At 61.9% G+C, this 54,366-nt stretch carries 59 protein-coding genes (1 of these 59 only partly in view); 29 read left to right on the forward strand and 30 right to left on the reverse strand.

Features of this window, described 5'->3' with window-relative positions; all coding sequences use genetic code 11:
- Positions 1-148 precede the first annotated feature (148 nt).
- The gene (locus tag AC0Z42_RS10535) at positions 149-376 is read left to right on the forward strand and encodes a hypothetical protein (protein ID WP_485468176.1); all 228 of its coding nucleotides are present in this window, start codon (positions 149-151) and stop codon (positions 374-376) included.
- On the opposite strand, the gene AC0Z42_RS10540 is transcribed toward AC0Z42_RS10535, so the two are convergent.
- The 4 genes from AC0Z42_RS10540 to AC0Z42_RS10555 form a co-directional block, all read right to left on the reverse strand.
- On the reverse strand, positions 377-700 hold the full coding sequence (locus tag AC0Z42_RS10540; RefSeq protein ID WP_485468177.1) for a chaperone modulator CbpM: 324 nt from the start codon (positions 698-700) through the stop codon (positions 377-379).
- Between the two features lie 14 nt (positions 701-714).
- Positions 715-1,644 carry a DnaJ C-terminal domain-containing protein gene (locus AC0Z42_RS10545; RefSeq protein WP_485468178.1) on the reverse strand — a complete coding sequence of 310 codons (930 nt, stop codon included), beginning with the start codon at positions 1,642-1,644 and terminating at the stop codon, positions 715-717.
- 101 nt (positions 1,645-1,745) lie between these two features.
- The gene (locus tag AC0Z42_RS10550) at positions 1,746-2,393 is read right to left on the reverse strand and encodes a beta/gamma crystallin-related protein (RefSeq protein WP_485468179.1); all 648 of its coding nucleotides are present in this window, start codon (positions 2,391-2,393) and stop codon (positions 1,746-1,748) included.
- A gap of 146 nt (positions 2,394-2,539) precedes the next feature.
- Positions 2,540-3,223 carry a beta/gamma crystallin-related protein gene (locus AC0Z42_RS10555; RefSeq protein WP_485468180.1) on the reverse strand — a complete coding sequence of 228 codons (684 nt, stop codon included), beginning with the start codon at positions 3,221-3,223 and terminating at the stop codon, positions 2,540-2,542.
- Positions 3,224-3,418: 195 nt separating this feature from the next.
- Here AC0Z42_RS10555 and AC0Z42_RS10560 point away from each other — a divergent pair, with 195 nt between their 5' ends.
- A complete protein-coding gene (locus tag AC0Z42_RS10560) occupies positions 3,419-4,813 on the forward strand; it encodes an MATE family efflux transporter (RefSeq protein ID WP_485468181.1) in 1,395 nt (464 codons plus the stop codon).
- Between the two features lie 146 nt (positions 4,814-4,959).
- Entirely contained in the window at positions 4,960-7,176 is a 2,217-nt protein-coding gene (locus AC0Z42_RS10565; RefSeq protein ID WP_485468182.1) for a S9 family peptidase, read from the forward strand.
- A 70-nt stretch (positions 7,177-7,246) separates the two neighbouring features.
- Here AC0Z42_RS10565 and AC0Z42_RS10570 read toward each other — a convergent pair whose 3' ends face one another.
- Both AC0Z42_RS10570 and AC0Z42_RS10575 read right to left on the reverse strand, forming a co-directional pair.
- Positions 7,247-7,432: a CsbD family protein gene (locus AC0Z42_RS10570; RefSeq protein ID WP_485468183.1), complete on the reverse strand. Its 186-nt coding sequence runs from the start codon at positions 7,430-7,432 to the stop codon at positions 7,247-7,249.
- Positions 7,433-7,587: 155 nt separating this feature from the next.
- Positions 7,588-8,226 (reverse strand): methyltransferase domain-containing protein, encoded by a 639-nt coding sequence (locus tag AC0Z42_RS10575; RefSeq protein WP_485468184.1) that lies wholly within the window; start codon positions 8,224-8,226, stop codon positions 7,588-7,590.
- 79 nt (positions 8,227-8,305) lie between these two features.
- On the opposite strand from AC0Z42_RS10575, the gene AC0Z42_RS10580 reads away from it, so the two are divergent.
- On the forward strand, positions 8,306-8,707 hold the full coding sequence (locus AC0Z42_RS10580) for a flagellar protein FliT (protein WP_485468185.1): 402 nt from the start codon (positions 8,306-8,308) through the stop codon (positions 8,705-8,707).
- A 69-nt stretch (positions 8,708-8,776) separates the two neighbouring features.
- On the opposite strand, the gene AC0Z42_RS10585 is transcribed toward AC0Z42_RS10580, so the two are convergent.
- Positions 8,777-9,883 carry a type IV pilus assembly protein FimV gene (locus AC0Z42_RS10585; protein WP_485468186.1) on the reverse strand — a complete coding sequence of 369 codons (1,107 nt, stop codon included), beginning with the start codon at positions 9,881-9,883 and terminating at the stop codon, positions 8,777-8,779.
- Positions 9,884-10,029: 146 nt separating this feature from the next.
- On the opposite strand from AC0Z42_RS10585, the gene fumC reads away from it, so the two are divergent.
- The 3 genes from fumC (at position 10,030) to AC0Z42_RS10600 (ending at position 12,134) form a co-directional block, all read left to right on the forward strand.
- Complete coding sequence (fumC, locus tag AC0Z42_RS10590) at positions 10,030-11,424, forward strand: class II fumarate hydratase (RefSeq protein ID WP_485468187.1); 1,395 nt, start codon at positions 10,030-10,032, stop codon at positions 11,422-11,424.
- 101 nt (positions 11,425-11,525) lie between these two features.
- On the forward strand, positions 11,526-11,747 hold the full coding sequence (locus AC0Z42_RS10595) for an RNA-binding S4 domain-containing protein (protein ID WP_065308061.1): 222 nt from the start codon (positions 11,526-11,528) through the stop codon (positions 11,745-11,747).
- A 102-nt stretch (positions 11,748-11,849) separates the two neighbouring features.
- Entirely contained in the window at positions 11,850-12,134 is a 285-nt protein-coding gene (locus tag AC0Z42_RS10600; protein ID WP_485468188.1) for a hypothetical protein, read from the forward strand.
- Here the strand turns inward: AC0Z42_RS10600 and bufB are convergent.
- From bufB to AC0Z42_RS10640, 8 genes are all read right to left on the reverse strand, one after another.
- Positions 12,128-13,780, reverse strand: coding sequence for an MNIO family bufferin maturase (gene bufB / locus AC0Z42_RS10605; protein WP_485468189.1), 1,653 nt, complete (start codon positions 13,778-13,780; stop codon positions 12,128-12,130). The two genes, AC0Z42_RS10600 and bufB, sit on opposite strands and share 7 nt — an antisense overlap.
- Before the next feature lie 10 nt (positions 13,781-13,790).
- Positions 13,791-14,099 carry a BufA1 family periplasmic bufferin-type metallophore gene (locus AC0Z42_RS10610; protein ID WP_485468190.1) on the reverse strand — a complete coding sequence of 103 codons (309 nt, stop codon included), beginning with the start codon at positions 14,097-14,099 and terminating at the stop codon, positions 13,791-13,793.
- A 128-nt stretch (positions 14,100-14,227) separates the two neighbouring features.
- Positions 14,228-14,428 (reverse strand): YjfB family protein, encoded by a 201-nt coding sequence (locus tag AC0Z42_RS10615; RefSeq protein WP_436546813.1) that lies wholly within the window; start codon positions 14,426-14,428, stop codon positions 14,228-14,230.
- A 62-nt stretch (positions 14,429-14,490) separates the two neighbouring features.
- Positions 14,491-15,027 (reverse strand): molybdopterin-guanine dinucleotide biosynthesis protein B, encoded by a 537-nt coding sequence (gene mobB / locus AC0Z42_RS10620; protein WP_485468191.1) that lies wholly within the window; start codon positions 15,025-15,027, stop codon positions 14,491-14,493.
- A 65-nt stretch (positions 15,028-15,092) separates the two neighbouring features.
- A complete protein-coding gene (locus AC0Z42_RS10625) occupies positions 15,093-15,707 on the reverse strand; it encodes a general secretion pathway protein GspB (protein ID WP_485468192.1) in 615 nt (204 codons plus the stop codon).
- Entirely contained in the window at positions 15,707-17,338 is a 1,632-nt protein-coding gene (locus AC0Z42_RS10630; RefSeq protein WP_485468193.1) for an ExeA family protein, read from the reverse strand. The genes AC0Z42_RS10625 and AC0Z42_RS10630 overlap by 1 nt, the downstream gene beginning before the upstream one ends.
- A 56-nt stretch (positions 17,339-17,394) precedes the next feature.
- Positions 17,395-17,898: a hypothetical protein gene (locus tag AC0Z42_RS10635; protein WP_485468194.1), complete on the reverse strand. Its 504-nt coding sequence runs from the start codon at positions 17,896-17,898 to the stop codon at positions 17,395-17,397.
- A gap of 209 nt (positions 17,899-18,107) precedes the next feature.
- Positions 18,108-18,392, reverse strand: a complete 285-nt coding sequence (locus tag AC0Z42_RS10640) for a hypothetical protein (protein WP_485468195.1) — start codon at positions 18,390-18,392, stop codon at positions 18,108-18,110.
- Between the two features lie 328 nt (positions 18,393-18,720).
- On the opposite strand from AC0Z42_RS10640, the gene AC0Z42_RS10645 reads away from it, so the two are divergent.
- The 16 genes from AC0Z42_RS10645 to AC0Z42_RS10720 all read left to right on the forward strand — a co-directional run bounded on the left by AC0Z42_RS10645 (position 18,721) and on the right by AC0Z42_RS10720 (position 32,800).
- Positions 18,721-19,599 carry a glucosamine kinase nucleotide-binding domain-containing protein gene (locus tag AC0Z42_RS10645; RefSeq protein ID WP_485468196.1) on the forward strand — a complete coding sequence of 293 codons (879 nt, stop codon included), beginning with the start codon at positions 18,721-18,723 and terminating at the stop codon, positions 19,597-19,599.
- Entirely contained in the window at positions 19,596-20,330 is a 735-nt protein-coding gene (locus AC0Z42_RS10650; RefSeq protein WP_485468197.1) for a GntR family transcriptional regulator, read from the forward strand. Before AC0Z42_RS10645 ends, AC0Z42_RS10650 begins: the two co-directional genes overlap by 4 nt.
- On the forward strand, positions 20,327-21,442 hold the full coding sequence (gene nagA, locus AC0Z42_RS10655) for an N-acetylglucosamine-6-phosphate deacetylase (RefSeq protein WP_485468198.1): 1,116 nt from the start codon (positions 20,327-20,329) through the stop codon (positions 21,440-21,442). The genes AC0Z42_RS10650 and nagA overlap by 4 nt, the downstream gene beginning before the upstream one ends.
- Positions 21,432-22,445, forward strand: coding sequence for an SIS domain-containing protein (locus AC0Z42_RS10660; RefSeq protein WP_485468199.1), 1,014 nt, complete (start codon positions 21,432-21,434; stop codon positions 22,443-22,445). The genes nagA and AC0Z42_RS10660 overlap by 11 nt, the downstream gene beginning before the upstream one ends.
- Positions 22,446-22,507: 62 nt before the next feature.
- Positions 22,508-23,773 carry an ABC transporter substrate-binding protein gene (locus AC0Z42_RS10665; protein ID WP_485468200.1) on the forward strand — a complete coding sequence of 422 codons (1,266 nt, stop codon included), beginning with the start codon at positions 22,508-22,510 and terminating at the stop codon, positions 23,771-23,773.
- Entirely contained in the window at positions 23,770-24,639 is an 870-nt protein-coding gene (locus AC0Z42_RS10670; protein WP_485468201.1) for a carbohydrate ABC transporter permease, read from the forward strand. Before AC0Z42_RS10665 ends, AC0Z42_RS10670 begins: the two co-directional genes overlap by 4 nt.
- 11 nt (positions 24,640-24,650) lie before the next feature.
- Positions 24,651-25,466: a carbohydrate ABC transporter permease gene (locus AC0Z42_RS10675; protein ID WP_485468202.1), complete on the forward strand. Its 816-nt coding sequence runs from the start codon at positions 24,651-24,653 to the stop codon at positions 25,464-25,466.
- Positions 25,467-25,504: 38 nt separating this feature from the next.
- Complete coding sequence (locus AC0Z42_RS10680) at positions 25,505-26,779, forward strand: MFS transporter (protein WP_485468203.1); 1,275 nt, start codon at positions 25,505-25,507, stop codon at positions 26,777-26,779.
- Position 26,780: 1 nt separating this feature from the next.
- Positions 26,781-27,911 carry an ABC transporter ATP-binding protein gene (locus AC0Z42_RS10685; RefSeq protein ID WP_485468204.1) on the forward strand — a complete coding sequence of 377 codons (1,131 nt, stop codon included), beginning with the start codon at positions 26,781-26,783 and terminating at the stop codon, positions 27,909-27,911.
- Between the two features lie 159 nt (positions 27,912-28,070).
- Entirely contained in the window at positions 28,071-29,390 is a 1,320-nt protein-coding gene (locus AC0Z42_RS10690; RefSeq protein WP_485468205.1) for a tetratricopeptide repeat protein, read from the forward strand.
- Positions 29,391-29,659: 269 nt separating this feature from the next.
- Complete coding sequence (locus tag AC0Z42_RS10695; protein ID WP_485468206.1) at positions 29,660-30,058, forward strand: VOC family protein; 399 nt, start codon at positions 29,660-29,662, stop codon at positions 30,056-30,058.
- Between the two features lie 105 nt (positions 30,059-30,163).
- Positions 30,164-30,727, forward strand: coding sequence for a metal-dependent hydrolase (locus AC0Z42_RS10700; protein WP_485468207.1), 564 nt, complete (start codon positions 30,164-30,166; stop codon positions 30,725-30,727).
- Positions 30,728-30,787: 60 nt separating this feature from the next.
- Positions 30,788-31,216: a DMP19 family protein gene (locus AC0Z42_RS10705; protein ID WP_485468208.1), complete on the forward strand. Its 429-nt coding sequence runs from the start codon at positions 30,788-30,790 to the stop codon at positions 31,214-31,216.
- A 508-nt stretch (positions 31,217-31,724) separates the two neighbouring features.
- Complete coding sequence (locus AC0Z42_RS10710) at positions 31,725-32,153, forward strand: hypothetical protein (protein WP_485468209.1); 429 nt, start codon at positions 31,725-31,727, stop codon at positions 32,151-32,153.
- 125 nt (positions 32,154-32,278) lie between these two features.
- Entirely contained in the window at positions 32,279-32,491 is a 213-nt protein-coding gene (locus AC0Z42_RS10715) for a DUF6434 domain-containing protein (RefSeq protein ID WP_485468210.1), read from the forward strand.
- A gap of 72 nt (positions 32,492-32,563) precedes the next feature.
- Positions 32,564-32,800 (forward strand): hypothetical protein, encoded by a 237-nt coding sequence (locus tag AC0Z42_RS10720; protein ID WP_485468211.1) that lies wholly within the window; start codon positions 32,564-32,566, stop codon positions 32,798-32,800.
- A gap of 63 nt (positions 32,801-32,863) precedes the next feature.
- On the opposite strand, the gene AC0Z42_RS10725 is transcribed toward AC0Z42_RS10720, so the two are convergent.
- Positions 32,864-34,087 (reverse strand): MFS transporter, encoded by a 1,224-nt coding sequence (locus AC0Z42_RS10725; protein WP_485468212.1) that lies wholly within the window; start codon positions 34,085-34,087, stop codon positions 32,864-32,866.
- Positions 34,088-34,358: 271 nt separating this feature from the next.
- On the opposite strand from AC0Z42_RS10725, the gene AC0Z42_RS10730 reads away from it, so the two are divergent.
- Positions 34,359-34,946: a TetR/AcrR family transcriptional regulator gene (locus AC0Z42_RS10730; RefSeq protein WP_485468213.1), complete on the forward strand. Its 588-nt coding sequence runs from the start codon at positions 34,359-34,361 to the stop codon at positions 34,944-34,946.
- 340 nt (positions 34,947-35,286) lie between these two features.
- On the opposite strand, the gene AC0Z42_RS10735 is transcribed toward AC0Z42_RS10730, so the two are convergent.
- Entirely contained in the window at positions 35,287-37,941 is a 2,655-nt protein-coding gene (locus tag AC0Z42_RS10735) for a TonB-dependent receptor (protein ID WP_485468214.1), read from the reverse strand.
- A gap of 396 nt (positions 37,942-38,337) precedes the next feature.
- Between AC0Z42_RS10735 and AC0Z42_RS10740 the strand changes: the two genes are divergently transcribed.
- Positions 38,338-39,078 carry a GntR family transcriptional regulator gene (locus AC0Z42_RS10740; protein ID WP_485468215.1) on the forward strand — a complete coding sequence of 247 codons (741 nt, stop codon included), beginning with the start codon at positions 38,338-38,340 and terminating at the stop codon, positions 39,076-39,078.
- 29 nt (positions 39,079-39,107) lie between these two features.
- Positions 39,108-39,653 (forward strand): GNAT family N-acetyltransferase, encoded by a 546-nt coding sequence (locus AC0Z42_RS10745; protein WP_485468216.1) that lies wholly within the window; start codon positions 39,108-39,110, stop codon positions 39,651-39,653.
- Positions 39,654-39,686: 33 nt separating this feature from the next.
- Here the strand turns inward: AC0Z42_RS10745 and AC0Z42_RS10750 are convergent, their stop codons facing one another.
- From AC0Z42_RS10750 to rpsP, 7 genes are all read right to left on the reverse strand, one after another.
- A complete protein-coding gene (locus AC0Z42_RS10750; RefSeq protein ID WP_485468217.1) occupies positions 39,687-40,022 on the reverse strand; it encodes a DUF3579 domain-containing protein in 336 nt (111 codons plus the stop codon).
- Positions 40,023-40,236: 214 nt separating this feature from the next.
- Positions 40,237-41,196 (reverse strand): CobD/CbiB family protein, encoded by a 960-nt coding sequence (locus AC0Z42_RS10755; protein WP_485468218.1) that lies wholly within the window; start codon positions 41,194-41,196, stop codon positions 40,237-40,239.
- Between the two features lie 109 nt (positions 41,197-41,305).
- On the reverse strand, positions 41,306-41,965 hold the full coding sequence (locus AC0Z42_RS10760; protein ID WP_485468219.1) for a CoA pyrophosphatase: 660 nt from the start codon (positions 41,963-41,965) through the stop codon (positions 41,306-41,308).
- A gap of 74 nt (positions 41,966-42,039) precedes the next feature.
- The gene (gene rplS, locus AC0Z42_RS10765) at positions 42,040-42,423 is read right to left on the reverse strand and encodes a 50S ribosomal protein L19 (RefSeq protein WP_035825414.1); all 384 of its coding nucleotides are present in this window, start codon (positions 42,421-42,423) and stop codon (positions 42,040-42,042) included.
- A gap of 135 nt (positions 42,424-42,558) precedes the next feature.
- Positions 42,559-43,305, reverse strand: a complete 747-nt coding sequence (gene trmD / locus AC0Z42_RS10770) for a tRNA (guanosine(37)-N1)-methyltransferase TrmD (RefSeq protein ID WP_485468220.1) — start codon at positions 43,303-43,305, stop codon at positions 42,559-42,561.
- A 47-nt stretch (positions 43,306-43,352) separates the two neighbouring features.
- Entirely contained in the window at positions 43,353-43,910 is a 558-nt protein-coding gene (gene rimM / locus AC0Z42_RS10775) for a ribosome maturation factor RimM (RefSeq protein WP_485468221.1), read from the reverse strand.
- Positions 43,911-43,925: 15 nt separating this feature from the next.
- Positions 43,926-44,177, reverse strand: a complete 252-nt coding sequence (rpsP, locus tag AC0Z42_RS10780) for a 30S ribosomal protein S16 (RefSeq protein WP_076567307.1) — start codon at positions 44,175-44,177, stop codon at positions 43,926-43,928.
- Between the two features lie 263 nt (positions 44,178-44,440).
- Here rpsP and AC0Z42_RS10785 point away from each other — a divergent pair, with 263 nt between their 5' ends.
- A complete protein-coding gene (locus tag AC0Z42_RS10785) occupies positions 44,441-44,875 on the forward strand; it encodes an NINE protein (protein WP_485468222.1) in 435 nt (144 codons plus the stop codon).
- Positions 44,876-44,977: 102 nt separating this feature from the next.
- A complete protein-coding gene (locus AC0Z42_RS10790) occupies positions 44,978-45,607 on the forward strand; it encodes a glycine zipper 2TM domain-containing protein (RefSeq protein WP_485468223.1) in 630 nt (209 codons plus the stop codon).
- Between the two features lie 76 nt (positions 45,608-45,683).
- On the opposite strand, the gene AC0Z42_RS10795 is transcribed toward AC0Z42_RS10790, so the two are convergent.
- From AC0Z42_RS10795 to AC0Z42_RS10820, 6 genes are all read right to left on the reverse strand, one after another.
- Positions 45,684-47,474, reverse strand: coding sequence for an acyl-CoA dehydrogenase (locus AC0Z42_RS10795; RefSeq protein ID WP_485468224.1), 1,791 nt, complete (start codon positions 47,472-47,474; stop codon positions 45,684-45,686).
- A gap of 103 nt (positions 47,475-47,577) precedes the next feature.
- Positions 47,578-48,510, reverse strand: coding sequence for an electron transfer flavoprotein subunit alpha/FixB family protein (locus AC0Z42_RS10800; protein ID WP_485468225.1), 933 nt, complete (start codon positions 48,508-48,510; stop codon positions 47,578-47,580).
- Positions 48,511-48,549: 39 nt separating this feature from the next.
- Positions 48,550-49,299: an electron transfer flavoprotein subunit beta/FixA family protein gene (locus tag AC0Z42_RS10805; protein WP_152248547.1), complete on the reverse strand. Its 750-nt coding sequence runs from the start codon at positions 49,297-49,299 to the stop codon at positions 48,550-48,552.
- A 240-nt stretch (positions 49,300-49,539) separates the two neighbouring features.
- The gene (locus AC0Z42_RS10810; RefSeq protein ID WP_010395510.1) at positions 49,540-49,767 is read right to left on the reverse strand and encodes a sulfurtransferase TusA family protein; all 228 of its coding nucleotides are present in this window, start codon (positions 49,765-49,767) and stop codon (positions 49,540-49,542) included.
- A 234-nt stretch (positions 49,768-50,001) separates the two neighbouring features.
- Complete coding sequence (gene alaS, locus AC0Z42_RS10815) at positions 50,002-52,614, reverse strand: alanine--tRNA ligase (RefSeq protein ID WP_485468226.1); 2,613 nt, start codon at positions 52,612-52,614, stop codon at positions 50,002-50,004.
- Between the two features lie 137 nt (positions 52,615-52,751).
- Positions 52,752-53,177: a Fur family transcriptional regulator gene (locus tag AC0Z42_RS10820; protein WP_485468227.1), complete on the reverse strand. Its 426-nt coding sequence runs from the start codon at positions 53,175-53,177 to the stop codon at positions 52,752-52,754.
- 135 nt (positions 53,178-53,312) lie between these two features.
- Here AC0Z42_RS10820 and AC0Z42_RS10825 point away from each other — a divergent pair, with 135 nt between their 5' ends.
- A protein-coding gene (locus AC0Z42_RS10825) for a TonB-dependent receptor domain-containing protein (protein WP_485468228.1) crosses the window boundary here: on the forward strand, positions 53,313-54,366 show its 5' portion. It continues 1,010 nt past the right edge of the window; only the first 1,054 of its 2,064 coding nucleotides appear in the window; it begins with the start codon at positions 53,313-53,315; its stop codon lies beyond the right edge, outside the window.

A 54,366-nucleotide genomic window follows, 5' to 3' on the forward strand; every position in this document is an offset into this window, starting at 1 on the left:
ATTGCACGCTCCAGTTGGTGGCGGTGCAATCATCATAAAAGGTGTTACCCATGTCTCCCGACAAGTGTTACCTATGTGTCCCGGCTATACACCCTGAGGGTCCGACCCCAGCCTCTCGCGGGCTCAACGTTCAACAGCAAGGAAAACCATGTCCACCCTCGACGATTTCGTCAACAAGCAAAAACCAGGCGCGCGCTTTGTCATCACGGCGCCGATGCTGCGCATGACGCCGCAGCAGTTCGACAGCGTGGCGCAGGAATGGATGGAAGACGGCGGGCCCGGCTTCGATATCGCCGGCATCCCGCACCGCGTGGTGATCGACGGCCAGTTTTATATCGCGCGCATCACCGTACAGCGGCACGCCGAATACGAATAGTCACTCCACGCCCAGCACGTGCAGGCGCCGCCGCAGGCGCGCCACTTCTTCCGACAGATCGACCACCAGCGCCGCCAGGTCGGCGTTCGCGTCGAACACGGCTTCGATCTCGCGCAGGCGGCGCGCGCGCACCAGGTCGGCGCTGGTAAAGCGCCAGCCGGTGGCCTGTACCGGCGGCGGACCGCCATGCAGCAGCACGCCGGTCTGCACGCGCTGCACCACCCAGTCGGGTTCTACGGCGCAGGCGCGCGCCAGTTCTTCCAGGCTCAGGGCCGTGTCTTCCAGCAGTACGCCGATCACATTGGTGGTCGCGAGGTTTGCCATGCGGTTTGTCATGATCATGCTCCCAGCTTCTGGCGCGGATTGAAGGCCATCTCGCGCGCCATGGTTTCATACAGTGCACGCGCTTTTGCGTCGTGCGCGGGCGGCAGCACCACTTCCAGCAGCAGATACAAATCGCCTGGCTGGGCGGCGGGAATGCCGCGCCCTTTCAGGCGCAGCTTGCGCCCCGTTTGCGAATCGGGCGGCACCGTCACCGACACCGTGCCCGAGGGCGTGGGCACGTCGATCGCGCCACCGAGCGCAGCTTCCCATGGCGTGACCGGCACGGTTTCGAACACGTCGCGCCCTTCCACCTTGTAGCGCGCGTCGGTTTCAAAACGGATTTCCAGGTACAGGTCGCCGGCCGGCGCGCCGCCGCTGCCGGGATTGCCCTGGCCCTTCATGCGCAGCTGCTGGCCCTCCGTCACGCCTTTCGGGATCGTCACTTCCAGCGTGCGCTCGCGCGTGACAACACGGCCCTGCGCATCGGCTTCGGGCACGCGCATGACGATGGTGCGCGTGGCGCCGTGGTAGCTGTCGCGCAGGGCGATGGTGATGGCCGCATGGCTGTCGTCGCCCTGCATCTGGAAGTTGCTGTTGGCGCGGCGCCGTCCGCCCACGTGGGCGAACAGGTCGGCAAAAAAATCGTTGTCGTCAGTGCTTGATGATTCGAAGCCCGCGCCCCAGTCGGGCGGTGGCCGGAAACCGCCGCCAGCCGCGCCGCCTTGGGCGCCCTGGCGGCCAAGGTCGTCATAAGCGGCGCGCTTCTCGGCGTCGCCCAGCACGCCATAGGCTTCGTTCAGGGCCTTGGTGCGCTGGTCGGCATCGACTTCCTTGCTGACGTCGGGATGGTATTTGCGCACCAGCTTGCGGTACGCCTTCTTGATGTCGGCCTCGCTGGCCGACTTGTCGACCCCGAGTTCCTTGTAGTAGTCCTTGTAGTCCACCGTGCATGCTCCCCGTGGTTGAATCGTCAGGAAAGATTACACGAATTGAACCGGGCATGCAGTACGTCTGCATGCCCGCTTCAGCGCCAAGTCAAGGATTGTTAACGTGCGCGGCGGATCGAGGAAAGTTTGCGGTCCAGGCTGCCGTCGATGCGGGCGTACTGGCCCGGCCCCATCACCACACAGCGGCCGCGGAAGTTGGCGTCGGCGCAGAATTCCCAGCGGCCGTAGTTGATGACGATGGACTGGGCGCGGTCATTGAAGCGGTAGCGGTTCAGGTCATTGACTTCATTGTCCAGGCGTACCGGCTGGCCGCGCATGCCGGCGTCCGGGAACAACAGCACGGCGCCGTTGTTGTCAGGGCGACCGCCACCGCCGTGGCCGGGGCGCCCCGGCTCGGGACGGCCCGGACCATTGTCGCCACGGCGCACTTCGCGCGCCGAGGAGATGGAATCGTTCATGCCTTGCATGCTGGCGTAGCGGCCCGGCTGCAGCGTGCGGCAGCTGTTGCGGAAGTCCGCGTCCTTGCATACTTCCCAGGTACCCGAGCGCACCAAGATGCTCGAAGTCTTGTCGTTGAAGTCGAGGCGCGACAAATCCCTGACGTCGGAGCGCACGCTGACCGAGCGGCCACGGAAATTATCGTCCTGGAACAGGGTCATCTCGCCCGCGCTGGCGGCGGCGTGGGCAAAGATGGTGGTGGCGCACAACAGCGCGTAGATTGTTTTTGATTTGATCGATGTTGACATGACAGGCTCCATTGATTGCATGAGCACCAGTGTAGTCTGGCGCAGCGGCGGCGAGTGTAACAAATGGCAAGCAAATGTCAGCGCACGACTGGACATGAAAAAAGCCGCCTGGCAGGCGGCTTTGCACGAGAGCGCGGCGAAAACGATCAGCGCACGCGGCGCAGCGACGAAATCTTGTTATCGAGCGCGTTCAGGCGCGCGTATTGTCCCGGCCCGATCACTTCGCAGCGGCCGCGGAAGTTCGAATCGCTGCACACTTCCCACTGCCCTTCGTTGACAACGATGGAGCCGGCGCGGTCATTGAAGTTATAGCGTACCAGGTCTTCCGTGTTACGGTCGATCGCCACGGGTTCGCCGCGCAGGTTCGCATCGGGGAACAGCAGAACCGCACTGCGCTGCTGCTGGCCATACTGCTGGTGACGACCGTCGTCGCGCCACTCATTGCGTCCATCGTTGCGGTCATCGTTGCGCCAGTCATTGCGGCTATCATTGCGGCCATCGTTGCGTCTATCATTGCGGCCCACCTCGCGCACCGACGAAATGGCGTCGTTCATGCCCGGCATGGAACGATATTCGCCCGGTGTCAGCGTCTTGCAGCTGCCGCGAAAGCCGGAATCCGTACACACATCCCACGTGCCCGAACGCACCATGATGCTCGATGCCTTGTCGTTGAAACCGACGCGCGACAGGTCATCGGTGGTGTCGCGCACGGTCACGGCGCGGCCGCGGAAGTTATCGTCTTCGAACAGGGTCAGTTCGCCGGCACTGGCAGCTGCATGGGTGAAAAAGGCGGCTGCGCACATCAGGGCGTGGGTAAGCGGGCGGTTCATGGGGGGTCTCCAGTGGTTGTCAATGCGACTATCCGGAAGTGTAGCCGTCCGGCGAAAAAACGGTGTAACAAAATATGCGAAAAACACCATCAATTGTTACCAAAGGAAATAGACGGCAAGACAAGGCGGCCGGACAAGCGCTAGGATTATCAGTAGAATCGCAGGTTCGACTCAGCCAGCACCTGCTTTTACCCCATGCCCCACACTACTTCGTTTACCGTTCCCGCTATCCGCCAGGAAGTTTCCTCCCTCTGGAAACTGGCCTGGCCGATCCTGATCGGCCAACTGGCCACGGTCGGCATGGGCGCGGCCGACGTCGCGATGACGGGCCACACCACGCCCGACGAGCTGGCGGCGGTTTCCCTGGGCGCGGCCATCTGGTCGATCGTGCTGGTCACCGTGAGCGGCATCATGATGGCGACCAATACCCTGGTGGCGCATGAAATTGGCGCCGCGCGCCACCACCAGGTGCCGCATATCGTGCGCCAGTCGCTATGGAAGGCGCTGGCGGTCGGCCTGGTGGCGTGCCTGCTGACCAATATGGCGGCGCTGGTGTTCGACCACCTGATGCTCGAACCGTATGTGGCGGGCAAGGCCAAGCTGTTCGTGCACATCATCAGCTGCGCGCTGCCGGCGTTTGCCGCCTACCGCGCGCTGTATGGCTACAGCACCAGCATCAACCAGACCAAGCCGGTAATGGTGATCGCGCTGGCAGCGCTGGCGCTCAATATCTTCGTCAACTACCTGCTGATCTACGGCCACTGGGGCATGCCGAAGCTGGGCGGCATCGGCTGCGCGGTGGCCACCACCTGTTGCGTGTGGATGATGCTGCTGGCGATGCTGGCCTGGATCCGGTTCGCGCCGGCCTACCGCGCCACTTATCCGTTCACCCACTGGGAGTGGCCGCAAGCGTCGGCCATCGGTCCCATGCTGCGCCTGGGCCTGCCGATCGGCGTGACCTATTTCGCCGAGGTCAGCGCGTTTGGCGTGATCAGCCTGCTGGTGGCGCGCTTTGGCGTGGTGCAGGTATCGGCGCATCAGATCGCCCTCAATTTTTCGTCCGTCGTGTTCATGGTGCCTTTGACCTTCGGTATCGCGCTCGTCACGCGCGTCGGCCACGCCGTGGGCGAAGCAAACCTGCGCCGCGCGCGCTTCATTTCCTGGGTCGGCGTGGCCATGTCGCTGACGGCGGCCATCGTCTCGGCCGCCTGCATCACGCTGTTTCGCCACCAGATCGCGCAGGCCTATACGTCGGACCCGCAAGTGCAGGCGCTGTGCGCGCAGCTGCTGCTGTTTGCCGCCCTGTTTCAACTGTCCGACGCGACCCAGGTTGCCACCTCGTGCGCGATTCGCGGCTACAAGGTCACGCGCCAGCCGATGCTGATCCAGCTGCTGGCTTTCTGGGGCTTTTCGCTGCCGATCGGTTATGTGCTGGGCCTGGCGCCGCAAGGCTTCATCTGGTCACCAAGCGCGCCGATGGCTGCCGCCGGCTTCTGGATCGGCCTGGTCACGGGGCTGACGGTGGCGGCCGTGCTGCTGACCTGGTACCTGAACCGGCTGTCGCTGCAAAGGCTGCAAGGCGCCGTATAAAACACGGAATATTCACAGGATATGCCGAAGGAAAGCGTGCAATCGGCGGCGTATTCCGTGGCCTTCCCTATCGCATTGCACGCCGCGCTCTGGTATTGTTTGCCGTCAAGAATTACCTTGACCTCTTTCACATCACCGAGACATCCATGCGTTTTATTCTCTGTTTTCTGGCCGCCATGGCCAGCGTTCCCGCTGCGGCTGAAAAGCTGACGCTCGAGCGCATCCACGCCGACCCGGCGCTGGCCGGCCCCGGCGTGCGCAACCTGAAGGTATCGCCCGACGGCGAGCGCGTCACGTTCCTGCGCGGACGCGCCGACAACCAGTTCCAGCTCGACCTGTGGGAATTCAAGCTGAAAGACAAGAGCACGCACCGCCTGGTCGACTCCAAGGCGCTGGTGCCCAATGAAACCATCTCGCCGGCCGAACAGGCGCGCCGCGAACGCGAACGCACGGCCAGCCTGAACGGCATCCTCAGTTACAGCTGGTCGCCGGACGGCAAGCAGCTGCTGGTACCGCTGGCCGGCAATCTGTACCTGGTCGACGCGGCCCATCCGGACAAGGCGCGCCTGGTCGCCAAGGGCAATGTGCTCGACCCGAAGATTTCGCCCAAGGGCCGCTATCTCTCCTTTGTGCGCGAACAGAACCTGTATGTGATCGACCTGAAAACCGGCCAGGAACGCCAGCTGACCAGCGACGGCAAGGACACCATCCACAACGGCGAAGCCGAATTCGTGGCGCAGGAAGAAATGGGCCAGCGCACCGGCTACTACTGGGCGCCGGACGACAGTGCGATCGCCTACAAACGCTACGATGAAGCGCCGGTGCCGGTGGTGCGCCGCTTCGAGATCTTCGCCGACCGCACCGACGTGGTGGAACAGCGCTACCCTGCCGCCGGCGACGCCAACGTGCTGGTGCAGCTCAAAATCGTCTCGCCGGAAACCGGCGTGCAGCGCCAGGTCGACCTGGGCAGCAATCCCGACATCTACCTGGTGCGCGCCGACTGGAGCTTTGATGGCAAAGCGCTGCTGTACCAGCGCCAGTCGCGCGACCAGAAGACCTTGGACCTGGTCTCGGTCGATGCCGCCACGCTGGCGCAGCGCACGGTGCTGACGGAAACGGCGAAGACCTGGGTCAGCATCCATGACGACCTGCGCTTCCTGGCCGATGGCAAATCGTTTTTGTGGTCATCCGAGCGCAGCGGCCGCAACCACCTGTATCTGTATGACATGAGCGGCAAGCTGCTGCATCCGGTCACCTCGGGTGAATGGGGCATCGACAGCGTGCTGGCGGTGAATGAAAAAGCCGGCAAGGTGTATGTGGCCTCGAACCGCGACGCGGTGATCGACAAGCAGACCTACGCGCTGGCGCTCGACGGCAGCACCGCCGACAAGCCGCAGCGCGTGACGAAAGCGGACGGCTGGCACGACACCACGTTCGCACGCAATGGCGCGGTGTTTGTCGACACGTATTCCGATCCGGCCACGCCGCCGCAAGTGAGCATCCGCCGCCCCGACGGCGCAATGGTGGGATGGCTGGAAGAAAACGCCCTGAACGCCAGCCACCCGTATGGCAAGTACAAGGCTGATCATTTGCCGACCGAATACGGCAGCATCAAGTCCGAAGATGGTCAACTGCTCTATTACTCGCTGGTGAAGCCGTCGAACTTCGATGCATCGAAGCGTTATCCGGTATTCCTGTCGACCTATGGCGGCCCGCACTCGCAGCACGTGGCTCGCCGCTGGGGCAACAACTTCGACCAGTACATGGCGCAGCAGGGCTTTGTAGTGTTCCGCCTGGATAACCGAGGCTCCTCGCGCCGCGAGCGCGCATTTACCGATGCAATCTACCATAACCTGGGCAAGGCCGAAGTGGCCGACCAACTGGCCGGCATCGCCTGGCTGGGCCAGCAAAGCTTTGTCGACGCCAGGCGCATCGGCGTATTCGGCTGGAGCTATGGCGGCTTCATGAGCTTGCGTTTGCTGTCGGCAGCATCCGACAAGATCGCCGCCGGCGTCTCGGTTGCGCCGGTAACCGACTGGTCGCTGTACGACACCCACTACACCGAACAATTCCTCGGCATGCCGAAGGAAAACGTGGAAGGCTACAAGGACAGCACCGTGTTTGCGCATCTGGACGGTTTGAGCTCGCCGCTGCTGCTGGTGCACGGCATGGCCGACGATAATGTGCTGTTTTCGAACAGCACGCGTCTGATCGACGCACTGGTCAACCGTGGCGTGCAGTTCGACCTGATGACGTATCCGGGCGCCAAGCACGGCATCTCGTCGCGCGCCGGCCAGCGCCATGTGTACGCGAAGATCGCCGCTTTCTTCAAGAAGAACCTGAAAGTGGACGACGCGAAATAAAAGCGCCTGCCCAATGAAAAACCGCCGCCGGTCTTGCGACCGGCGGCGGTTTTTTACTTGGTGCGAGCGATTATGGCTTGCGCGTCACGGTTTCAACCGCATCTTTCACGTCGCCAACTTTCTTCTGCACTTTGCCTTCGACCTGGTTAGCCAGGCCCTTGGCTTGCTGTTCTTCGCTGCCAACGGCTTTGCCAGCCGTTTCCTGGATTTTACCGCCGACTTCTTTCAGTTTGCCTTCGACTTGATCTTTGTTCATGATAAATCCTCACTGTAGTTGGTCCATCTGTTGTCCGGCCCAGGGCCGGTACTGCGGCTCACACGCTGCGTTTTGCTTGCTGCGTGTCGATGAGTCCATACTACGCCTGAGGTGTCAAAAACTATGTACGGTTCCTAACACATGGGAAAATATTGCTATCTTTCACTATCCTTGCGCCAGACGGTGGCCAGCCACGGCTGCTGCTCACGCGGCAGGCCCGGCGGCCGGTAATAATGGTCGAGCAGGACGAAGCCGGCCGCCTGCACGTGATCCGTCCAGGTGTCGAGGTCGTAATAGCTACCATAGCGCGCGCCATTCCAGCCTTCCTGGTTGTTCCCGCGCGGATTTGAACTGAACAGCACGCCGCCCGGTTTCAGACAGCCATGCAGGGCGCGCAGCACGCCGGGCAAGGCGCTGCTGGGCACGTGGAACAGCACGGCGTTGGCAAACACGCCGTCAAAACGGTCGGCGGGCAAGTCCAGGTCGAGAAAATCCTGCTGCCAGACGGTGCAGCCGCTATACGCGTGCGCCATCTCGACAAAGCGGGCGGAACCATCGACGCCGGTGGCATGGTGGCCCAGCTCCGTAAATGCCTTCAGGTCGCGCCCGGGACCGCAGCCCAGGTCGAGAATCTCGAACGGCGCCGCACTGCCGATGGCGTTCAGCAGCGCGGTCATGTTCTGGCGCACGTCATGCTCGCGCGTGCCTTCGAAGAACTGCTCCGCGCTGGCGTCGTAATGGTCCAGGGTGCGGCGGGTAATGGCATGCAGGGGGTCGTGTGGAGTATCGGTCATGGTGGCGCTTCCGTCAAAGATGCCGCCATTTTAGACGCTCGCCAGTATTCATGCGGGTTTGCGGGCAGTTTGAGAAAAGTTGAAAATTATTTTGAATTATTTTCAAAAAAAGCCTCAAGTTCTGGCTCAGGCCGCCGTTAATCTAGACAAGCGTAAAACCATTGATAAAAATACAGGTGTGCTCATGAACTCCAACGATGTGCTTTCGATGTATGAAAATATTGCCACTTTGACCAATCAGATGGTCGCGGCCGCACGTTCGGAAGACTGGGATCGCTTGAGCGCGCTGGAAAATCAATGCGCCAGCGCAGCCAGCGCCACCCTGGTCGGCGCCGTGCCTGCCCTGTCCGGATCCCCGCGCGCGCGCAAGTTCGACCTGATCAAGCAGATCCTGGCCAATGACCGCGCCATCTGCAATATCACCGAACCATGGATGGCGCAGTTATCCAGGACCATGCCGGCGCCACGCGCGCACCGATAAAACATCTGGTCAGAAGTCGACGGCGCCTGCGGGCGCTTTTTTTACGTCCACAGCAGGCGGCCCGCCGCGTTAGCGCGAGAAAGGCTCGGGTTCCGACGCCAATGCCGGCTCGTCGCGCTCAGTCACCGTATCGCCAGGCGGCACCACCGGCGCCGGCTTGCGGCGAAACGGCTTGCGCAGCAAGACCCAGTATTTCGATGGCGGCCTGGCGCCTGCCTCCGCACGGCCCTTGCGCTTGCGAACGATATACACGATGACGGCCGTCGCCAGCAAGAACAGTAAAGTCCCCAGCCCCAGCCACCACAGGCCATTGCCGCCGGCTTTCTTTTCCGCCGCCGCGGCCTTCGCCTTGACATGCGGCGCGACTGCAGCGGCTGGCGCAGCGGGAGCGGCAGCAACAGGCGCGGCCAGCGCCTGCTGCAGCGCCGAAACCTTGCCTTCGAGCACACCAATCTTCTCATTCAAGGCCGTGTTTTGCCGATCCAGCGCCACGCACGCTGCGGCCGGCTCACCCGCCGCTTGCGGCGCGCAGGCGGCCACCGGCAGCGGCACGCGGCGCAACGGCGGCGGCGCGGCAGGCACGAATGCCGGCTTCGGCGCCACCGGTGGCGCAACAAATACGACCGGCGGGCGCAGCATGCCCTCGGCGCGGGCGCGCGCCGCCAGGGCGGCAGCGTCCGGTACCGCGACAGGTTTGGACACAATGACCGGCGCGGCGGCTTGCGGCACCACCTTGGGTGCGGGCGCTGGCACGGGGACAGGCGCTGGCACGGGCGGCGCCGGCGTCAGCCAGACAGTGGCCAGCCGCACAATGCCACGGCTGCCATTGCCCAGCATTAAATACACATGTACATGGCCGGCATTGATCGCTTGCCGCGTACTGAGGTGGACAAAGCGCCGGCCATCGCGCTCCACCTGGCTGATGGCCAGGGTTTGCAAGGCGGCGTCCATGCTGATGCCGCCGCCTTCGTAGACATTATTCGACGCCAGGCGCACCGGCAAGCCCTGCAACTCGTCGGGCGCCAGCGCCGTCAATTCGATATCGGCCGACAAGGGCTGGCCCACGTGCGATTGCACGCTGATTTCACCCAGCTCGGCCGCAAACGCGGCCGGCATGGCCAGGCAGGCGGTGGCGCACAGGATGGCGGTCCAGCGGGAAAAGACTATGCTCGGCATGAAATGATCGCTTTGACAACTGGAACAAAGGGTAACGTAACTTGTTAACGGCAGGAAATTGAAAAAATATAGGCACAAGCGGGCGCGCGGTGCGTTTTTGACGCCTGGAGTACACTCGATCCATCCCCAGCCATGAAAGGAATGCCATGAGCAGCAGAATCGAACGCGACAGTTTCGGCCCGATCGACGTACCCGCCGGTCAATTGTGGGGAGCGCAGACCCAGCGCTCGCTCGAGCACTTCCATATTTCCACGGAAAAGATGCCGCCCGAACTGATCGCCGCGCTGGCCACCGTCAAGCGCGCAGCCGCCCACGTCAACCTGGGCCTCGGTTTGCTCGGTGGCGACAAGGCCGTCGCCATTACCCAGGCGGCCGACGAGGTACTGGCCGGCAAGCATGCGACCGAGTTTCCACTGGCCGTCTGGCAGACCGGCTCCGGCACGCAAAGCAATATGAACATGAACGAAGTACTGGCCAACCGAGGCTCGGAACTGATGGGCGGCCTGCGCGGCGCCGAGCGCCTGCTGCACCCGAACGACGACGTCAACCTGGGCCAGTCCTCGAACGATATCTTCCCCACCGCCATCCATGTGGCCGCCGCGCTGGCCGTCGCCAACACGGTATTGCCGCCGCTGCGCCAGCTGCGCGCCACCCTGGAGGCGAAGTCCAACGCTTTTGCCGACATCGTCAAGATCGGCCGCACCCATTTGCAGGACGCCACGCCATTGACCCTGGGCCAGGAATTCTCGGGCTACGCGGCCCAGCTGGAATTTGCCGAGCACATCATCGAGGCTTCGCTGCCGCCACTGCTGCAACTGGCCGCCGGCGGCACGGCCGTGGGTACGGGCTTGAACGCCCACGTTGAATTTGCCGACCGCATCGCCGCCGAGCTGGCGCGCCTGACGCACCAGCCGTTTGCCAGCGCCAGCAACAAGTTCGCCGCCCTGGCCGCCCACGATGCGCTGGTGGCCGCCCATGGCGCGCTGAAAACCCTGGCCACCGCGCTGATGAAGATCGCCAACGACGTGCGCTGGATGGCCTCCGGCCCCCGCTCGGGCCTCGGTGAAATCACGATACCCGAAAACGAACCGGGCAGCTCCATCATGCCGGGCAAGGTCAATCCGACCCAGTGCGAAGCGCTGACCATGCTGTGCTGCCAGGTGTTCGGCAACGACGTCGCCATCACGGTCGGTGGCGCCTCGGGCAATTTCGAGCTGAACGTGTTCAAGCCACTGATCGCGCACAATTTCCTGCAAAGCGCGCGCCTGCTGGGTGACGGCATGCGCAGCTTTGACGAGCATTGCGCGCATGGCATCGAACCGAATCGCGAGCGTATCGCCGAACTGATGGAGCGCTCGCTGATGCTGGTGACGGCGCTGGCGCCGCATATCGGCTATGACCGCGCGGCGCAGATCGCCAAACAGGCGCAGCACGAAGGCACTACTTTGAAAGAAGCGGCATTGGGCCTCGGTTTCGTGACCGAAGAGCAATTTTCGGAGTGGATTGTACCGCTGGACATGACGCGTCCGAACAAAAGTTAAGGCCACTTCCGCATGTCTGGTTGCAACCATGTAAACTAGCTGTTTGGCCCGGCTACCGGGCTGCACAGTGTTGAAAACACATTATTGCGATTGAGGATAGAATGCAAAAAGTAAGCTTTGATTTGACATCCGAGTTCGTCGAGCTGAACCAGCTGCTCAAGCTGGTCGGCTTGTGCGACAGCGGCGGCGCAGGCAAGGTCATGGTCGACAGCGGCGTGGTCAAGGTCGACGGCAAGAAGGAATTGCGCAAGACTGCCAAGATCCGCGCCGGCCAGGTGGTCAGCGTGGCCGATATCCGCATTACCGTGGTGGCACCCGCCTGAGGCTGCTGTAGCGCGTTCCTGTGCCAGATCAAAACCTGCCCGGCTGGTTTGCCTATGTTTATATTATTGCCATATATTCATCAACAAGCGGAAAGGACAGACATGGACAATACCGAGCACGACACGCGCAGCCAGCAGCGATTGATCGCCGACTTGCGCCAGGTCATAGAAAACGCGGAAGACCTGCTGCGCACCACCGACAAATACACCAGCACCTTGTACCAGGGTGCGCGCGCCAAGCTGGAAGTGGCGCTGGTGGCGGCCACCGCCGAACTGGCGCACTTCGAAGACGAACAACTGGCGCGCATGATGGAAGCGACGCTGGCGGCCAATACGGCATGCCGCGACCAGACCGGCGAAGCGCGTATCCTGCGCGCCTTTCAATAGCACTGTTCAGGAGCGAGCACTGCTGTCAGCACGGCATGCTCCAGCCACAGGCGCAATTGCCCGCCGAGGTAGAAATCCGCATCGATCCCGAAGGCGGCATCGAGCGCTGCGCCAAAACTTTCCCCTTGCATCAGCAACAATAGCGCCGCATGCGCGGCTGCATCTTGCGCCAGCACTTGCGCCTGCCACTGCGGCCGGCACACGAGCGCATGGCTGGCAACAGCCATCTGCTGCGGGAATGCGCCATTTTCTTGCTGATGCGCCTGCCATAGCGCCACCACCTGCCAATCGGAACGGATCAGCGCGCAAGCCGGATGCACGGCAAAGCGGCAGGCTTCCAGCTGTTCCGGCGCCAGGCAGGCCAGCGCGTCAAACGGCAACCCTGGCGCGTCCGGCGCGTAATGGGCCAGGTGCAGCTCCCATTCCAGGCGCGCCATGTCGGGCAGGTAAGGCAGTGATGCGGCAGGCGGGAAATCAGCCAGGAAAGCGGCAAAGCCGTCGCCGAACCGGTTCAGGTCGGCATCCTGCGAAGGCTGGCACCGGCCATATTCGCGCGCCAGTCCGGCAAAAAACTCCTCGCCCACCAGCGCCAGCAGCACCGGATACACCTGGCCCAGCACGCGGCGCCAGGTGGCGCTCATATTGCCCCGATACAAGCCCAGGCGTTCCTCGGCCAGCGGGCCCCGAAACAGATTCACAGCGCCGGCCGCCTGCTTCATATCGACCAGCGCGTCGGCAAATAGTTGTTGGGTACGCGCCAGTTGCCGGCCTGGCGGCGACGCCATCACAGTGCAGACAGCGCCGCGCCATGGCGCAGCTTCATGATGGCGCTGCTGCATGGCGCGCGCCCGGTCGGCCTCTGCCAGTAAAATGGAAAGCTCCGGCAGGTCGGTGTCCCATTCGACCAGGGTCGGCATCCGTCCAAAGCGCTGCACGGCCGCGTCGTACAAGGCCCATACGGGTTCGGCCACGGTGGCGCCGTGGTGGTCGATCACCGCGCGCGGCGTCACCAGGTGGCCGCCCAGGTGCATTTCGCCAACGATACCGACGGGAATGTCCAGCAAGGCAGCCAGCGCGTCTTCGCCGTGGTTGCATTGGTTGACATACAGGTTATTGATATCGAGCAGCAGGCCGCAGCCGCTGCGGCGCGCCAGCTCGGTCAGGAACTGCGCTTCGCTCATGGCGTCCGCGTGAAAACGCAGGCTGGTCGACACATTTTCCAGCAGAATCGGCCGGCGCAAGGCATCTTGCACCCGCCCTACCCTGGCGCACAGCAGATCCAGCGCTGCCCGGTCCAGTGTCAGCGGCAGCAGATCGTTCAGTTGCCGCCCCGCCACCGCACCCCAGCACAGATGTTCGGACACCAGCGCCGGTTCGATGCGTTCGGCCAGCCGCCGCACCCGTTCCAGGTGCGATTCGGAAAAACCGTGCGCCGACCCCAGGCCAAGGCCCACGCCGTGCAGGCTCAGCGCGTAATCCTGGCGCAGGGTCTGCAGCACATGCCAGTCGCGGCCCGCGCAAGCGAGGTAATTTTCGGTATGCACTTCCAGCCAGTCCACGCGTGGCCGGCCGTCAAGAAAATCGCGGTAATGCGCGGCACGCAGGCCGACGCCCACGCCGGCCAACGCATGGACGGGATGCGTCATGACTTCGGGATTATGACTGCGGCTTGACCGGCGGCGCGGCTTTTTTTGCCAACTTGACAGGCTTCAAGGTGCCGCCCGCCTGCTCGCACGTGCCTTTGGCAACATAAGCCCATTCGGTCGGCAGATTGTCGCTGACGGCCTGGCCAGCGCACGAGTGGGCGCCGTCGGACGAGGCGCAGTCATTCTGCCCTGCCTTGGCCACGCCATAGCATTTTTCCTTGTCGCCGGCGGCCGGCGCATCGTGGGCGGCGGCACTGGCAACGGAACTGGCGCAGAGACCGGCCAGGGCGGCGGCAACGAGGGCGTGACGTTTGTTCATGGAAGTCTTTCGTAAAATAAGCGGTATCCGATTTTACGCTGTCGCAGAAAAAGAAGGGAAGACCCTGCATGCAGACAAACGCCGCCGCCAGAACGGCGGCGGCGTGAACAGGCCATGCCTGTCAGGAATCAGGCCGTCGTATTGATGCGGTTGCCCAGGTGCGAAGGCAGGCTCGGCGCGGCCGGCACCGGCGGCAAGGCCTCGATCAGGGCAGTCGCGGTCGAGCTTTGGATGTCCTGGGCTTTCTTCAGGACGGCCATGCCCACGGCTTGACGGGTGCCGGTCTCGGCCATCGTGGTTGACAGTTGTGCGATGCTTCCGACGTCCATAAGTCTCTCCATCCATTAAAGGTCTACCAGGATTAACGGCCAGCCGGCGAAATACTTTAGCGCTATTTTTCCAGCCGCTGCAGCAACCAGCTTAGCACGCCTGCGCGATCATTCAAGTCCAGCCAGGCGACGCCGTCGCGCAGGTCGGGCGGCGCCGGCGCGTCCGAGGCCACGGCGATCACGGTCACGTCGTGCGGGAACAGAGGCGCTTGCCCTACTTCGTGGCGAAACACTTCCAGCTTGGCGATGGGGTCGGTCTTGAAACCCTCCACCAGGGTCAGGTCGGCAGGACCCATGCGGGCCAGTTGCTGCGACAAGGTCGGTTCGGGCGCGCCGCGCAGCTCATGCACGATGGCAAAACGATACGGCGAGGCCACCAGCACTTCGGCCGCGCCGGCCATGCGCAGGCGGGCGCTGTCCTTTTGTGGCGGCTCCAGCGCCAGGTCATGATGGCTGTGCTTGATCAGGTTCACGCGCAAGCCGCGCGCCGCCATTTCCTGCACCACATATTCCAGCAAAGTGGTCTTGCCGCTGCCGGAACGGCCCACCACGCCCAGTACCGGGTGGGCAGGCGCGAACGCGGTTGTCGCATGGTCCATCGTGTTGTTCCTTCCGTGAGATCGCCGCATTATACCGGCCATGCCATGGGCAACCAGGCAATCGCTCAGTACGGCACGCGGTAACGGTAGCCCTTGAAGCTGAAGATGGCCGCCTTCGGCTGGAGTTTTTCCAGCACCAGTCCCGGCGCCACTTCCTCGCCCTCGTGGCGCAGTACCTTGTCGATCAGCAGCAGGCGATCGGCCGGATCCTTCGAATAGATATAGCCGCCCAGCACAATCGGCGCAATCTGCCGCTGTATCGGTTCGGGCAGGTCGCGCAAGCCGGGAATGACTTCTTCGGATGGCAACGTTACCGGGACCGGGACCGGGGCCGGGGCCGGCGCGGCGGGTGGCGTGACGGTCTTGACCACCGGCGGCGGCACTGTCTTGACGACCGCTGGCACCGGCAAGGGCGCAATGACCGGGACCGGGGCCGGGGCCGCAGCAACCGGCGCCACTGCAGCAACCGGCGCCGGCGCAACGTTTGTCGTCGCCGGCCACCACCACCAGGCGGCAGCCACCGCGCAGGCGGCGCCCAGTCCCAGCCACAGCGGCAACCGCCGCTTGCCGCTTGTATCGGGCGCCGGCTGCAGCTGCACTTGCGGCGCATGGATGGACGGCAATGCACCGAGCTGGCGTTCGGCTTGCGATTTTTTCAGTGCTTCAAGAATATACGACATTATTTCCCCGCCACGGTGGCCACGGCAGGCAGGGCCACCGCTGGAGGCGCGCCCGACAGGCGCGGCTCCGTGTTGTCGCCCAGCTGCATCAGGCGCATGAAGGTTTTCGGTCCCGCCAGGCCATCGGCCTTCAGGTTCTGGCTGTGCTGGAACTCGCGCAGCAAACGCTGCATGTCCGTGTCCAGCGGCAGGTTGGCGGCAGGCGCAGGCAAGCCATGCAACTGCGCCAGACGCGCCGCCAGCCAGTCCACGTCCGGGCCACGCGCCCCCGCCGGCACTTCATCGCGCCAGTTGCGCGGCGCGCGCCAGAAGGTGACGAAATCGCCATCGCTGCGCTGCGCCAGCTCAGCCACCGCCATGATGGCCGGCTTGCCATCGATCTGCACGCTGGCCGTTTCGCCCTGCACTTTGGCCAGCAGCGCCAGCTGCTCACCGGCACCGTCTTTGCCGCGCAAGACCAGCATGGCGGGACGGTCGAGCACGCGCAATTCGGCCACGCCGCCACGGCTTTGCAGGCAGCGCAGGCCGGTGCGGGCAGCCGCCTGGCAAGCGTCGCCGGCAGGCAAGTGTTCGCCCCACAGCGCGGCCAGCTGGCGCAGCACGGCATCGCGGTCCAGTACGACGGTAGCCGGGACCGGAACCGGGGCCGGCACAGATGCAGCGGGCGCAGGTTTGCTGACAGCCACCACCGGCGCGGCAGTTTGCTTGACCGGCATGAAATGCCAGGCCAGCGCGCCCGTGATCACGGCGCCGGCCAGCACGCCGCCAGCCAGCTGCGGCCAGCGCAAGCCGTTTGCTGCGGCCGGTGCGGCGCTGCCCGCCTCGGCAAACACTTCGGCCGCCGCGCGGCGCAGGATCTGGCGCGTCACTTGCGGCTGGTTTTCAACATAGGCGCCCAGCAGCGCACGGTCGCACAGCAGGTTGATGCGGCGCGGCACGCCGTGGCTGAGCTTGTGTATCTGCGCCATCAGGCGCGGCCCGAACGGCGCACGCGCAGTGCTGCCGGCCACCGCCAGGCGATGGTGGATATAGCTGGCCGTCTCCGGCGCCGACAGCGAACCCAGGTGATAGCGCGCAATCACGCGCTGCGCCAGCTGCTCCAGTTCGGCCCTGGCCAGCATGGCGCGCAGTTCGGGTTGGCCGATCAGGATGATCTGCAGCAGCTTGCGCTCGCTCGTTTCCAGGTTGGTCAGCAGGCGCAACTGTTCCAGCACCTCGGCCGACAGGTTCTGCGCTTCGTCGATGATCAGCACATTGTTCTTGCCCTGCGCGTGGCTGGCCAGCAAGTGCGCATTGATGGCGTCGACATAGCCCTTGACGCTGGTGCTGCCCGCCGGCGGCGCGATGCGGAATTCTTCGCAGATCGACAGCAGCAATTCCTCGACCGACAGCTTGGGATTGAAGATATAGGCCAGCTGGCAATTGTCGGGAATCTGCTCCATGAAGCAGCGGCAGACGGTAGTCTTGCCGGCGCCGATTTCGCCCGTCAGCAACACAAACCCGCCGCCGCTGCCCACGCCATACAGCAGGTGGGCCAGCGCTTCGCGGTGGCGCTCGCTCATGAACAGGTAGCGGGGATCGGGGGCGATCGAAAACGGCGATTGCTTGAGCTGGAAATATTGCGTGTACATGGAGACCCTGCGGTGGGACGATCAAAATGCGCCAAAACGATTGCACATTGCCATGTTCAGCGGGTTTGCGCCGGCGGCAATGGCTTGTACTTGGCGCAATAGACTTTGGCCTTGGTGCGAAAGTAGACGATTTTACTGCCTGGCACCGAGCCACGGACAGGATAGGCGGAATAATCGAGTTTGTCGAAGCGCAGGCCGGACGCGGCGCGGATGGCCGGCTCGAGTTTTTCCGGCGTGCTATCGGCCACCACGCCCATGAAGACCAGTGGACTGGTGTCGTCGCTGACGATCACGTCCGTCACCGGCGCCCCCCACAGCACGGCGTCGGTGCGGAACCAGTAGGCGCCGCCCTCATGCTTGTAGGCCGGGCCGAAGGCCGTCAGCAGATACGAATAAAACGATTTGTTGTCGATCTGGTCGAGGCAGAGCACGGCATTGCCCACCACCTGGCCGAAGGTCGATGGCGGCGGCTTGGGTTGCGCCTGCGCCACCATGACCGGCAGCAGCGCCGCCAGCACGGCCAGCGGCCGCCAGGCGGGGAGCAAGCGGTGCGCGCGCATGCCTAGTGCTTGCGCTCTTCTTTCTTGACCTTCTTTGCTTCTTTCTTTTCCTTCATGGTCTTTGCCGGTTCCTTCTTGGCTTCCTTCTTGCTGTCTTGTGCCTTGCTCATGGTGTGCTCCGTACGTGGGCGGGGATGCCTCGGGCATTATGACACCGCGCCGTGGAAATCGCCGTATAAATAAGCGGCCGCGCGAGGCGGCCGGTTTGATCAGTGCAGGCAGAGGCGGCGCTTGGTCTTTTCGATCAGCGCCGTATCGTAGGGATACAGGTTTTCGATAAAGAACAATTCCGTTTCCGCCTCGTCTTCCAGGCACATCGCGATCATCACCTCGCCATCGCTTTCGCGGCCCAGGAAATCCTTGGGCCAGCGGTTCTTGCGATGCGTGCGCATCATTTCCATGCCCAGCGCCGCCAGGGGCTTTGAGACGCCGGCGGCCAGCGCCGCTTGCTGCCAGTCATCCCAATAGTCGCTTTTTGCTGCCTTGTCGTTCATGTGCTCTTCCAGCTTCAGATGTAAAAGGCGGACTGTACTCCGGACGGCCCGCCGTGCCAAGCAGGTATTTGCGCCTGGCGCACTGCCATCGAGTTTGCGCGGTGAAAAGTGGACTTGAACAAGTCCACATCAATACCATTTTTAACCACAGTATAAACCTTTAATAAACAATAACTTAACGCAACCAAAGCGAAAACCGGAAACGCAGAATACAATACCACTTAAATACCTGTTGACAGCATCCCGCGCCAACCCTATAGTGCTTTCAGCTTTTTCGCCGCCCACAAAACAACAAGGGCAGGCACCATCCACCATGGCCGGACCACACATGATCGAATACATAATTGGCGTCGACGGCGGCGGCAGCGGCACCCGGGTACGCCTGGCGCGGCCCGACGGGCAGGAACTGGCACAAGGGCACGCCGGCCCGTCCGGCCTCGGGCACGGCATCGAACACGCCTGGAGCTCGGTGGCGCAGGCCGCCAGCCTGGCGTTTGACGCGGCAGGCCTGGCGCAACCGCCTTTGCAGCACCTGGCCATCGGCCTGGGGCTGGCAGGCGTGCACAACAGACAGTGGGCCGCCAGCTTTGTCGAACACAATCCCGGCTATGCCCACGTGGCGCTGGAGTCCGACGCCCTGACCACCCTGCTGGGCGCCCATGGCGGCCAGGCGGGCGCCATCGTGGCGATCGGCACCGGCAGCGTGGGCGAAGTGCTGCATGCCGATGGCAGCCGCCGCGAAGTGGGCGGCTGGGGCTTTCCCTCCGGCGACGAAGCGGGCGGTGCCTGGATCGGCATGCGCGCGGTCAACCATGCGCAGCAGGCCGTCGACGGCCGCGTACCCGCCAGCGACTTTTCCAAGGCCATCGTCGACGCCTGCGGCGGCCACCGCGACGCCATGCAGGCCTGGCTGGCGGCCGCCACGCAAACAACTTATGCGCAACTGGCGCGGGTGGTGCTGGCACACGCCGCCAGCGACGCGGTGGCGCATGGCTTGCTGATGGAGGCGGGCCGGCAGGTCGCGCTGATCGCCAGCGCGCTTGATCCGCACGGCAGCTTGCCGGTGGCGCTGTGCGGCGGCCTGGCCGCGCCTCTGCGCGCCTGGCTGCCAGACACCCTGCTGCAAAAAGTCGTGCCGGCGCAGGGCGATTCGGCGGCGGGCGCCCTGCGCCTGATACGCCAGCGCCTGGCCGGCCAGCCATCATGATGAGCTCCCTGGCGGCCTTCAAGCCCGAACCCGACAGCGATACGCCGCTGTATCTGCAGCTGGCCAACATGCTGTCGGACGGCATCGCCGGCGGCGAATGGCGCGCCAACCAGGCGCTGCCCTCGGAACGGGTACTGTCGGACATGGTGGCCGTGTCGCGCGTGACGGCGCGCAAGGCGATCGACATGCTGTGCGAGCGCGGCATGCTGACCAGGAAGCGCGGCTCGGGCACCTATATCACGCCCAAGCTGGAGCAGCCGCTGTCGCGCCTGACCAGCTTTTCGGAAGAACTGCGCCAGCGCGGCTTCACGGCCGGCTCGCGCTGGCTGCAGCGCGATATCGGCACGGCCGCGCCGCTGGAACTGCTGTCGCTGGGGCTGTCGCCGCATATGCCGGTGGCGCGCCTGCGCCGTTTGCGCACGGCCGACGACGTGGTGATGGCGATCGAAACGACCACCATCCCGCTGCAGTACATGCCCGATCCGCAGCAGGTAAACGACAGCCTGTACGGCTACCTGGAAGCGCGCGGCGCGATCCCGATGCGCGCGCTGCAGCATATCCGCGCCGTCAATGCCAGCGCGGAACAGGCCAGGCTGGCGCAAATCAAGGAGGGTGAGGCCATGCTGCACATCACCCGTGTCAGTTATCTCGACAACGGCGCGGCGGTGGAACTGACCCACTCTTATTGCCGCAGTGATTATTATGAATTCGTAGCGGAGTCACGCAGATGAGCAGTACTACTATCCAAGGCAATATCCTTACCCCTGCCGGCTGGGTCCACGGCGCGATCGCATTCGGCGAACGCGTGACCGGCGTCACAGGTGCCTCGGGCCACCCGTCACAGAACGGCGACGACTATATCCTGCCCGGCTTTATCGACCTGCACGTGCATGGCGGCGGTGGCCACGACATCATGGAAGGCGGCGAGGCAGTGCACGCGATTGCCGCGATCCATGCGCGCCACGGCACCACCAGCCTGCTGGCCACCACCATGACGGCGCCGCCCGAAGACATCGACATGGCGCTCACCGCCATCGGCGCGGCGGCAAAAAACCGCCGGCCCAATGCGGCGCGCGTGCTGGGCGCCCACCTGGAAGGCCCTTACATCAATTCGGGCAAGCTCGGCGCGCAACCGAACTACGCGCGCGCCGCCACCCTGGCTGAAATCGAACGGCTGGAAACCCTGGCGCAGCTGCGCGTGATCACGGTGGCGCCGGAAATCGCCGGCCACCTGGACCTGGTGCGCCAATTGGCGGACCGTGGCGTGCGCGTGCAGATCGGCCATACGCTGGGATCGTATGAAGACGGCGTCGCCGCGCTCGAACACGGCGCCTCGGGCTTCACCCACCTGTTCAACGCCATGAGCGGCCTGCACCACCGCGAGCCGGGCATGGTCGGTGCCGCCCTGGCCCATGCGCAGTACGCCGAACTGATACCCGACCTGCTGCACGTGCATCCGGGCGCCATCAAGACGGCGCTGCGCGCGATTCCGCACCTGTATTGCGTGACCGATTCGACCTCCGCCACCGGCATGCCGGACGGCGAATACATGCTGGGCCGCCACGTGGTGCAAAAGTGCATGGGCGGCGTGCGCCTGCCCGACGGCACCCTGGCGGGCAGCACATTGACCCTCGACCAGGCGCTGCGCAACCTGGTGGGGCTGGGGCTGGACCTGGCCGACGCCTCGCGCCGCGTCTCGACCAATGCCGCCGATTACCTGGGCCTGCAAGAACGCGGCCGGCTGGCCCCCGGCACTTACGCCGATCTGGTCGTGCTCGACCGCGATCTCAACCTCAAAGCTGTATATATAGAAGGAGAACTCTGTGACCTCAATGATGCTTGAAGAAGCCGTTTCCGCCGCCGAATGCGTCGCCCTGCAACTGGCCAGCGACGGCGAGCGCTACGCGGAACTGGGCCGCAAATTGAGGAGCACGCAGTTCTCCACCGCGCTGACGATTGCGCGCGGCAGCTCGGACCACGCCTGCAACTACGTGGCCTACCTGATCATGGCGCGCCTGGGCCGCGTGGTGGCCTCGCTGCCGATGTCGCTGGTGACCCTCAACAAGTCGCCCCTGAAAACGCGCGACACGCTGGCCATCTCGATCTCGCAATCGGGCCAGAGCCCGGACGTGGTCGAACCGATCAAGTACTTCCGCGACGGCGGCGCCACCACCGTGGCGCTGGTCAACGATATCGACTCGCCGCTGGCGCACGCCGCCGAATGGGCGATGCCGCTACGGGCAGGCAAGGAAAAAAGCGTGGCCGCCACCAAGAGCTTCATCACCAGCCTGGTGGCCGGCGCGCGCATGGTGGCGCAGTGGCAGAACGATCCTGAACTGCTGGCAGGTCTGGAGGCGCTGCCCGAAGCGCTGCTGGGCGCCACCCGCGTCGACTGGTCGCCAGCGGTCGACGTGCTGGCGCCTGCCCGCAACATCATGGTGGTCGGACGCGGCATCAGCTTCCCGGTGGCGCTGGAATCGGCACTGAAATTCAAGGAAACCTCGGCCCTGCAGGCCGAAGCGTTCAGCGGCGCCGAGATCAAGCACGGCCCGATGGCGCTGATCGAGGACGGCTATCCGCTGCTGATCTTCGCCACCCGCGGACCGACCCAGGCCGGCCTGCTGCAGCTGGCGCTTGACATGCGCGGTCGCGGCGCGAAAGTGCTGCTGGCGGCACCCGACGATGTGGCGGAACGCGACCTGACCCTGCCCGTGGCCGCCACGCCGGACCTGGACCCGATCGTTGCGATCCAGTCGTTCTACGTGATGGCGGCCCAGTTGGCGGCGGCGCGCGGCATGGACCCGGATGCTCCACGGCATTTGAGCAAGGTTACCAAGACCAACTAAGCACTACTTTCATGGACCCGGACGCAGAGCCGGGCCAGGTTTCAGTGGGCAGGATAATAAAAATGATCAAGAGACTGTTGGCGGCACTGGCATGCGCGGCCCTGCTGCCGCACGCCCACGCCGTGGAAAACCTCGAATTCTGGACCTTCGGCATGAAGCCCCGCTTCACGCCCTATTTCAATGCGACCGTGGCGCGTTATGAAGCGCAGAATCCGGGCGTGAGGATCGAGTGGATCGATTTTCCGTGGGACGTGATCCAGACCAAGCTGGTCACGCGCATCGTGGCCGGCACGCCGCCGGCACTGGTCAGCCTGAACGTGCCCTGGGCCGACGAATATGCGCGCGATGGCCTGCTGATCCCCGTCGATGGTTTGTTGAAAGAAGCGCGCGCCAGCTATTTGCCGTCTGCCCTGGCTGACCTGCGCTTTGGCGGGCATACCTATGGTTTCCCGCTGTATAGCAATGTGGCGGTGATCGCCTTCAATACCGCCATTTTCAGGCAGGCAGGGCTCACGCGCGGCCCCGCCAGCCTCGACGAACAGCTGGCCTTTGCGCGCCAGATCGCGCAAAAGACCGGCAAGGCCGGCCTGGCCCCGGCGCTGTCGAAAATCGACGGCCTGTTCCTGCAGCAGGGCCTGGCGGTGATTGCCAACCACCGCGCCGTATTCAATTCGCCGCAGCACGTGGCGCTGGTGCAAAAGCTGGCCGACACCTACAAGGTCGGCGGCCTGCTGAAGGAAAGCCTGTTTGCCGAAGACAATTTCCCGGCCGTGATCGACGCCTACAAGGGTGGCCGCCTGGGCATGCTGCTGGCGCCGCCGACCGCCATGCAGCGCATCCGCGGCGACGCCAAGGACATCTACGCCATCACCGACGTGGCGCCCGCTCCCCTGGGCCCGACCGGCATTGCCGACGGCGGCTGGCTGGTGCACTTCGCCATCCCGAAAGGCGTGCCGGCGCGCCTGCTGCCGGCAGTCGGCAAGTTCGCCCGTTTCCTGACCAATGACGACAACCAGCTGGCCTTTGCACGCCAGGCCAGCGTGTTTCCCACCACCGTGAAAGCGGCGGGCGATCGGTTTTTCCTGGCCACGCCCGCCAACGCAGGCGCGGCCGAAAAAGCCGTGGCCGCCGGCGCCCTGTCGATGCATCACTCGCGCACCCTGTACGTGGCCGGCATCGACGACTACGACGAATTGCGCCGCTCGCTGGTCAAAGCCGTGGAAGCGGGCGTCACCGGCAAGCAGGATGTACGGCAGGCGCTGGACCAGGCAGCCGCCATCTGGAACCGCAAGCTGGCCACCCTGCCGCGCCATGGGGAGCCGCGATGAGCGCACCCGGCCGCCGCACCTTGCAAGCCTGGCTGTTTCTCGCGCCGGCCCTGCTGCTGCTGGCCGCCTTTTCCTTCTGGCCGGTCGGCTACGGTTCGGTGCTGGCGTTTACCGACTACAGCCTGATACGCGAGACGCGCTTTGTCGGTCTCGACAACTTCCGCTACATCTTCAACAACGAGATGTTCGTCACCGGCCTGCAAAACTCCGTGGTGTTCCTGCTGATGGTGCCCTTCGTGCAGGTAGGTGCGATGGTGCTGGCGGTGCTGGTCAACAACCGCCTGCCCGGCATCCGCCTGTTTCGCGCCGCCTTTTACGTGCCGGTGGTGACCACCGTGTCGGTGGTCGGCATCATGTGGGGCTTCATGTTCCACGAACAGGGCGCGCTCAACTACGTGATGATGACATTGAGGCTGGTGAACGCGCCGGTTGGCTGGCTCAGCAACGACAGCCTGGCGCTGTTTGCGGTGATGTTCGTCACGCTGTGGCGCGGCCTGGGCTGGTATATGGTGATGTATTTGGCTGCCCTGCAATCGATACCGTCGGAGATGCAGGAAGCGGCCATCCTCGACGGCGCCAACCGCTGGCAGCGCTTCTGGAAGATCACCGTGCCGATGCTGCGCCCGACCATCATGTTGTGCACGATATTGTCGGTGCTGGCCGCCCTGAAGGCCTATCAGGAAGTCGACGTTCTGACCCAGGGCGGGCCGATGAATTCCACTTTTACTGCCCTGTACTACGCCTACGACCAGGGCCTGAAGCACCTGAAGCTGCCGCGCGCGCTGGCCGCCAGCTTTGTCGTGTCGCTGCTGTGCATCGGCATCGCGCTCTTGTGCCTGCGCTACCTGAAACCGAAACACCGCTGATGGGAGCGTCCTTGAAAAAACGTCTGCAACTGTTAAGTCATTACGGCGTGCTGTGCGCGATTGCCGTGGTCTGCGTGTTTCCGTTCTGGTGGACGCTGGTGACCGCGATTTCCACCGAAGGCAATATCTTTGCGTTTCCGCCCACCTTCTGGCCGAAGTCGCCCTCGCTGGAGAACTTCATCGAAGTGTTCCGCGCGATTCCGGTCTGGTCCTTCTTCAGGAATTCGGTGCTGATCGCCGTGTTCACCGTGTTCTGGAAGCTGCTGCTTTGTTCGATGGCGGCGTATCCGCTGGCGCGGCTGAAATTTCGTGGCCGCAAGCTGGTGTTCGGCCTGATCCTGGCCACGCTGGTGCTGCCGTCGGAAGTCAACTTCCTGGTCAACTTCATCACCATCACTCACTTGAGCCTGGTCGACACCTATACCGGCGTGATCCTGCCCAATGTGGTCACCGCCGTGGCCATCCTGCTGCTCAAGCAGGCGTTCGAGGAAGTGCCGCAGGACCTGATCGACGCGGCCAGGGTCGACGGCGCCTCCGAATGGATCATCTTCAGCCGCATCATGCTGCCCTTGATCACGCCATGGCTGGCGACGGTGGGCATCCTGACGGCGGTCGAATCGTGGAACGACTATATCTGGCCGTCTATCGTGATGAGCAAGCCCGATGAATTTCCGCTGTCGGTGGGCGTGCTGTATTTGCGCGGCACCTTCGGCAGCAGCACCCGCGTGATCGCCGCCGGCACCCTGATCACCATCGTGCCGACCCTGCTGGCATTCCTGTTCACCCAGCGCTTCTTCATGCGCGGCATGGATGGCGCCGTCAAATGACACCCTTGCATACCACCTCCCTCGAAAGGCACGACTCCATGAACGACAAAGCCGTACGCAGTCCGATCAGCTGGGTGCCCACGCTGTACTTTGCCCAGGGCCTGCCCTTCTATGCGGTGGCGCTGGTGGCCGGCCTGATGTTCAAGAGCATGGGCGTGGCGAACGACGAGATCGCGCGCTGGACCGGGGCGATCGGCTTTGCCTGGGTCTTCAAGCCCTTGTGGAGCCCCTTGCTGGAGCTGGCCGCCAGCAAGAAGACCATGGTGGTGCTGTTCCAGTGCCTGGGCGGCGTCAGCCTGGGGCTGATTGCGCTGGCCTTGCAGACGCCGGTCTGGTTTGCCGCCTGCGTGGCAGTGCTGGCAGTGGCCGCCCTGGCCTCGTCGACGCACGATATCGTCTGCGACGGCCTGTATATCGCCAGCCTGACGCCGAAACAGCAGGCCGCCTATGCCGGCTGGCAGGGCGCGTTTTTCAATGCCGGCAAATTCATTTCGCTGGGCGGCCTGGTGATCCTGGCCGGCTACCTGGAAAAAAATATCGGCGTCAAGCCGGCCTGGTCGGTCATCTTCCTGATTATCGGCGCGATGATGCTGGCGCTGGCGGCGTATCACAGCTGGTCGCTGCCGCAGGTACGCAACGTGGTCGTGGCCGACAAGAGCATGGCCGGCATCGGCGGCACGCTGTGGGACGTGTTCATCGATTTTCTGAACAAGCCCGGCATCTGGGGCATGATCGCTTTTATCATTCTGTTTCGCGCCGGCGAAGCGCAGGTGCAGACCATCGGCCCGCTGTTCCTGCGCGAAGCGCGCGAACTCGGTGGCCTGGGCCTGTCGACCACCGAAGTGGGCGCCGTGTATGGTACCGCCGGCACGGTGGCGTTCTTGCTGGGCAGCATAGGCGGCGGCTATTTCACCTCATGGCTGGGATTGAAGCGCGCGATGCCCTTCCTGATCCTGGCGATGAATTTGCCGAACCTGGTGTTTTATTATCTGAGCCACAGCATGCCGACCGACCTGGCGCTGATCACGGCCGCGCTCAGCGCCGAGATGTTCGGCTACGGCTTCGGCTTTGTCGGCCTGATCCTGTTCATGATGCAGGTGGTTTCGGTGGGCAAATACCAGACCGCCCACTATGCATTTGCCACCGGCGTGATGCAACTGGGCTTCGTGCTGTTCAAGATGGTCAGCGGCGATATCCAGATAGCGCTGGGCTACAAGACGTTTTTCCTGTGGGTGCTGGTGTCGGCGATTCCTGTGCTGGTGCTGTCGCGCTTTATGCGCATCGCGCCAAAAGAAGATGAGGCAAAGGCATAGCATGGCAGCGGTCACATTGAACAATCTCGTCAAGCGCTACGGCGATCACGCCATCATCCACGGCATCGACCTGGAGATACGCGACGGCGAATTCATCGTCTTCGTGGGCCCGTCCGGCTGCGGCAAGTCGACGCTGCTGCGCATGATCGCGGGGCTGGAAGAGATCAGCGGCGGCGAGCTGCATATAGCCGGCAAGCTGGCCAACCATATCGCGCCCGCCGAGCGGGGGCTGGCGATGGTATTCCAGAGCTACGCCCTGTATCCGCACATGACGGTGTACGAGAACATGGCGTTTGCCTTGAGCCTGGCCGGCCATGCAAAGGCTGAAGTGCGCGCGGCCGTCGAACACGCGGCCGGCGTGCTGCAGATCACGCCGCTGTTGCAGCGCAAACCAAAAGACCTGTCGGGCGGCCAGCGCCAGCGCGTGGCGATCGGCCGCGCCATCGTGCGCAAACCGCAGCTGTTTTTGTTCGACGAGCCGCTGTCGAACCTGGACGCCTCGCTGCGCGTGCAGATGCGCATCGAGCTGTCGCGCCTGCACCAGCAACTGCAAACGACCATGATCTACGTCACCCACGACCAGGTCGAAGCGATGACCCTGGGCCAGCGCATCGTCGTCTTCAATGGCGGGCGCATCGAGCAGGTCGGCACGCCGCATGCGCTGTACAACCATCCGGCCACTGTGTTCGTGGCGGGCTTTCTGGGCGCGCCGAAAATGAATCTGCTCGCCTGCACCGCCGTCGCCACCGCTGACGGCATGGTGACGGTGCGCCTGCCAGGCGGCGCCTTGCTGGCGGTGGTGGCCGATGGCGGCGCGGTGGCGGCGGGCGACAGCTTGAGCCTGGGCATGCGCGCCGAGCATATCGTCACGGCAGCGCCAGGCAGCACCGGCACCAACCTGCTCGACGCCATCGTCAGCCATGTGGAATACCTGGGCGATGTCGCCATCGTGCATGCGGCCGTGCCGGGGATGACGCAGACGCTGGCCGCCAGGCAGGCAGTGGAAGGAGGCCTGGCGCAGGCCGGCCAGCCCCTGCGCCTGCATTTTCCGCCGCACCATTGCCTGCTGTTCGATGCGCACGGCCAGGCGCTGCCGCGCACGCCAGGCGCCCCGCCCGCCCCGTTTATGTGACAATAGCCCATGTTGATCATGCTGCCGCTCTTGGCCTTGCGCGTACGGAGTGGCAGAATGCCTGTTTTTCCCATTATTCCTGCCCCCAAGCATGGCCGCCGCGCGATCCGCGGCAGAGCGTGCCGGAGCGTCTTTTTGTTATTGATTGAAGGATAACCCATGTCCCAATTCCGTCTTGCCCGTATCAGCCTGCTGCTGGCCGCCATCGGTCTCAATGTCCTGCCTGCCCTGTCGCATGCACAGGACGCCAAGCCAGCCGCCGCAGGTGCGCCTGCCGCCGCGCCAGCCGATACGGTACGCCCTGAAATCTTCAAGCTGCTCGACCCGACCGCCGTCAAGGCATCGATGGACGCCAAGAACTACGCCGACGTGCAAAGCCGGATCGACCAGGCAGCCGCCACGCCGGCCCTGACACCGTATGAAACCTTTGTCATCAACCGCCTGCGCGTGGCGCTGGCTTCGACCACCAACAATGCGGCGATGGCCATGCCGGCGCTCGAAGCGGTGATTGAATCGGGCAAGCTCGACAAAAAATCGCAGGGCGACTTCATCCAGGCACTGGCCAACTACCATTACAACGCCAAGGACTATCCGAACGCAATCAAATGGTTCACCCGCTACCAGACGGAAACCGGCGACGTGGCCAGCGTGCGTCCTTACATTATCCGCGCCTATTATTTCGGTAACGATTTCGCGCGCGCCAAGCAGGAACTGATGAGCGATCTCACCGCCAAGCAGCAGGCCGGCCAGACGCCGACCCTGGAAGAACTGCAACTGCTGGCCAACACAGGCTCGAAAAGCAAGGAACCGGCGACCTACCTGATCGCGATGGAAAACCTGGTGCGCTACTACCCGTCGGATGACTACTGGACCGACCTGCTGGGCCGCGTGCAAGGCAAGGCCGGCTACTCCGACCGTTTCGCGCTCGACGTGCTGCGCCTGCAATTCAAGGCCGTCAGTACCATGCCTGCGCAAGACTACAGCGACATGGCCGAAATCGCGCTGGCCAACGCCTTCCCGACCGAAGCGAAAAAAGTCCTCGACGCCGGCTTTGCCAAAGGCCTGCTGGGCACGGGCGCGAACGCCGCCAAGCACAAGAAGCTGCGCGACCAGGCCAACAAGGGCGCCGCCGACGACGTGAAAAGCATTGCCAGCGGCGAAGCGGCCGCCAACAAAAGCAAGGACGGCACCGGCCTGATCAACCTGGGCTACGCCTATGTGACGATGGACCAGTTCGACAAAGGTATCGACCTGATGCAGAAAGGCATCGCCAAAGGCGGCCTGAAGCGCCCTGAAGACGCCAAACTGCGCCTGGGTTCGGCGCTGGCCATGGCCGGCAAAAAAGACGAAGCCATCAAAGTGCTGGAAACGGTACAAGGCGGCGAAGGCGTGAGCGACCTGGCGCGCTACTGGATCTTCTGGCTGAACCGCCCTGCCACGGCAGCAGCGGCGCCGGCTGCAGCACCTGCAGCCAAGTAAGTTTCAGGTATCAGCTAAAAACAAAGCGGCCCCGATCAACACCGGCGCCGCTTTTTTCATGTCTTCGTTATTAATGCCGCACCCATATAGAATCGACAACCACCCGTATCATGCAGCGGCCAGCAGCCAGATAGGGCGACCTCGTCTCATTCCATTCCTTGCATGTGGCTGATCGTTATAATAAAGAATGAGACGCAGCCGAAGGTTGCAGCTGTCATTACCGCAACATGCAGCTGGCATGCCTGATTACAAATGCAAATGGACTCGATATGCTCGACCACGTTTCTCTGACCGTCGTTGACCTGGAACGCGCGGAACGCTTCTATGACGCCATCTTCGCCGCGCTCGATGTGCCGAAGGTGGGCAGCGACCATGCCGACGCCTGGATAGGCTATGGCGAACGCAGCGATGCTGACCATCCCGAACGCAGCTATTTTTCCGTGCGCCTCGGTCCCGCTCCGGACGATGCGCCGCGCCGCCACTACTGCTTCAAGGCGCCGTCGCGCGCCGCCGTGCAGGCATTTTGGCGTGCCGGCCTGGCCCACGGCGGCCTCGACCTGGGCCCACCCGGCCTGCGCGCCTATCACGCCAACTATTATGCTGCCTTCCTGTTCGATCCCGACGGCAACCGCATTGAAGCCGTCTGCCACCGCGCTGATGCCGGCTGACAGAGTGTGAAAGATTCTGTTGATTGTCGGCCAAAAGGAGCTACCTGGTAGCGATCGGAAGCGGAGGCAGGGTGTCGTTGTGCTTGTTCAGTCTACGGAAATTTTATGCCATCAATAATTTCGCATGCTGTTGTCCCACTCGCAGTCGGCCTTGCCCTGGGCAGCAAAGCGATTCCGGGGCGCCTGCTTGTGATCGGCATGATTGCCGCGATGCTTCCTGACGCAGACGTCCTCGCATTTCACTTCGGCATTCCCTATGCCCACCAATTGGGACACCGGGGAATCACGCATTCCCTGGCATTTGCGCTTCTGCTTGCCATGCTTGCCTGGATTTTTGCCAGGCAGCTGGCCTCATCGCGCAAACACGCATTTTTGTTCATGTTTTTTGCCACCTCTTCGCACCCGCTTCTTGATATGCTGACAAACGGTGGCCTCGGTGTCGCCTTGATTTGGCCGATTTCAAATGAACGATTATTTTTCCCGCTACGCGTCATCGAAGTAAGTCCTATTGGTATTCGACGGTTTTTCAGTGCCACCGGCGTCCGGGTTCTTCTGTCCGAGCTTCAGTGGATCTGGATACCGTCGGCCATCGCCGCCGTCAGTATTGTTGCGTGGAGGCGGATTTTTTATGCGTCAGAATTCAGAAAGCCACAGGGCCCCGTCTCATGAGCCAAGCGCGATATCGCCGCACGGCCAGGAGCAGACATTCGGTACCCACAGAGAGAATTGATGAAGTTTCTTGATGAAGCCTTTGATCGCGCGTGTAGTCGCTACAGCGGCAGTAACTTCGATCAGCTCGATGAAGCTGACAAGATTTTGGTCACGATCTGGGGCCTGGAAGGCGAGGTGAATAACGGCGGCTTCGACCAATACTATTTTAATAGTTCAGGCGATCTTGCCTTCCATGCGCCGGTGGCGCTACGCAACATCGGCGCTCATCAAATGGCGGAAATTGCCGATGACGCAAACAAGCTGTTTGGCCCAAACGGCCCCGCACGCAACCCTGACGAGCGCGAAGCTCAGTTGCTCGCGATAGCGCCAAACGGCAGCGAACCGCACCGGTGGGACGAGCTTACGCGGGCGTTCCAATCCTACCCGGACGACATTTCAGCGCTGCTGGCGGCCTTTCTCGAAGCACGTCGTCATGTACCAAAATGACTGCCGGCCCGCTGTTGGCTGAGGTCGCCGTCAGTGGCTGCCTTGAGGCCGGGCCAAAAGCGGACTTTTACGGCGAATATCCATTATGAGGTCAAATGCATGTATCGATACGTGTTCATTACGAATTGTCTGTTGTGGCTGGGGGGATGCTATACCGTGAGCAATGAGCGGTTTTCCGCTGACATCCATAAGCTTCTCGAATCTGGATTCGATATGGCAAGTGCAACAAAAAACCTTGAAGCGATTGGATTTTCCTGTGACTCGGTCAGTGCTGCACCTTCGACTACTTGTACAAAGACACGTCAAGGTCTTCTCCCTTACACATGTATCGAACGGGTCAACCTTATACCTGCAAGCAAACAGACTGGCGTGGAACGAGTCGATATACCTCAGATCATGTGTGCAGGGCTTTAGAAACTGGAGCTCACCAAATTCCGCTTCGGGGCGAATCCAGCCTGTCGTGTGGCGCAATGGATTTATCATCTGACAACCTGCTATGCTGGTTAGAATGGCCGAGTTCGGCCACTACCGGACGTTCGGGACACACAAACAAGTAAGCTTAGACTATATGCAAATTCAACCGTTCCCTTGGAAGTCGCTTTTCTTGGCTCCTTTCGCTAGCGTTCCTGTCTTGACGCTTGCTGGCTTGGGAAGTTCTGATGCGGGTGCAGCATCCGACTTTGGTTGGGGAATTTTCTTTGGGCTTCTGCTGGCGGTTCCAGCTTCCTTTGTGGCTATGCTGCTTATCGGCGTCCCGGTTTTCTTGATTTTGCGGCCTCACAAGTACGCGCTGATGCTGACTACTTGTGCAGCTGGCTTTGCTATACCATTTCTCATGTTTTTCGGAGATGCTCCTTCAAGAACAACTTTGGGTGCAGTTGCTTCAGGCGTCGCAGTGGCTGCAGCAGCATATTTTTTACGGCCACGTAATGCCTAACCACTTAATCAACCGGACGGCTTACGCGCTGCGCGCTTCAGACGCCGGTTATCGCGAACGTTAAAATGTTGGCAGAACCGGCCAGGAGCAGCCGCACACATCCTCAATATCAGGAGGGATTGGACATGAATTTCGATTGGCATGGTGGAGAAATTTCGCGTATGACGGAAATCGATTCTGATTACAAGAACACGCAAAATGTTCGGCGTTTTCTTTCCCACGAGTGTGGGCCAGATTTCAAGTTCGACCGTGAACTCATGGCGTGGGTGCGCAACGGCATTGCGAAGAACATGGGCGACGTGGCGGACGAATGGATTGGTCGTGTAAAGCGCGGCTGAGTTCGGCCAAGAGCGACCGTTATATTTTCGGATCAGGTCGAGTAATTAACTAGAAAAATTGCTAGAGTAAAAATGGATCATTCAACCGCGCAGAAGCTTATGGATGCCTACAAACGCATTGGAGAGGCTCTCAACGGAGCAGATAGCATCATTCGCACACTGCCGGAAGACGAGCGGACTGCGCACTTGCGTGGCCTTGCCGAGATGATGGGACACCTCTGGTTCAAACTTCAACTTCCAGTTGTTCGCGAACACAGAGATCTGGATCCGGATGGCGATCGTTTCCAGAAAAAGCCGAAGCAAGAATGATGAGTATGGCCGCTTTGGGGCGACAGCAGCCGGCCAGAAGCGGTCATAACAGGCATTATTCCGTCAGTCCGTTGCAGGGCTAAGCTGCTTGTCGGCAGCTTTCATTCTGTGTTCAACAAAGCTAATACTAAAAGACAACAGCAAAGCAGCAGCGGCGAATCCTGCGGCAAGCCAGAGGTTGGCTGAGAGGCCTAGCCTGTCCACCGCCTGGCCACCGACCCACGCCCCGAGCGCAATGCCAACATTGAATACCCCCACATATAGCGCGGCGACTATTTCCACGGCTCGGGGCGCCGCCTTCATCATCAAGGTCATCAGGCCGACCGATACGCCACCGTAGGCCAGTCCCCAAGCCAGCAACACCACGCCGCCGCCGACACTGGAGTCGCCGACAGCCAGGAACAGTAGCGGCGTGAGCAGCAGGCCGCCCGAGATAGTGATGATGGTTGGCGCAGTGCACCGCACCGCAACGACACCAGCCAGGAAGTTTCCAATGATGCCCGCGAAACCGTAGGAAAACAGCAGTGCGCCTAGCCATTGCGTATCAAACCCCGACACTGACAGCAGTAGCGGGCGCACGAAGGTGAAGGCCATGAAATGGCTAGTCACCAGCAACAAGGTCAGAAGCAGCCCCGCTTGCAATTGCCGGTTGCGTAGCTGTTTGCCGAATTGGTGCAAGGTCGCCGAACTGGCAGCGGGCAGCGCAGGAATGACGGCCAGATGCAGCGCCAGTACCAGGCCGCTAAACAGCGCCATGACGCCAAAGGACCAGCGCCATCCTGCAAAGGCGCCGATTTGTGCGCCAAGCGGCACACCCAGCACAGAAGCGGCCGCCACTCCACCGAAGATTATCGAAGTTGCCAGGCCGATTGATCGAGCAGGAACAAGCCGGGAAGCCAGGCCACCGGCGATGGCCCAGATTCCGCCCATGCATAAACCGACGAGTACACGTGCAGCCAGCATCCACGCCATATTCTGTGCCAATGCCGAGGCAATGTTCGCGATCACCAATAAACTCAGCAAACCACATAGAATTTTGCGCCTGTCCAAATTTCCCGATACGATCACGACCAGCGGTGCGAACAAGGCCGCCAGTAATGCTGGCAGCGAGATCATCAGGCCAGCGGTTCCGGTGGAGGTGTCCAGAGTGTCGGCAATCGGCGTCAACAGGCCTACCGGGAGCATTTCCGTCGTCACTACCGAGAAGGTGGCCATGCCTACAGCGGTGACCGCCAGCCACGGGTGGCGGACAGAGGTTTCTGCTGCAGCGTAGGGAGACGTACTCATGGTTCATATCCTTCATTAGATATTTAGATAAACGGCTTGTGCCCGTAAGGCGGCATCGGATAGCTGTTACACAATTGCTACGCAGTGGCATGTCAAAACCCCTGGTACGGAGCACAGCAGGCAGCTCCTGCTAATGCTTATCGATCTCCTACATGGGCACTTGCAATGGAGACACGCTGCAGTGATAATACATACAGTGCGTATGAATAAATTATATATACATACGCATCGTATGTAAACAATCATACGCTATGTATGTAAGGAGAAAGCAATGGTTCGCCGCACCCGTGTCGAAATGGAAGAAACCCGTGCATCGTTACTGGCCACTGCTCGCAAAGTTTTCAGCGAGCGCGGTTATGCCGACACTTCAATGGACGACCTCACCGCGCAGGCAGGGCTGACGCGTGGTGCGCTCTATCATCACTTCGGCGACAAGAAGGGCTTACTGCTAGCGGTGGTAGAGCAGATCGACGCGGAAATGGATGACCGGCTGCAAACCATCTCCGACAGCGCCGGAGATCCGTGGGAAGGCTTTCGCAGTCGCTGCCGTGCCTATCTGGAGATGGCCCTGGAGCCAGAAATTCAGCGCATCGTTTTACGCGATGCCAGGGCGGTCCTGGGTGGCGCCTCACCGGATTCGCAGCGCCATTGCGTCGAGTCGATGCAACGGCTTATCCACGAGCTGATTCATCAAGGCATTGTGGCCGACGCTAGCCCACGGGCACTGGCTTCGCTGATCTACGGCAGTCTGGCAGAAGCGGCGTTCTGGATCGCAGACGGTGACGAAGGTAATGCGCGATTGATAAAAGGAGTTGCCGCACTGGAATTGCTACTACGCGGGCTGTTAGTTAAAAGGTAAACTCAAAAAGTTGTAATGTCATCGCTCAAGGCAGTTAACTCGTTGTTGGGCGAGAGACCGCTGGAGAACTCAACATTTTTCGTTGTGGCAGCGACTGCTTTGGGGCGGAAGCTGCCATTCAGCGATGGGCCATGGAGCTTTCCTGCTTCATGCGCGGACCAGCAATATCTGTCACGACCAAAGTCGCCTGCCCGGGCTTTCCGGGCCAACTCGGCCCGCCATTGTTAGTCTTTCAAACCATAAAAAAAAGACAGACCCCCATCACAGGAACCTGCCTTGAAAGATAGCCAGCAGCACGAACGCGGTGCCGCGCGCCCATGTCTGCCTTGAAACCTACAACTTACAACTTGCCCCGCACCCCCAGGTAAAAAGTCCGCCCATTGCTGTAGAAAGCCCGTGGCTGATCCTTATTCTCGGCATACATCTTGATGGTCGTATTGGTCAGGTTAAGCGCATCAAACGTGATCGTGAAATGCTCGTTGATCTTGTAATTGATCGAACCCGCCAGGCCGCCACTGCCTTCAACATGCTGGCTGGCGCCACGGTCGACGCCCGCCTTGTAGGCCGAACGGTAGTTATAGGCCAGGCGCGCGCTGAGGGCGTTGGCTTCATAGAAGGCCGTCAGGTTGTAGGTATTGCGCGAAGCGTTGACCAGTTCGTCACCGTTGTCGAGCTTGCCATCGGCATAGGTGTAGTTGGCCAGGATGCCGAAGTCGCCGAACAGCGGCTGCTGGTAGCTGAACTCCGCGCCCTTGTTCTTGCCGCTGGTATTGAACGGCGAGGTGATCAGATAGACGGCGTTGGCGTTGCGCTTGCTGTTGAAATAGGTGGCGCTGACGGTGCCGTTCGAGACCACCGATTTCAGGTCCATGTAGAACAGGCCTACCGAGAAAGCCGACCTCGGCGCGAAATACCATTCGGCGCTGACCTCGGCGTTATCGGACTTGACCGGGTCCAGATTGACGTTGCCGCCGCTGCCGCTCAGTGCATCGTCGTTCAGCGAGACCGAACCACCGAGCGCGCTGTAGTCAGGGCGGGCGATGGTGCGGGCCACCGCTGCGCGCACGACCAGGTCGTTGCGCACGTCGAACTTGATGTTGGCGCTCGGCAGGTAGTCGTTATAGGTACGCTCGTACAACTTTTGCGAGTACGGGCCCCAGTCGGAACCGGTGATCGTGCCGCCGGCCTGGTTGACCAGGGTCGACTGCTTGGTGTGCACGGCGCGCAGGCCGAAGTTGCCGCTCCAGTTGTCGCCGGTCAGGTTGGCCATGGCGTAGACGGCCGAGGTTTTTTCCTGCAGGCGGAATTCGTCGGTCCAGTTGTGGCGGCGCACATAGTCGAACAAACGATTGCCGTTGGCCGCGCCCCAGGCACCCAGGGCCGCGCCGTCATACTTGAAGTAATTCGACGACAGGTTGCCACCCAGGTCGTTGGCGAAGTCGCTCGGATACATGCTGCCGGTCCACACCGGGCCCGGATTGGTGAAGCCCAGCGCGCCCGGACGAGTCTCGAACGGATGCTCGGCATCGCGCTTGTGGTCGGTCATGCGGCCACCGAACTTGATGCTGTCCCACACGCCGGAAGAGAGGCGCAGTTCGGCGTCGAGCTGGGCGTATTTTTCCTGGTCGACCGAGCGCGATTCGCCGCCGCCGGCCCAGGCCGTCGAACCTGGCTTGGTAGTGGTGCCGCCCGGATACGAGAGGCTGGCCGGACTCATGCCGTTCAGCTGGTACACCATGCCGCCGTCGACATTGTTCTGGTAGTACACGTCGTCGCGGTCGTAGCCGACGCCATGGGTCTTGCCCACTTTGCCGGTGAAGGTCAGGTCCTTGGTGGCGCGGTACTTGAAGTTGAAATCGAGGTAGTACGATTCGCCGCCCGCGTCAGGGCGGTAGATATTGTCGACTTCGCCCGAGTTGGTGCCGAAGGTGGCGCCGGTCAAGGTGCCGTTTTTCACCGTGTAGTTGGTCGGCACCTGGTTGGCGCTGTTGATCGAGTTGGCCGGTGCGGCCAGCCAGTTGGTGTTCTGGTGCGGGGCTTTCAGTTCCGAATAGAAGCCGTTCAGGTCCAGCGTCAGGTCGCGGCTCGGCTTGAATTCGATATCGAAGGCGCCGCCGGAACGGGTTTTCTTCTGCTCGAACAGGCTCGCGCCGATAAAAGTCGGCACTTTCACGCCGGCCAGTTCAGGGTGAGCCTTGGCGGCGGCGCTGTCGGCGGCAATCGGCGTGTAGCCGAGGATTTCCTGGCCATCGCGGCGCACCGTCGATTTTTGCGAGAAGCCCTGCACCATGATGCCCAGGGTATTGCTGTCGTTCTTCCAGTTCACCAGGCCCGAGAACTGCGGTTCGGTCTTGCCGGCCAGGTCATTGTAGAAGCCCTGGATCGAGCCTTCGGCCGTGACCTGGTTCTTGAATTCCAGCGGACGGCGGGTGATCACGTCGATCACGCCTGACACGCCGCCTTCGGGCAGGTCGGCAGTGGCGCTTTTATGCACTACCACCGAGCTGACCAGTTCTGATGGCAGCAGGGAAAAACTGCTGCTGCGCCCGACGTTACCGCCGAACTGGTTCAGCACGAACCAGTCGCCGGTGCTGATGGCATGGCCGTTGAACAGGGTTTGCTGGAAGCTGGGGCTGGTGCCGCGCAGGCTGACCCTGTCGTTCTCGCCAAAGCCGCCTTCACCACCGGCCGACGATTGCGTATTGACACCTGGCAGGCGCTGGATCGCGTCGGCCACGTTACGGTCAGGCATTTTGCCGATATCTTCGGCGGTTACCACTTCAACCACGGAATCGGCATTGCGTTTTTGCTTGAGCGACTTTTCCAGCGAGGCGCGCACGCCCGTGACCGTGACGACGGTGACGTCTTCGGCCGGCGCTTCCTGCGCTTGCGCCGAAAACGCCAGGCCGGCGGCCAGCACGGCCACCGCCGTGGCGATCGGCGTGCGGCGGCGCGATCCGGATGTCACAGCTGCAGGTGTCAAATTGCGTTTCATGTACTCCCCCTTGATGGCGGCTCCAGGATGGAACCTGTTCATTTTTTAATGTGGATCCTGTTGATATTGCGGACCCTTCTGTCAACCACTTACAAAACCAATTTAACGCCAATATACTACTATCCAATACCAGAGCACTACCAGTTAAACCATTTTTTTTATAACGTTGTGACAATCACACAGACCACTTGGGGCTGTTTCAAGGCGCTGCCGTATGGGGAGACGGCCATACCAGAGGGAAAAAAAGGCTCAGGAGGAAAGCAAAACGCGGTGGTGGGAGGTATCGTGAATTGGTTTTGCTGCGGTCTTCTTTGGTATTATCCAGTCGCGCATCAGCGCCAACCCAGCAAGCCATAGAGCGCGTCCATAATGCGCCGTACCGGAGACCGACAGCACATGAGCACCCTGGCCGACATCATGCACGACCTGGGGCAGAGCAGCAGCCTGCCCCTGTACCAGCAATTGCAGCGCGCGCTGCGCCTGGCGATCGACAAGCGCATCCTCGGTCCTGACGAAGCGCTGCCGGCCGAGCGCCAGCTGGCCAGCGACCTGTCGGTGTCGCGCATTACCGTGCGCAAGGCGATCGACGGCCTGGTTGGCGAAGGCCTGCTGGTAAAGCGGCCCGGCTCGGGCAACTTCATCAATACCCGCATCGAAAAGAACTTCGCCAAGCTGACCTCGTTCTCGGAAGACATGCGCGCGCGCGGACGCACGCCGCGCAGCGTGTGGCTCAAGCGCTCGGAAGGCACTGTCACGCCGGAAGAAGCGCTGCGGCTGAGGCTGTCGCCAGGCGCGCCGGTGTACCGTTTTCACCGCATCCGCTACGCGGACGAGCTGCCGATGTGCCTGGAATACGCCACCATCGCAGCGGGCTGCCTGCCGTCGCTGGCGGCGGTCGATATTTCCATGTATGACGCGCTCGAGCAGGCGGGCAACCGCCCGGTGCGCGCCCTGCAGCGCCTCAGCGCGCTGCTGCTGACGGGCGAACAGGCGGCGCTGCTGCAGGCGCGCGAAGGCGATGCCGGCCTGTCGGTCGAGCGGCTGGGTTTTTTGCGCGATGGCCGCGCGGTGGAGTTTTGCCGCTCGTATTTTCGCGGCGACATGTATGATTTCGTGGCCGAACTGAGCACCAGCTGAGGCCTGCCTGACGATGCAAGGAGAAGTGCATGAAGGAACCGCTGCTGCCGCCCTGCCGGCATGCGCTGGTCGAGATCCGCAGCCTGCTGCCAGCCGACATCCCCGACTGGTATGCCTACCTGCGCGAACCCGAGGTGATCCAGCACACCAGCTGGAACCTGCGCGACATCAACGATTTGTACGCGCTGTATAACGATTACCAGTTTGAAGGGCCCGAAACGCCGCTGCGCTTTGCCATCGCCGAGCGCGCTACCGGACGCCTGGTCGGCACCCTGGGTTTCAACCACCGCTCGCTGCAGCATCGCCATGCCGAAATCGCCTATGATCTTGCGCCCGCATGGTGGGGCCGCGGCATCGCCACCGCGCTGTGCCTGGACGCCAGCGATTGGGCGCTGCAGGCGCAGCACTGGCTGCGGGTACAGGCGGTGGTGCTCGACACGAATGCGGCGTCGATACGGGTACTGGAAAAAGCGGGGTTTGAACGCGAGGGCTGGCTACGCGCCTATCGCGTGGTGCGCGGCGCAGCGGGCAATTTTTTCATGTATGCGCACGTGGCGCAGGCAGCCGACCTGTAGCGCCCTGGCGGGCCGCTGAGGGCAGGCGGAAGCTTACTTGCCTTCCTTGGGCGGCAGGAAGCACGCTTCGACGATCTGCAGGTCGTTGTCCTTGGCAAACTCGCGCACGAAGTGGAACGCCATCGGTTCGATCTCGCGCAACTTGCTGTTGACCACCACCGACTTGACGCCATTGACAATGGTCGGACGGACATACGGAGAATATTGCAGGTGCGCATTGCGCCCGCCACCCTCGGGATTGAAACAGGACATCACTCCGCACAGGCGTTCGGCCCAATCACTGGGGCGAAATTGCTTGCCATTGCTGGTGAGACCAAGGATGAAGAACTCATCTGAGAGTTCTCCGTTGTTTTGAGATAACTCGGCCATGTGGCTTGTCGGGACTGGATTGCGTGAATGGCCCCGGCGGGTAAGCCGGGCTGGTAGTTCAGTGCGTCTTGCGGACAGTCAGTATTATATCTTATAGAAGACTTGGGTTCTACCTCGATCTGCCCTGATGTGCCAGCCAGATGCAAAAAGGGCCGGCACACTTGCGGCGCCAGCCCCTTATTCTAATCCAATTGCACTTGCCGCACGACGCACATCAACCGAGGAAGATCGCGCCCGACAGAAGCAGCAGCAGCAACATCCACAGCAGCAAGGCGCGCCAGACCAGGCCCACCGTGCTTTGCAGGGCGCGTGCGCCCGGCTCTTCGCCGGGCAGGATATCGCTTTCGCTGTCGCTGTCATCGACCGCCATGTCGGGCGTGATCACCATGCGCGCTGCGGTCTCCGCCGGCGTACCCAGGCGTACACCCATGGCGCCGCCGCCGGCCGTCAGGATGATGCCGATCGCCTCGTCGTACCAGCGGTGGGCAAAATTGCGCCAGGCATAGATGGCGTCTTCGAAATTGCCGACCACGGCAAAGGCCACCGCCGTCAGGCGCACGGGGATCCAGTCGATCCAGTAAAAAGCGCGCGCGGCAAACTGGCCGAACGCCTCATTGCGCATGTGCTCGGGCTCATTCCAGGCGCGCGCCAGGTATTCGGCCACGCGGTACATCACGGCGCCGGCCGGCCCGAGCGGCATCATGAACCAGAAGAACACGCCAAAAACATTACGATGCGTGGTGATCAGGGCTTTTTCAACGGCGATGCGGGAAATTTCATTGGTGTCCATGCCCACCGTGTCGAGCTTGGTCCATTCCGCCAGCAAGGTACGCGCGGCCGGCTCGTCACCGGCGCTCAGGGCCAGCTGGATCGACGTGAAGTAATGGCTGTAGTGGCGAAAACCCAGGGTCAGGTAGACGATCAGCACATTCCAGGCAAATGCCACCAGATCCAGGTTGTAATACCTGAGCACCCAGTAAATGCCGGCGGTGGGGATCATCAGCATGCCCATCATCAAAAACCAGCCGATGCGGCCATGGCTGGCGTGGCCAGCGTTGAACCAGGTCTCCATGCGCATCGCCATGCTCTTGATCTCTGCGTAGATCATATTATCCGCGCGCAGGGGCTTGAGTTGCTCGATCAGTAGTGCGCAAAGTATGGAGAAAAATGTCATCGATGGTCCTTTTTGTCTTTTACAGCAATACCGCAATGCCCGCTACGATAACGCAGTGCAGTGCTGGAATCAAACTTATTACAATTGAAGCTGATATTTGGACAGTTGCCTAAGCGCGCAAGAGGTGAAACAGGTTGCGCAGCATGCCGGCGGTGGCGCCCCAAATGTAAAATCGCTCGTACGGCATGGCGTAGAACGAGCGGCGCCCGCCCGGCAATTCCACCGACAGGCGCTGGTGGTTCAGGCCATCCATCAGAAAGGCCAGCGGAACTTCGAATATCTCCGCCACTTCGGACGGATCGGCACGCAATTCGAACGGCGGCGTGACCAGGCCGACCACGGGCGTGACACGGTAGCCGGTGCCGGTCAGGTAATCGGGCAACTGGCCCAGCACTTCCACGTGCGTGCGCGCCAGCCCGACTTCCTCTTCCGTTTCACGCAGCGCCGTGGCGATGGCCGTGGCGTCATACACTTCGCTGCGGCCACCGGGAAAGCTGACCTGCCCGGCATGGCTGCTCAGGTGGTCGGTGCGCATGGTCAGCAGTATCGTCAGGCCTTCGGGACGCAGCACCAGCGGAATCAGCACGGCGGCCGGCACCGGTTCGGCGCGGGCCGACAAAAAATCCTGGGTGATCTCGGGTTGCCACTCGGGCGGCGACAACAGGCGCTGGCGCAAGGCTTCGGGCGTCATGCGCGCCGCGTCCAGCGCGGCTTCGCCGGCGATCGAATCGACGGCCAGTTTTTTCGGATCAAACGCGATTGTTGCCATGCTAACAGCCTCCTGCTCCAGAAACGAAAAAGGGGTACCCATGGGCACCCCTCTTACCAACGCAGACGCTAGTATTACGCGCTTGCTTTCGCCACAACGCGGCGGTTTGGCAATTTTTCTTTGATACGCGCCGATTTACCCGAACGCTCACGCAGATAGTACAGCTTGGCGCGGCGAACATCACCACGGCGTTTCACTTCGATCGAAGCGATCAGCGGCGAGTACAGCTGGAACGTACGCTCGACGCCTTCGCCGGACGAGATCTTGCGAACGATGAAGTTCGAGTTCAGGCCACGGTTACGACGCGAGATAACGACGCCTTCGTATGCCTGGGCGCGCTTGCGCGTACCTTCGACTACGTTGACGCTGACGATGACGGTATCGCCTGGTGCGAAGTCAGGAATCGATTTACCCAGACGGGCGATCTCTTCTTGCTCTAATTGTTGAATCAGATCCATTTTTAACACTCCGAAAGCCATCATGCCGGCGCACTGTGGATAGCTGACTATCCGCCCGGTAGAGGATGGGTACTACACTAATTGGGCAACATGCCCGGCACTGCAAGGCCACCCTGCTTGCCGTTTTGAAACGACTTACAGGCTGGCCAGGAATTGTTCGTCGGTCTTGCTGAGCAAGCCGGCGGCACGCGCGCTGATCAACAGGTCAGGACGCTTTTTTGCGGTCGCTTCCAGCATGCGCTGGCGGCGCCACTTGACGATCTCGGCGTGGTTGCCACCCATTAACACGGGCGGCACCGCCACGCCTTCATACGTGTCCGGCCGCGTATAGTGCGGCGAATCGAGCAAGCCATTGACAAAGCTGTCTTCAACCGCCGACGCCTCGGTGTTCAATACACCAGGCAGCAAGCGGATTACCGCGTCCATCAGCGCCATCGCGGGCAACTCACCGCCCGACAACACGAAGTCGCCGACGCTGATTTCCTCGTCGACGCAACGGTCCAGCAAACGCTGGTCCACCGCTTCGTAGCGGCCACACAAAATCACCAAACCAGGTTCGGCTTTCAATTGCGTGACGCGCTCATGCGTCAGGGCGCGGCCTTGCGGCGACATGAACACCACGCGCGGCGCGGCAAGACCGAGGTCCTGCTGGCGCTGCTTTGCGGCGTTGATGGTTGCTTCGAGCGGCCGGGCCATCATCACCATGCCCGGGCCGCCGCCATAGGGGCGGTCATCCACGGTACGGTGATTGTCGGTCGTGAAATCACGGGGATTCCACAAGGACAAGCCACATTTTTTCTGCTCGAAGGCACGCCGGGTCACTCCCGACTGCGTCAGCGCGGCAAACATTTCGGGGAACAGGGTCACGACATCAAATTGCATCGCATCCCCACCCAAAAATATTGCCCATCGCGATCAGCGCAGCCGGCTTAATAATCAAGGCCCCAGTCGACCGTGATCTTGCCGGCGACTTTGTCAACATTGATGACAAACTGGCCGACAAACGGGATCAGGCGCTCTGGCGCCTTTTCTACGGACTCATCGGCAGTGGCGACAGGGGTGACGCGCAAGATCGACTGCGGACCGTTGCTCATCATGTCGTGCACTGTGCCGAGGCACTCGCCTTGCAAATTCTCAACTGTCAGCCCGATCAGATCGGACCAGTAAAACTCATCGGCATCCAGCGTCGGGAAATGGCTACGCGGAATTTGCACGGACACGCCTTTCAGCGCTTCCGCGGCATCCCGCCCGACCACACCCACCAGCTGGGCCACGACGTCGCCGCCGTGTAACTTCGCCTGCCTGACTTGAACGTCATGCAAGGTCGGTTTATCAAGCCACCAGGTTTTAACGCTTAACAATGCATCCGCGTCGTCGGAGAAAGGAGTGATCCTGACCCCGCCAGCGATGCCATAGGCACCGGAGACATAGCCTACCTGTACCAGGTCATCGGGGACTTTCACCCCGGATGCAGTCTTGACCGTCAAACCAGTGATCTGATATTAAGCTGCTGCTTTGCCGTTGCTGGCAACCAGGCGAGCAACGGTTGGCGACAATTGTGCGCCAACGCCTTGCCAGTAGGCCAGACGGTCTGCGGTGATACGCAGTGGAACTTCGCCACCTTGCGCCATCGGGTTGTAAAAACCGATACGCTCAATGAAGCGACCATCGCGGCGATTGCGCGAATCAGTAGCGACGATGTTGAAGAACGGGCGCTTCTTGGCGCCTCCACGAGCTAAACGAATAACGACCATAATATTTCCAAATAAGTGTGCTGAGGCGGAAAAAGCCGCAAATTATAGCGCGCTTTACCGCCAGGCAGCAAGCGTTATGATGACGGGCGTGTAATTTGGGCTAATCAAACATTATGACCAGTCAGCGCCAAAGACGCAATAGGCGCGTGCGCTTATGACCCGTTGCTTGACCCCTCGCGCCACACCGCAAGACTGTTTTAATCACCACAAACGGCCCGCTTTGACCGATACTGGGCTTTCCTTATCGCTGCAACCGGAACGCCATGACCACCACGACGATCTTGCAACATCCGCACAAGAACAAGGCATTCACCTCGCTGCTGGCCTTCCTGCTGGGCATGCTGGGCGCGCACCGCTTCTACCTGCATGGCGCCACGGATCGCTGGGGCTGGCTGCACGTCGCTGCCCTGCCCGCCAGCCTGGCGCTGCGCCAGCTGTTTCCCGAGGCCGACTGGTTCTACCAGATACTGCCTTTGATCATCTCGGCGCTGACCGGCTTTCTCGAAGCGCTGGTGCTGGGTTTGATGCCGGATGAAAAATGGGATGCGCGCTATAACGGCGGCTCGGGCCGGTTGTCGGACACCGGCTGGCCGCTGGCGGTGGTGCTGGTGGCTACTTTGATGCTCGGCGCGGGCACCCTGATCGCCACCATGGCGCGCCTGTTTGACCTTTTATATACGGGCGGCGCCTACGGCTGACAGGCTGGCCCAACACGCGCACGGCTGTGTTGGCAAGCAATTATGCTTTTCCTCTATACTGCGGTGATTACCAGCTTCGCTGGTCGCTTATTGGAGAAGATCATGATTCGTCGCCCTACTGCTATTATTGTTGCCATGACATTGGCCGGCCTGTTCAGCACGCCCGCCTTTGCGCAAAACCTGTCGCCCAAGGCGCAATACGCCTACGACAGCAAGCAAGCCAATACCCGCTACGCGGATGACAAAAAACTGTGTGCCGAGGAAACCTCGTCGAAAGCGCGCATGCAGTGCCTGCGCGACGCCAAGACCGAATACGACCAGTCCATCATCAACGCCAAGGCGGCGCAAAAAGCCGGCAACTCCTACGCCAGCCAGCCGGCCAAACAGCAGCAGCAAGTGTGCGCCGATTGCGGCAAGGTGCTGTCGGTCAATGTCACCGAGAAGGCCGGTGAAGGCGGCGCGCTCGGCATGATCGGCGGCGGTGTGGCCGGCGCCCTGCTGGGACGCCAGGTCGGTAGCGGCCGCGGCAAGGACCTTGCGACCCTGGCCGGCGCTGCCGGTGGCGCCTATGCGGGCAAGCAGGTCGAAGGCCACGTAAAGAATTCCAAGGTGTGGACCGTGACGGTGCAATATGAAACCGGCGCCCGCGCCGATTTCGCGTTCGACCAGGATCCGGGACTGCACTCGGGTGACCTGGTGCGCAATTCCGGCAATGGCATTACGCGTAGATAAAACCACCCTTAAAGCGAAGACTGGGGTCGGACCCTGAGGGTCCGACCCCAGCATTTGCAGTGGGGTTTGGTTTAACTCAAAACTGCTCTTCGGAGAGCGCCATCACGCCTGCGCTGCCATCGATAATGGTGGCCCGCAACCCCGGCGCCTGCGACAGGATATGGTCGGCAAAAAAGCGCGCGGTGGAAATCTTGGCCTTGTAAAAGGCCGCGTCGCCGCTGCCCTCGCCCAGCTTCTGCTGCGCCGCCACTGCCGCGCGCGCCATCTGCCAGCCACCCAGCACGATCCCGGCCAGTTTCAGGTACGGCACGCTGCCCGCAAACACCGCCTTGATGTCGGTCTTCATGTTGGCCACCACATAGTCCACCACCGCCTCCAGGGCCGCACTGCCTTCGGCCAGGTGCCGCTGCATGGCCTGGAAATCCGCGCCCGTGAATTCGCCGAGCTGGGCTTCGGTGGCGCGCACCTGGGCGATAATGGCTTTTGCCACCGCGCCGCCGTCGCGCACTGTCTTGCGTCCCACCAGGTCATTCGCCTGGATCGCCGTCGTGCCTTCGTAGATGGTGAGGATTTTCGCATCGCGGTAATGCTGGGCGGCGCCGGTCTCTTCGATGAAGCCCATGCCGCCATGCACCTGCACGCCGTCGCGCGCCACGTCCTGCGACATTTCCGTCGACCAGCCCTTGATCACCGGCACCAGATATTCATAGGTAGCCAGACTGTCCGCGCGCACCTCGGCGTCGGGATGGTGATGGGCCACGTCGCTGATGGCCGCGCCCACATAGGCCAGCGCGCGCGCCGCCTCGGTTTGCGAACGCATCGACATCAGCATGCGGCGCACGTCCGGGTGGTGGATGATGGATACGGGGCCTGGCGAGCCTGCCAGGTCGCGCGACTGCACGCGGTCTTTCGCAAACGCCACCGCCTGCTGGTAGGCGCGCTCGGCGAGGCCGATGCCTTGCAGGCCGACGCCGAAGCGGGCCGCGTTCATCATGATGAACATGTATTCCAGGCCACGGTTTTCCTCGCCCACCAGGGTGCCGATGGCGCCGCCGTGGTCACCGAACTGCAGCACCGCCGTCGGGCTGGCCTTGATGCCCAGCTTGTGCTCGATCGACACGCAGTGCGCGTCGTTGCGCTGGCCCAGGCTGCCGTCCGCATTGACCAGGAATTTCGGCACGATGAACAGCGAGATGCCTTTCACGCCAGCCGGTGCGTCGGGCGTGCGGGCCAGTACCAGGTGGACGATGTTTTCCGCCAGGTCGTGTTCGCCATAGGTAATGAAGATTTTGGTGCCGAATACTTTATAGGTGCCATCGCCCTGCGGCTCGGCGCGCGTGCGCACGGCGGCAAGATCGGAACCGGCCTGCGGCTCGGTCAGGTTCATGGTGCCGGTCCACTTGCCCGACACCAGGTTTTCCAGGTAGATTGCTTTCTGCTCGTCGCTGCCAGCCGTCAGCAGCGCTTCGATGGCGCCGTCGGACAATAACGCCACCAGCGCAAACGAAATGCTGGCCGAGTTGAGCATTTCAATGCATGGCGTGGCCAGCAGCTTGGGCAAGCCCTGGCCGCCGAATTCGGTGGGATGCTGCACGCCTTGCCAGCCCGCTTCGCCATACGCCTTGAAGGCTTCCTTGAAGCCTTTCGAGGTGGTCACCTGCCCGTCATGAAAGAAGCTGGGCTCCTTGTCGCTGGGCCAGTTCAGCGGGGCCACCACGCCACCACAGAACTTGGCGTTCTCTTCCAGCACGGCCTCGGCCGTATCGGGCGTGGCGTCTTCGCAACCGGGCAAGGTGTGGATGTCGGCCAGGCCGGCCAGTTCGTTCATGACGAACAGCATGTCTTTCAGTGGGGCTTGATAGCTCATCTTATTCTCTCCAAGAAAAAAGCCACGCGCGGCTCGCCATGTGGGGCGGGCCGGCGTGGCTTTGTAATTCACAAAACCTGATGGGTTTGAATTAACCCCGTGTTTAGCCCAGTTCCTTGACCAGTTGCGGCACGATCTCGAACAGATCGCCGACGATGCCGTAGTCGGCCACGGCAAAGATCGGCGCTTCCGGATCCTTGTTGATGGCAACGATGGTTTTCGAGTCTTTCATGCCGGCCAGATGCTGGATCGCGCCGGAAATACCGACGGCAATGTACAGCGATGGCGCGACGATCTTGCCGGTCTGGCCCACTTGCCAGTCGTTCGGCACGAAGCCGGCGTCCACCGCAGCGCGCGAAGCGCCCATGGCGGCGCCCAGCTTGTCGGCCAAGGGTTCCAGGATATGGAAGTTCTCGGCCGAACCCATGCCACGGCCACCGGACACGATGATTTTCGCAGCGGTCAGTTCAGGACGGTCGGACTTGGCCAGTTCGCGGCCAACGAAAGCGGACTTGCCGTTATCGGCCACGGCGGTGATGGTCTCGGTGGTGGCCGAACCGCCGGTGGCGGCGGCCGAATCGAAACCGGTGGTGCGCACGGTAATGACCTTGACCTTGTCGCTCGATTGCACGGTGGCAATCGCGTTGCCGGCGTAGATCGGACGCTCGAAGGTGTCAGGCGAGTCGACCTTGGTGATTTCGGAGATCTGCGCCACGTCCAGCTTGGCGGCCACGCGCGGCAAAATGTTCTTGCCGTAGGCGGTTGCCGGCGCCAGGATGTGGCTGTAGTCGCCGGCGATCGCCAGCACCTGCTCGGCGATGTTTTCGGCCAGGCCGTCGGCAAAGTAAGCCGCATCGGCGACGATGACCTTGGCCACGCCGGCGATTTGCGCGGCGGCAGCAGCGGCGGCCGACGCGTTCGAGCCGGCGATCAGCACGTGCACGTCGCCGCCGCACTGGACAGCTGCGGTGACGGTATGGTGGGTGCTACCTTTCAAGGTAGCGTTGTCGTGTTCAGCAATAACTAATGCGACCATGATATGTCCTGTAATTGTTCTGGATGACGGCTAAGCCGCTTAGATGACTTTGGCTTCGGTACGCAGCTTGGCAACCAGGGTGGCCACGTCAGGTACCTTGATGCCGGCCGAGCGCTTGGCAGGCTCTGCCACTTTCAGCGTTTTCAGGCGCGGGGTGACGTCGACGCCCAGGTCTTCCGGCTTGACGGTTTCCAGTGGCTTTTTCTTGGCCTTCATGATGTTCGGCAAGGTCACGTAGCGCGGCTCGTTCAGGCGCAAATCGGTGGTGACGATGGCCGGCAGGGTCAGCGCCAGGGTTTCCAGGCCGCCGTCGACTTCGCGCGTGACGGTCACTTTGCCGTCTTCCAGCACGACTTTCGAGGCGAAGGTGGCTTGTGGCCAGCCGAGCAGCGCCGCCAGCATCTGGCCGGTCTGGTTGCTGTCGTCGTCGATCGCCTGCTTGCCCAGGATGATCAGTTGTGGCTGTTCTTTTTCTGCCAGCGACTTGACCAGCTTGGCCACGGCCAGCGGTTCGAGTTCGGTGGTGGTTTCAACCAGGATGCCGCGGTCGGCGCCGATCGCCATGGCGGTGCGCAGGGTTTCCTGGCACTGGGTCACGCCGCAGGAAATGGCAACCACTTCGGTCACCTTGCCGGCTTCTTTCAGGCGCATGGCTTCTTCGAGAGCGATCTCATCGAAAGGATTCATCGACATTTTGACGTTGGCGGTATCGACGCCAGTGCCGTCACTCTTGACGCGGACCTTGACGTTGTAGTCGACCACGCGTTTGACGGGTACCAAGACTTTCATAGCTATGCCTTTGGGAAATTATAAAAATGACGGATCAAGTGCTGATTGTGAGGTCGATTATAAGAGAAATTTGAATCTCGAACCGAATTTAAGCACGATCGTGCGATTTTTAGTTAGAGCAAACCATCTAAATTGTTTGCGGCAAGGGTGAACGAGGGAATCCGGCGCTACGCTGCAAGGCAGCAAAACTGCCGCCCGCCAGTGCCATGCGGCCCGCCTGTGGCGGCGCAGCCAGTGAAGTTACTTGCGCTGCATCAGGAAGACAAACTCGGTGCCGGTCTGCACGTGCGACAGCAGGGCATTGCCCGTCTGCTTGGCAAAGGCCTGGAAGTCACGCACGGAACCGGGATCGGTTGCCATGATGCGCAGCACTTCACCGCTTTGCAGCTCTGACAATGCCTTTTTTGCTTTCAGAATCGGCAAAGGGCAATTCAAGCCCCGTGCGTCGAGTTCTTTATGAAATTCCATAATCTCGGTATCAAGTAGTGTGTCGCTCATCAATATCCCACCATTGTTTTGTTGCACTGATTTTCGACATACTACTCTAATTCAGCGCCAATGACGCGCTGCACCAAAATAGTTCACAGGCTGTTGTGGGGTCACAACGAGATGCTCTAAAGCAAAACGGCCCGCAAACCAGGTTTGCGGGCCGTTTTCAGGCTGCGAGGGTGTACCCACCCCGCATGGACTGTGGCTTGCGGCTTATTTCACCTTGTCGCCGACCCAGGCCGGCACGCCGGCCAGGGCATTCGCCAAACCGCTGGCATCGGTGCCGCCAGCCTGCGCCATATCGGGGCGTCCGCCACCTTTGCCGCCCACTTGCTGTGCAACGAAGTTCACCAGCTCGCCTGCTTTCACGCGCGAAGTGGCGTCGGCCGTCACGCCGGCGATCAGGCTGACCTTGCCGTCAGTGACGCTGGCCAGCACGATGGCGGCCGTCTTCAGCTTGTCCTTCAGCTTGTCCATCGTCTCGCGCAAACGGGCCACATCGGCGCCTTCGAGCACGGCGGCCAGCACCTTGATGCCGTTCACGTCAGCCGCCTGGGTTACCAGTTCATCGCCCTGGCCCGACGCCAGTTTCGATTTCAGGGCCGCCAGTTCTTTTTCCAGCGCCTTGACATGATCCTGCACCTGGCCTATGCGCGCAGTCAGTTCCTCGGGGTTCGACTTGAGCGCGGCAGCAGCGTCCAGCAGGCGGCGGTTCATGGTTTGCACCAGCGCCAGCGCGCCCTCGCCCGTCACCGCTTCGACGCGGCGAATACCGGCCGCCACGCCGCTTTCGGCGATGATCTTGAACAGGCCGATGTCGCCGGTGCGCTGCACGTGCACGCCACCGCACAGCTCTTTCGAGGTACCGATGTCAAGCACGCGCACTTCGTCGCCGTATTTTTCGCCGAACAGCGCCATCGCGCCGTGTTTCACCGCGTCGTCAAACGACATGTGGTGCGACTGCACTGCATGGTTTTCCAGGATCTCTTTGTTGACGATGGTTTCCACCGCCGCGATCTGCTCCGCTGTCATCGGCGCATTGTGGCTGAAGTCGAAACGGGTTTTGTCCGGGTCGACCAGCGAACCTTTTTGCGCCACATGGCTGCCCAGCACTTCGCGCAAGGCCTTGTGCATCAAGTGGGTGGCCGAGTGGTTGCGGATGGTGCGGCCGCGCTTGGCCGTGTCGACGTCGGCCGAGACCGTGTTGCCTACCTTCAGGGTGCCGGTTTCCAGCACGCCATGGTGACCGAATACATCAGCCTGGATTTTCAGCGTGTCGTCGACCTTGAAGACGGCGTCGCCAGCCGAGATCACGCCCTGGTCGCCGACCTGGCCGCCCGATTCGGCGTAGAACGGCGTGGTGTCGAGCACCACGATGCCGGCCTGGCCCGCCGCCAGCTGCGCTACCGACGTGCCGGCCGCGTACAGGGCCACGACCTTGCTGCCGAAGGTGAGGCTTTCATAGCCGACGAATTTGTTTTTCTCGCCCGCGTATTCAACCTTGCTGTCCTTGTGCGACTTGCCGCCCTTGCGCGACAGCTCCTGGCTTTCCTTCAGGGCCGCGTCATAGCCTTCCTGGTCGAACGCGATATTGCGTTCGCGGCAAATGTCGGCCGTCAGGTCTGGCGGGAAGCCGTAGGTTTCGTACAGGGTAAAGGCGGTGGCGCCGTCGATGCCGGTGGCGTCCTTGGCCAGCTGGGCTTCCAGCACTTTCATGCCGGTTTCCAGGGTTTCGCCGAAACGCTCTTCCTCGGCTTTGAGCATGTTGGCGACGTTGACCTTGGCTTCTTCCAGCTCCGGGTAAGCGGCGCCCATCTCGATAGCCAGATCCTCGACCAGCTTGTAGAAGAACGGCTTGGTCTGGCCCAATTTATGGCCGTGGCGCAGCGCGCGGCGGATAATGCGGCGCAGCACGTAAGCGCGGCCTTCGCTGCCCGGAATCACGCCGTCGACGATCATGAAGGCGGCGGCGCGGATATGGTCGGCGATCACGCGCAGCGACTTGTTTTCCAGGTCGGTGGCGCCGGTTTCACGCGCAGCAGCCTTGATCAGATGCTGGAACAGGTCGATCTCGTAGTTCGAATGCACGTGCTGCAGCACGGCGGCCAGGCGCTCCATGCCCATGCCGGTATCGACGCACGGCTTCGGCAGCTTGTGCATCACGCCCGCTTCGTCGCGGTTGAACTGCATGAACACCAGATTCCAGATTTCAATGAAGCGGTCACCGTCTTCGTCAGGCGAACCCGGTGGGCCGCCAGGAATATCGGCGCCGTGGTCGTAGAAGATCTCGGTGCAAGGGCCGCATGGGCCGGTGTCGGCCATCTGCCAGAAATTGTCCGACGCGTAGCGCGCGCCCTTGTTGTCGCCGATGCGGATGATGCGTTCGGTTGGCACACCGATTTCTTTCGCCCAGATATCGTAGGCTTCGTCATCTTCAATATACACGGTGACGGTCAGTTTTTCGACCGGCAAGCCGTAAACACGGGTCAGCAGCTCCCAGGCAAAATGGATCGCGTCACGCTTGAAGTAGTCGCCGAAGCTGAAGTTGCCCAGCATTTCAAAGAAGGTATGGTGGCGCGCCGTGTAGCCGACGTTTTCCAGGTCATTGTGCTTGCCGCCGGCGCGCACGCAGCGCTGCACCGAAGTGGCGCGGGTGTAGGGGCGGCTGTCGGTGCCGGTAAACACGTCCTTGAATTGCACCATGCCGCTGTTGGTCAGCAGCAAGGTTGGATCGTTGCCTGGCACCAGCGAGCTGGAACGGACGATGGAATGGCCCTTGGACTCGAAAAACTTGAGGAACTTGTCGCGGATTTCAGATGATTTCATGTTTTTTTGGCAAAAGGTGGCGGCAGCTTTAAAGGAAAGATTATACGTGATATGGCTGCCTGCAATTAAGGCAGGCAAGGGCTTGTTGCGCACAGGCCCCGGTTAATTGTTGGTGATCCTTGTTGGTGATCCGCGACTCAGGCGTGATCGGCGCAGCTGTGCGGTGCCGGGCTGGCAACCACGCCAGCGCTATTGCAATCGGCGCAGCGGCCATACAGCGTCAGCTCGTGGCGCTCGACCACGAAGCCCTGCGGCGCCATGCGTTTCAAGTCGCCGGGGCAATCATGCACATCGAACACGCGCTGGCAGCTGGTGCACTGGAAATGGTGATGATGGTGATTGGCCACCGCGTTCGACTCATAGCGCGGGTTTTCACCGGGCAAGGTCACCACGTGGACTTTCTCTTCCAGCACCAGCGACTTCAAATTGCGGTAGACGGTGGCGATGCCCAGCTGCGTCACTTGCAAGCTGGCCTGTTCAAGAATTTCCTGCGCCGACAGCGGGCGCCGGGCCGACTCGATGGCGGCTTGTATAGCGGTTTTTTGACGTGTTGTGCGTTCCATGACAACAGAATACACCATCCACCCACGATCAATATAGCGCCCGGAGGTTCACACGCTAATGATAATGGGATATCATTATCAAATTAACGCTTGCCCAGCCCCTGCAAACATCGTCACAAGACAAGGAATTGACACATGACCGCACCGCACTACCTTCACCGCCCTACCCCTCTGGCCCTGGCCCTGATGCTGGCGTTTGCCGCCCCCGCCAGCGCGCTGGCCCAGCAAGCGCCCACCCTGCCGGCCGTGACCGTGTCGGCCAGCGCCCTGTCGCTGGGCAGCGACGACATGAGCACGCCGGTGACCGTGCTCGAAGGCGATGAACTGGTGCGCACCCGCGAAGCGACGCTGGGCGAAACCCTGGCTGGCCAGCCCGGCATCACCTCCAGCCATTTCGGCGCCGGCGCCAGCCGCCCCATTATCCGCGGCATGGATGGCCCGCGCGTAAAAGTGCTGTCCGATGGCGCCGAAGTGCAGGATGCGTCGACCATCAGCCCCGACCACGCGGTGGCGTCCGAACCGATGCTGGCCGAACAGGTCGAAGTGCTGCGCGGCCCGTCGGCGCTGGCGTATGGCGGCGGCGCCGTCGGCGGCGTGGTCAATGTCATCGACAAGAAAATTCCCACCCGCGTGCCGGCCAGGGGCGTCGAAGGCAGCGCGGAAGTGCGCGCCAACTCGGCCGCCCGCGAAAAGGCCGGCGCCTTTGAAGTGACCGGCGGCTCGGGCAATTTCGCGTTTCATGCGGAAGGCGTGAAGCGCGATGCGAAAGAATACAAGGTCGGCAGCGGCTGGGAAGGCGGCTCGAAAGTGGCCGGCAGCTACAACGAAACCGATACCGGCAGCGTCGGCGCCTCGTGGGTGGGGTCGCGCGGCTTCCTGGGCCTGGCATTTACCAGCCAGCGCGCCGAATATGGCCTGCCCGGCCACAATCATGAATTCGAAAGCTGCCACCCGCACGGCACCCACCTGCACTGCGGCGAGCATGAGCACGAAGGCGAAGAAGGCGAAGAGCACGACCACGAGCACGAAGAAGGCGGCGCCGTACCCTACGTGAAACTGAAAAGCGAACGCTGGGATGTGCGCGGCGAGTTGCGCGACCCGCTGCCCGGCTTTACCCGCTTGCGCCTGCGCGCCGCGTTGACCGATTACAAGCACGATGAAATCGAAGGCAGCGAGATTGCCACCACCT

The sequence above is a fragment of the Janthinobacterium sp. 1L-D-8-B-C4 genome, assembly GCF_057291295.1.

What these genes read in the sequence shown, in the direction of transcription:
- AC0Z42_RS10680 (WP_485468203.1), top strand. Translation starts at nt 25,505, where the DNA reads ATGAACGACAAAGCCGTACGCAGTCCGATCAGCTGGGTGCCCACGCTG.
- AC0Z42_RS10650 (WP_485468197.1), top strand. Translation starts at nt 19,596, where the DNA reads ATGATGAGCTCCCTGGCGGCCTTCAAGCCCGAACCCGACAGCGATACG.
- mobB (WP_485468191.1), bottom strand. Translation starts at nt 15,027, where the DNA reads ATGGACCATGCGACAACCGCGTTCGCGCCTGCCCACCCGGTACTGGGC.
- AC0Z42_RS10820 (WP_485468227.1), bottom strand. Translation starts at nt 53,177, where the DNA reads ATGGAACGCACAACACGTCAAAAAACCGCTATACAAGCCGCCATCGAG.
- AC0Z42_RS10660 (WP_485468199.1), top strand. Translation starts at nt 21,432, where the DNA reads ATGATGCTTGAAGAAGCCGTTTCCGCCGCCGAATGCGTCGCCCTGCAA.
- AC0Z42_RS10685 (WP_485468204.1), top strand. Translation starts at nt 26,781, where the DNA reads ATGGCAGCGGTCACATTGAACAATCTCGTCAAGCGCTACGGCGATCAC.
- rplS (WP_035825414.1), bottom strand. Translation starts at nt 42,423, where the DNA reads ATGGATCTGATTCAACAATTAGAGCAAGAAGAGATCGCCCGTCTGGGT.
- AC0Z42_RS10740 (WP_485468215.1), top strand. Translation starts at nt 38,338, where the DNA reads ATGAGCACCCTGGCCGACATCATGCACGACCTGGGGCAGAGCAGCAGC.
- AC0Z42_RS10560 (WP_485468181.1), top strand. Translation starts at nt 3,419, where the DNA reads ATGCCCCACACTACTTCGTTTACCGTTCCCGCTATCCGCCAGGAAGTT.
- alaS (WP_485468226.1), bottom strand. Translation starts at nt 52,614, where the DNA reads ATGAAATCATCTGAAATCCGCGACAAGTTCCTCAAGTTTTTCGAGTCC.
- AC0Z42_RS10645 (WP_485468196.1), top strand. Translation starts at nt 18,721, where the DNA reads ATGATCGAATACATAATTGGCGTCGACGGCGGCGGCAGCGGCACCCGG.
- AC0Z42_RS10725 (WP_485468212.1), bottom strand. Translation starts at nt 34,087, where the DNA reads ATGAGTACGTCTCCCTACGCTGCAGCAGAAACCTCTGTCCGCCACCCG.
- AC0Z42_RS10600 (WP_485468188.1), top strand. Translation starts at nt 11,850, where the DNA reads ATGGACAATACCGAGCACGACACGCGCAGCCAGCAGCGATTGATCGCC.
- AC0Z42_RS10555 (WP_485468180.1), bottom strand. Translation starts at nt 3,223, where the DNA reads ATGAACCGCCCGCTTACCCACGCCCTGATGTGCGCAGCCGCCTTTTTC.
- AC0Z42_RS10535 (WP_485468176.1), top strand. Translation starts at nt 149, where the DNA reads ATGTCCACCCTCGACGATTTCGTCAACAAGCAAAAACCAGGCGCGCGC.
- AC0Z42_RS10670 (WP_485468201.1), top strand. Translation starts at nt 23,770, where the DNA reads ATGAGCGCACCCGGCCGCCGCACCTTGCAAGCCTGGCTGTTTCTCGCG.
- rpsP (WP_076567307.1), bottom strand. Translation starts at nt 44,177, where the DNA reads ATGGTCGTTATTCGTTTAGCTCGTGGAGGCGCCAAGAAGCGCCCGTTC.
- AC0Z42_RS10705 (WP_485468208.1), top strand. Translation starts at nt 30,788, where the DNA reads ATGAAGTTTCTTGATGAAGCCTTTGATCGCGCGTGTAGTCGCTACAGC.
- AC0Z42_RS10570 (WP_485468183.1), bottom strand. Translation starts at nt 7,432, where the DNA reads ATGAACAAAGATCAAGTCGAAGGCAAACTGAAAGAAGTCGGCGGTAAA.
- AC0Z42_RS10805 (WP_152248547.1), bottom strand. Translation starts at nt 49,299, where the DNA reads ATGAAAGTCTTGGTACCCGTCAAACGCGTGGTCGACTACAACGTCAAG.
- AC0Z42_RS10750 (WP_485468217.1), bottom strand. Translation starts at nt 40,022, where the DNA reads ATGGCCGAGTTATCTCAAAACAACGGAGAACTCTCAGATGAGTTCTTC.
- AC0Z42_RS10755 (WP_485468218.1), bottom strand. Translation starts at nt 41,196, where the DNA reads ATGACATTTTTCTCCATACTTTGCGCACTACTGATCGAGCAACTCAAG.
- fumC (WP_485468187.1), top strand. Translation starts at nt 10,030, where the DNA reads ATGAGCAGCAGAATCGAACGCGACAGTTTCGGCCCGATCGACGTACCC.
- AC0Z42_RS10810 (WP_010395510.1), bottom strand. Translation starts at nt 49,767, where the DNA reads ATGGAATTTCATAAAGAACTCGACGCACGGGGCTTGAATTGCCCTTTG.
- AC0Z42_RS10785 (WP_485468222.1), top strand. Translation starts at nt 44,441, where the DNA reads ATGACCACCACGACGATCTTGCAACATCCGCACAAGAACAAGGCATTC.
- AC0Z42_RS10760 (WP_485468219.1), bottom strand. Translation starts at nt 41,965, where the DNA reads ATGGCAACAATCGCGTTTGATCCGAAAAAACTGGCCGTCGATTCGATC.
- bufB (WP_485468189.1), bottom strand. Translation starts at nt 13,780, where the DNA reads ATGACGCATCCCGTCCATGCGTTGGCCGGCGTGGGCGTCGGCCTGCGT.
- AC0Z42_RS10550 (WP_485468179.1), bottom strand. Translation starts at nt 2,393, where the DNA reads ATGTCAACATCGATCAAATCAAAAACAATCTACGCGCTGTTGTGCGCC.
- AC0Z42_RS10595 (WP_065308061.1), top strand. Translation starts at nt 11,526, where the DNA reads ATGCAAAAAGTAAGCTTTGATTTGACATCCGAGTTCGTCGAGCTGAAC.
- AC0Z42_RS10575 (WP_485468184.1), bottom strand. Translation starts at nt 8,226, where the DNA reads ATGACCGATACTCCACACGACCCCCTGCATGCCATTACCCGCCGCACC.
- AC0Z42_RS10795 (WP_485468224.1), bottom strand. Translation starts at nt 47,474, where the DNA reads ATGAGCTATCAAGCCCCACTGAAAGACATGCTGTTCGTCATGAACGAA.
- AC0Z42_RS10745 (WP_485468216.1), top strand. Translation starts at nt 39,108, where the DNA reads ATGAAGGAACCGCTGCTGCCGCCCTGCCGGCATGCGCTGGTCGAGATC.
- AC0Z42_RS10540 (WP_485468177.1), bottom strand. Translation starts at nt 700, where the DNA reads ATGGCAAACCTCGCGACCACCAATGTGATCGGCGTACTGCTGGAAGAC.
- nagA (WP_485468198.1), top strand. Translation starts at nt 20,327, where the DNA reads ATGAGCAGTACTACTATCCAAGGCAATATCCTTACCCCTGCCGGCTGG.
- AC0Z42_RS10790 (WP_485468223.1), top strand. Translation starts at nt 44,978, where the DNA reads ATGATTCGTCGCCCTACTGCTATTATTGTTGCCATGACATTGGCCGGC.
- AC0Z42_RS10695 (WP_485468206.1), top strand. Translation starts at nt 29,660, where the DNA reads ATGCTCGACCACGTTTCTCTGACCGTCGTTGACCTGGAACGCGCGGAA.
- AC0Z42_RS10730 (WP_485468213.1), top strand. Translation starts at nt 34,359, where the DNA reads ATGGTTCGCCGCACCCGTGTCGAAATGGAAGAAACCCGTGCATCGTTA.
- AC0Z42_RS10610 (WP_485468190.1), bottom strand. Translation starts at nt 14,099, where the DNA reads ATGAACAAACGTCACGCCCTCGTTGCCGCCGCCCTGGCCGGTCTCTGC.
- AC0Z42_RS10565 (WP_485468182.1), top strand. Translation starts at nt 4,960, where the DNA reads ATGCGTTTTATTCTCTGTTTTCTGGCCGCCATGGCCAGCGTTCCCGCT.
- AC0Z42_RS10720 (WP_485468211.1), top strand. Translation starts at nt 32,564, where the DNA reads ATGGATCATTCAACCGCGCAGAAGCTTATGGATGCCTACAAACGCATT.
- AC0Z42_RS10630 (WP_485468193.1), bottom strand. Translation starts at nt 17,338, where the DNA reads ATGTACACGCAATATTTCCAGCTCAAGCAATCGCCGTTTTCGATCGCC.
- AC0Z42_RS10615 (WP_436546813.1), bottom strand. Translation starts at nt 14,428, where the DNA reads ATGGACGTCGGAAGCATCGCACAACTGTCAACCACGATGGCCGAGACC.
- AC0Z42_RS10715 (WP_485468210.1), top strand. Translation starts at nt 32,279, where the DNA reads ATGAATTTCGATTGGCATGGTGGAGAAATTTCGCGTATGACGGAAATC.
- AC0Z42_RS10635 (WP_485468194.1), bottom strand. Translation starts at nt 17,898, where the DNA reads ATGCGCGCGCACCGCTTGCTCCCCGCCTGGCGGCCGCTGGCCGTGCTG.
- AC0Z42_RS10735 (WP_485468214.1), bottom strand. Translation starts at nt 37,941, where the DNA reads ATGAAACGCAATTTGACACCTGCAGCTGTGACATCCGGATCGCGCCGC.
- AC0Z42_RS10625 (WP_485468192.1), bottom strand. Translation starts at nt 15,707, where the DNA reads ATGTCGTATATTCTTGAAGCACTGAAAAAATCGCAAGCCGAACGCCAG.
- AC0Z42_RS10800 (WP_485468225.1), bottom strand. Translation starts at nt 48,510, where the DNA reads ATGGTCGCATTAGTTATTGCTGAACACGACAACGCTACCTTGAAAGGT.
- AC0Z42_RS10585 (WP_485468186.1), bottom strand. Translation starts at nt 9,883, where the DNA reads ATGCCGAGCATAGTCTTTTCCCGCTGGACCGCCATCCTGTGCGCCACC.
- trmD (WP_485468220.1), bottom strand. Translation starts at nt 43,305, where the DNA reads ATGCAATTTGATGTCGTGACCCTGTTCCCCGAAATGTTTGCCGCGCTG.
- AC0Z42_RS10710 (WP_485468209.1), top strand. Translation starts at nt 31,725, where the DNA reads ATGGCCGAGTTCGGCCACTACCGGACGTTCGGGACACACAAACAAGTA.
- AC0Z42_RS10640 (WP_485468195.1), bottom strand. Translation starts at nt 18,392, where the DNA reads ATGAACGACAAGGCAGCAAAAAGCGACTATTGGGATGACTGGCAGCAA.
- AC0Z42_RS10665 (WP_485468200.1), top strand. Translation starts at nt 22,508, where the DNA reads ATGATCAAGAGACTGTTGGCGGCACTGGCATGCGCGGCCCTGCTGCCG.
- AC0Z42_RS10690 (WP_485468205.1), top strand. Translation starts at nt 28,071, where the DNA reads ATGTCCCAATTCCGTCTTGCCCGTATCAGCCTGCTGCTGGCCGCCATC.
- AC0Z42_RS10700 (WP_485468207.1), top strand. Translation starts at nt 30,164, where the DNA reads ATGCCATCAATAATTTCGCATGCTGTTGTCCCACTCGCAGTCGGCCTT.